The organism is Chryseotalea sp. (assembly GCF_057350905.1).
The window spans coordinates 1-57,671 of the sequence record NZ_JBMRCF010000014.1 but is presented as its reverse complement, the minus strand read 5'-3'; the positions used below and the strand labels follow the sequence as shown (position 1 = coordinate 57,671).

Sequence of the window (57,671 nt, the reverse complement as noted above, 5' to 3'; positions counted from 1 at the left end):
AAATTCGGTCATAACCCTGAAGAGCTTATCGGTACGCACGCATTAAATACAATTTTAAAGGCAGATCATAATGCTTGTCTTGATGTGATCCATAAGTGTATTCAGCATCCTGGTAAAGTATTCCCGGTTACGCTAAGGAAACCAAATCCAATGGGTGGACTTTTTTGGACTGAGTGGGAGTTTGTGGCCCTACAAGACGAAAATGGGAATCCGGTATCAATACAATGCGTAGGATTAGATGCCACAGAAAGCATGCAGAGTAAGTTTGAGTTGGAGCGAGCCAATAATAGATTAATGTTGGCAACACATTCGGCAGAAATGGGCATATGGGAGTGGGATATACAAAGCAATTCTATTGTATGGGATCATCAGCAGTATGAAATTTTTGGTGTAGTCGATTATAACGAAGTTGACTTTAAACTTTTCATGAGTCTTATTCATGAAGAAGACAGAGCTTCAGTGCAGGAAGCCTTGAATAGGTGTTTGCAACAGAACGAGAATTTCGATGCACTGTTTAGAATCAAAAGATTACATGATGGCAAAACCCGCTATGTAAAAGCCTTTGGGTCAATCGAATTAAGTTCAAGTGGTGAACAAATTCGTATGGTGGGTGTCAATTATGATGTGACCAATCAGGAAATGGCTAACCAGGTAATCAGAGATAGTGAAGAACGTTTTCGATCAATGGCTGAAAATATACCTGGAGCAATCTTTCAGTATGTGTTGAAACCGGATGGTAGTGATTCTGTTAATTTCATGAGTAGTGGCTGCGTTAACCTCTGGGAAATCTCAGCAGAGGAAGCCATGATGAATGCAAAACCGCTATGGGATGCAATACACCCCGATGATGCACAAGCCATGTTTGCTTCAGTAATGGCATCAGCCAAAACAATGCAGCAGTGGCAATGGCAGTGGAGAATTATCACACCCTCAAAAAAATTGAAATGGATTGAAGCCAGGGGCGCTCCCAAAAAACAACCGGATGGATCAATCATGTGGTATACCGTTATTCTCGATATTACCGACCGTAAACTGGCTGAGCAGGAGCTGGTAAAAAGCAGAGGTGAGTATCAACGCCTGGTGCAGATGATTCCTGTAGGTGTTTACAAAAACACAAAACAAGCTGACGGCACAAGTAAGTTGTTATATGTAAGTAAACGTTGGTGCGAACTGCACGGCTTACAGGAGCATCAGATATTAAACGATGCTTCGCTGGTTATTAAAAGTATTCATCCTGATGACCTGGATTCATTCATGAGTATCGGAAATGAAGCCATTAAGAATGATGCTGACTTTGTTTGGGAAGGGCGAATTATACTAAGTGATGAAATTCGCTATCTGCATATTGAGTCCAAACCAGAAAAATTATCGAATGGAGATGTAATATGGAATGGTATTGAATACGACATTACAGAGCGTAAAATTTCAGAAATAGAATTGATCAAGACTAACCGGCTTTATTCTGTAACAAGTCAGATCAATCAAATGGTGTTGCATGCGAAAACGAAAGACGAAGTTTTTGCTGAGGTTTGTAATATAGCCATCGAGTATGGAAAATTCAGAATGGCGTGGATAGGCTTACTTGATCAGAAAAAAGCTATTGTAAAACCTGTTGTCTGGAAGGGGCATGTTGATCATTACTTTGATGTGATCCCGGATATCTCTGTGAAGCATATTCCTGAAGGGCGGGGACCAACAGGCGCAGCAGCACGAACAGGCTTACCGCAAATCAATAATGACATTACCAATAGTGATAATGCTAATTACAACTTATGGCGAGAAGAAGCACTGAAACGTGGTTATCAGTCAAGCATAGGTTTACCCATTATTGTTAATAAAGTGGTAATGGGTGTTCTCACGCTCTACAAAGAGGAACCTAACTTTTTTACAGAAAAGGAAATAGCGCTTTTGCAGGAAGTAACTTCTAATATCGCCTTTGCAGTACATACAATTGAATCTGAAATTGACAGGAAGAAAAAGGAAATAGCTTTAATTGAAAGTGAAGAGCGTTTTCGTTCAATGGTGCGTGATCTAACAATTGGTGTTCTGTTGCAAGGACCTAACGCAGAAATACTCTCCAGTAATAAGGCCGGATTGGATTTGCTCGGATTAACCGAAGATCAGTTGATTGGTAAATCCTCTTACGACCCGGATTGGGCCTTACTGAAAGAGAATGGAGAACCCTTTCCGCTAGATGAGTTACCTGTTCCTATAGCTGTACAAAAGAAAGAGCCAATCAAAGGTGTGATTATGGGTGTGAGACGGCCTGCCATCGGAGACAGAATATGGTTGATGGTAGATGTTATACCCCGCATGGACGAATATGGAAATGTAATTAACGTAATAGCTACGCTGAATAATATTACTGAATTAAAAGAAGCAGAACAGATAATGGATGAGAGTCGCGAACGCATTAGGGTGATCAGCGATAACCTGCCAAGTGTAGCCATTTATCAGTATGAGTTACTGGAGGGAGCAGAGGAAGGGCGTTACATTTATTTTAGTTCAGGTATTGAAGGAATTACAGGATTGAAGTCAGAACAGTTGTTAGAAGATGCTAGTTTATTTGATACCCATATTCATCCGGAAGATCAGGAGCACAATAGAAAAATGATTGCTGAAGTAAATAAAAACCTGACGGTTTTTGATATTGAGTATAGATTCCGACAGCAAAATGGCTTGTGGCGGTGGTTTAGAAGAAGGAGTAGCCCAAGTAAGGTAGGCGATGGACGAATTTTATGGAATGGTGTAATTATCGACATTACTGACCAAAAGCAGGCAGAATTACAATTGATAGATGCAGTCAGAGAAAAGGATCTATTGATTAAAGAGATACATCACCGTGTGAAAAATAATCTACAGCTGATTTCATCAATCATCTTTATTAAGATGGCAGGCATGGAACCATCCGGATCACGCAGTTTTCTGGAGAACATGCGACAACGAATCCGTTCGGTGGCGCTCATTCATGAGCGACTGCTGCAGACAGGTTCTATAAACCAGGTGAATATCGCTGATTATCTAAATAAACTGATTCACGATCTGCAGGTAAGCATGGTGCAACAGGATGGAAAAATTGAAGTATTTACTCAGGTACAATCGACCGAAATCAGTCTTGATAATGCAATTCATTGTGGTCTCATTGTTAATGAATTAGTAGTGAATGCCTTCAAGCATGCTTTTATTAATCGTGAAGCCGGAAGAATTGAGGTGACTTTTGAGCATATAGGGTCTGTGTATACCCTCATGGTAAAAGACAATGGTATTTCATTGCCTTCCAATATTCAACCTGGTTTACATGGATCATTTGGTATGGAGTTGCTGGAAATATTTATCAAACAGCTTAAAGCCAATGTTAAAATTGAACGGGATCATGGCACATGCTTCGTAGTAACATTTAAAATTGATGGGTAAAAATGTGCACTGATTATCATCATTTTTTTAACTGATAATTACACAATCCCACGTTTTAGCATTATATTTATTTAGCATCACAATAGTTTAACCCCCAAACTATGGCTAAGGCTGGTATCCTTATCGTTGAGGACTCATTTATAGTGGCGTATCACCTTCAAAAGACCTTGGAGAGTGAGGGATACCATGTTTACGGTATACTCGATTCAGGGGAGCGCGCCCTCGATTTTCTTGAGCACACAAAACCCGATTTAGTATTAATGGACATTATGCTAAACGGGCAGCTTGATGGCATACAAACAGCTGGCGTTGTTAAAAGTAAATTTGGACTGCCTGTTATATATATCACAGCCCTGACAGATAAAGACACCATTCAGCGCGCTAAAGTTACAGAACCCTACGGCTACCTTACAAAACCATTCGAGGACAGAGAAATATTTACTGTGTTAGAAATGGCTTTGTACAAGCACGATATCGAAACGCGCTTGCGAAAAAGCGAAGAAAAATATTTCTCGACTGTTCGTGCGATGAGTGATGCATTGGTTATTGTTGATAGCCAACTACAGGTAACATATCTTAATCCAGCGGCAGAAAAACTGACCACGGTTTTACTCGATCAGGCTCAAGGTAAAAATATTGTTGAAGTATTGCCTTTGCAACATAATGAAACACACGAGTTTCCAATAAATCCCATCAAGTGTGTACTTGAAAAAGAGATTAATGCATTTGAAGAAGGTCTTTCTTTAAAATTGGGGAATAAGCTAATACCCATTGGCGATGGTACTATCAGTAGTGTTTCTGATAAGCGCGGTGAGCAAATTGGTTTTGTATTGGTATTTAAAGATTTAACAGAGAAGTATGAACATGCCAGGTTGCTGCGTGAATTTGAAAACACAAGAATTGCAGCGCTAATAGAGGGCCAGGAAAAAGAACGGAGTCGTATTGCAAAAGATTTGCACGATGGATTGGGCCAGATGCTTAATGCGATTAAGATGAATATAAACTTATTGGTTGATAACAGAGATAAGGCAAATGACATTGCTAAATTAATGGATGAAGCCATTCAGGAATCTATAAGAATTTCTGAAAACTTGCTTCCATCAAAATTAAAAGACTTTGATTTGGCCACCTGCCTGAAATCTTTGTGCAAACAAATACAAGATACGCTGAATGTAAGTGTTGTATTCCAGCAAACGGGAACAGCACCGGTACTGGAACAAAATCAAAAAGTAAATTTTTACCGAATTGCACAAGAAGCGGTCAACAATGCCATACGGCATGCACAGGCCTCTTCTATTACTTTACAATTGATGACGAATCAGGAGAATATTCGTTTGTTAATTGAAGATAATGGAAAAGGCATGAAACCCGTAAATGATGGCAAGCCACATCATGGGCTTGTCAACATGCGGGAGCGAAGTGAAATGATGGGCGGTAAACTCATAATTGAAACAGATACAAAAAGAGGAACACTTATTATTGCTGAGATTCCATTTTCACAAACCGAACAAGTCCATGTCTAATAAGTTTAGTATTTTACTCGCAGATGATCATGCCATGATTCGCGAAGGCGTTAAGAACCTGCTTAAACAAGCAAAGGATTTTCAGGTAGTAGGCGAAGCCGCCAACGGTACTGAAGCCATTGCGCAATATGAATTGTTAAAGCCAAACCTTTTAATCCTGGATATTTCACTTCCGGATATGAACGGTATGGAGACGGCAAAAAAAATTATAGAGCATGATGCTCAGGCGAACATTCTTATGCTGTCTATGTATGACGATGAAGATTACATCAGTCGTTGTGTGGAGAGCGGTGTAAAAGGTTATGTAGTAAAAAGTGAAAGCGGACAGGAATTGGAGTTTGCTGTACGTGCAGTCTTACAAGGCAAAACTTATTTTAGTCATAAAGTACAGGAAGTAATCCTGAATAAGTATAAGCAAAATGTAACTCGTAAGAAGCAACCCGAAGAAGTGGTAAAACTGACCAACCGGGAAATTGAAATAATTCAACTGATTGACCAGGGCTTAACCAGCCAGCAAATGGCTGATAAATTGTTTATTAGTCCGCGTACTGTAGAGACACATCGTGCTAACCTCATGAAAAAATTTACGGTAAAAAATGCCTTAGAGTTGGTAAAAAGAGCCCGACAGTTGCAAATTGTCTCATAACCTGTTCGTGAGTACTTAAGTACTTCTACTCACTAAAATTCCCGAATTGTCTGTATTGATAAGATAGTTGGAGATGACCAACTTTGTCATGAAATCGGGAAGATATGTTAGCGTTGAACAGAGATTCGTTGAAAGGACGTGGTGAGGAAGAAGCAGAGAGAAGAAAGCAGGCACTCAGACTTCGCAATCTTTACAGATCCTTTGTTGACAATACATTTGAGTTAATTTTTCGATCTTCTCTTCAGGACGAAATTCAATTCAGCAATAAACTCTTTGTTGAAACATTCGGCTTCAATAAGTTTAAAAAAGCAAAGGGAACAAATATTCGGGACCTTTTTGAGGATGTTAATGATTACGATAAATTAAAAAGTCGTGTCATCCGTGAGCAGCGTGTACAAGGTGTTGCTGTAAATTTTAAAGCACTGTCAGCGACAAAGATAGTAGCGTTAGTTAATATTCAAATTCAAACCAATGAGTTGGATGAACCGATGATTAACTGGACGGCACTGGATATTTCTGAACGTGTTGCCTTCGAACAGAACCTGGAGCTAAAAAATCAGCAATTAGCCAAGGTTAACCATCAAATGGAGAAATTTCTTTATAGTACATCTCATGATTTGAGAGCCCCCTTAACCACCATTATGGGATTGGTTAATCTGATTCGTATGGATTCGAAGGATAATGCATTAGTAGAGTATGCCAATAAAATTGAGCTAAGCACACATAAACTGGACAAAATCATACGTGACATAATAAGTTTTTCAAAAACAACTTATAAAAATATTCATAGTGAAAAGATCGATTTTGAATCACTTATTTGGAAGATTGTGAATAACCATTGCGGAGACGAACATTTCGGAAAAATAAAGATACAGGTATCGGTTGTAGGCAGCAGTTTGTTTTATAGCGATACAGATCGTATCGAGATCATTCTTGATAACCTCATCAGAAATGCAGTACAATTTGTAGACATTAACAAGGCGCATTCATTTATAAACATCTCAACCATTGTTTCACCAGATATGGTGGTTATAGAAATTCATGATAATGGCATTGGAATCGCGCGCCAGTATTTCGAGTCCATCTTTAATATGTTTTATAAAGCAACTATACATTCTAAAGGCGCAGGTCTGGGCTTATACATTGCAAAGGAAGGCATTGAGCAATTGGGCGGTAATATTACTGTTAATTCTGAAGTAGGTTTCGGAAGTTTGTTCAAGTTGACTATTCCTAATAGCCCTAAGGGCAAACTGATTAACCGTAAACAGCAACTTAATCAAACAGCGATTTAAGTTGATCCAGACACAGGCAACATCGCTATCACTCAATAATGTTTACTGACAACTTCGTTTTACGCTGTGTATCAATCTATACACGATTTACAACAAAATCTGATTTTTGTCATATAAATTGAAGCTTCACCTCGCCAACCTTTCATAAATTCTATCTACAATTCCCCTCAATAATAGTGTTCATAAAAGTCCAAAAAACATTCTAAGTAGTTCTACTGATTCATTTTCGGTAGTTAACAGGAGATTAAAATACAAGAATACGCGGATTGAGCTGCCTTAGCTTTTAGCTGACCTTTACTAAAAATTAAGACGGGCATGGAAGCGAACATAATAGCAGCAGAAATCGACCTGAACCTGGTTCCTCTTCAACTTCGGCATAGAACCGATTTTAATGAGACACAGGTGTTGGCCTACCTAAGTGGCTTAAACACCTATTACCCGGAAGCTTTGATTATTTCACAGCAACATCATCTACTGATGCTGGTTGTGGGAAAATCGCCTCACTTATTATTGCAAGCGATTCGTTCATTTGCAGATGATGTGGCTGTAGTAAACCTGCATCGCACCACACGAACTTCCAGAAACCTTTTCTATAAAATAGTGAAAGGAGAACTATGGCGAGATGTTGATGCACGTTGCCTAAAGGACGCGATTGAACATTCTGTAAACTACGCCTCTATTGCAGATGCTATGGGCCCTTCACTCACACAATTGATCAAAGAAGGAAAGGAACTTCATAATTTTTCTCATCGCTCATACACCTGGCAAACTAAAAGGTTGGCACTGATTAAGTATCCTACCATTAGTGATTTTGATTTTGAACAAAGCTGTCTTAATTAATTGTATGGCAAAAGTAACCTTCTTCAGAAGTAGTAAAGCCTTTATGAATTTTCGTGTCTATAGTTTGTATATAGTGCAAATCATAGCGTGGATGCTCCCGGTTATTTTGCTCATCTACACGATAGCCTGGTTTATGGTGATGGTGGGGCATAGTTTAGAAATCTTATAAAAAGTAAATGATAAACATTATTAAATAAAGACCTATGAAACCAAATTATTATCAGGACAAAGAAAACGGAGGCACTGGCGGTGGCGCATCTGCTGCAAAAACTGATTCAGCAGCTGACATACGAAAGCGATTAACAGATATTGAAAATTTGCTGAAAGCACAACATGAGGCTTACGACCAGGCCATTGATGGTATTATAATTTTTGATAAAGAAAATGTAATACAATCAATCAATAAATCTGCAACTACTTTCTTTGGTGTTGATAAGCGAAATGTTGTAAGTAATAATTTATCTGTTTTATTTTCTGCAGATCAGATTTCACAAATCATATCCTTGCAGCCAGGGCAGGAGGTTGAGTTACAAATTAAAAAAGGTAATGAAGAAATCCTGTGGTTCTCGGTTTCTGATGCAAAAGCATTTGCCAATGATAAGGTGCAGCATACTCTGTTTATTAAGGATGTAACGGTTCAGAAGAAATCAGCGCTTGAGTTAGAAGAACTACAACGCGAATTGAAAACTCGTATGGATCAGATCAACGTGGCTTGTGTTGTTTCTGAAGCGGATTTAAAAGGTGATATACTTTTTGTAAACGATTTGCTTTGTGAAGTTTCCCAATACACAAGAGAAGAGTGTATTGGTCAGCCACATAGCATGTTTCGCCATCCGGATATGCCCAAGAGTGTTTTCAAGGAAATGTGGGCCACTATCGGAAAGGGAAAAATATTCAGAGGTGTAATTAAAAACAGGAAGAAAGACGGAAGCGCGTATTGGGTTGATGCATTGATTGCACCCGTATTAGGGCCAAACGGGAAGCCAATGAAATACATTGGTGTACGCTATGTTATTACTGAACAAGTAGTAAAGCAGCAAGAATTGGAAGGTGCCATGGGTGCCATTAATGCTGCCAATGCTTACATCGAATTTACCCCTGATGGCAATATTTTAAAAGCAAACGATTTATTCCTGACTACCATGCAATATTCCTCAGCAGAGATTGAGGGTAAGCATCATAGGATATTTTGCGATACCGCCTATACGAATACCCAGGCTTATCAACAGTTCTGGACAAATCTTAAAAATGGTATTCCACAAATTGGAGAATTTAAACGTAAAACGAAGAGTGGCGCTGATATCTGGATTCAGGCAAATTATACACCAGTAAAAGATGAGAAAGGAAATATTATTAAGGTAATAAAGCTGGCTACAGATATTACGGCTCAGAAAATTAAAAATAACGACTACGAAGGACAGCTTGCAGCGATTGGTATGTCGAATGCTGTTATTTCCTTTAATATGGATGGTACCATTATCGATGCCAACGATAACTTCCTTAAAACTTTAGGCTATAGTTTGAACGAGATTAAAGGTAAGCATCACCGCATGTTTGTGGATGCTGAATTTGGTCGCAGTGCGGAGTACAGAAATTTTTGGGAGACACTTAACAGGGGAGAATATTTTGTTGGTACCTATACACGCATCAACAAGCAAGGCGAGGAAATTTATATTCAGGCATCTTATAACCCGATTAAAGATGCTGACGGAAGACCTTACAAAGTAGTAAAGTATGCCTTAGACATGACAGAAGTAATCCGGGTGATCAAGGCCATGTCTAAGGGTGATTTGAGCCAGCGCTGCAATACGGCAGTCGATAATGGAGGATTAACCGCTGAGATTAATAAAACCTTAGACAATTTAAATTCCGTCTTAGGGCAAATCAGCCAGGGATCAGATGTTGTCGCAAAATCATCCGATTTGTTGCAGAAGAAGACAGACGATATGAAACGCAATACCGCTGAGGTAGCTACCGCGATTTCTCAAATGGCAAAAGGTGCACAAGATCAGGCTTCGCGTACTGATGAATCTTCTAAACTGATAAACCATGTAATGACTTCTTCGAATGACATGGAGAAGAAAGCAAACATGATTAATAAGGCTGCAGAGAAAGGATTGGAGAGTTCTAATCAGGGTATGCGTACCGTTAAAGTATTGGTTAATAATATGAATGGTATTAAAGATTCCGCAGGGCAGACTTCACAATCCATCAGTGTATTAACCAAAAGAACTGAAGAAATCGGTCGTACACTTAACGTGATTACTGATATAGCAAGTCAGACAAACCTGCTGGCATTGAATGCAGCCATAGAGGCAGCACGTGCCGGTGATGCGGGAAGAGGCTTTGCAGTAGTTGCCGAAGAGATCAGAAAGCTCGCGGAAGATTCAAGAAGATCAGCTGTGGAGATCGAAAAGATTATTGGTGACGTACAGAAAGATACACAGGCCGCAGGTAAAGCCATTGAAGTAATGGAAAGTAGTGTGAAGGAAGGCAATAAGTCAAGCATTGAAGCAGAAGTGATCTTCCAGGAAATTGCTAAAACCAGTGAGGAGACTTTCTCTTCTTCAAAAGAAATTCAAACAGCAACCAGTACACAGAAGGAAGCCATTTCAACGGTGGTGAAAAACATCGAACAGATTGTGGTGGTATCTGAAGAAACAGCTGCAGGTACACAACAAGTGGCAAGTTCAAGTCAGCAGATGAGTTCAGGTATGTTGGAGATTGCAAAGGCCGGAGATGAATTGTCGGCCGTGGCTGCAGAATTGCAAGCAGGTATTCAACAGTTTAAACTTAGAAAATAATAAGTCAGGTTTAGTGGTGTGATAAAAGTGAATTTATCGCATCACAGACCTCTTACAACTAAATCAGAAATGTATGGTTGAAGCAATCGTTTCAAAACAGAATGAAAATACAGCGCAGCGTTCGTTGCAGATTGTGGTTTTCAAATTAGGTCAGGAAGAATACGGGCTGCGCATTGATCAGATAAAGGAGGTAGTGATCACTCCTACGATCACCAGAATGCCTCAAACGCCTTCTTATGTAAAGGGTGTGGCGAATATACGCGGTAATGTTATTGCCATTTTCGATTTGGAAGACAGGTTTAATCTTCAACGAAATGAAAGCCAGTTGGCTGGTAAAAAATACACGCTGGTTGTAGAAAGCGAGGATTTTAAAATGGGGCTTCTTGTTAATGAGGTGCCTAATACCATCTCTGTCAACGCCAGCGATTTGGATGAGTCGGTAGGTATCATTGCCGATGCGAACGCTGAAGTAAATTACATCAAGGGCATAATTAAGACTGGCACACGCCTCATTATTTTGATTGACATTTTTAAAGTTGTTGATCAGGAGTTAACCACAAATTTGAAAAAAGCTACAGCAGCATGAAGGAATTCAAGTTAAATATTGACGAACAAGCTGTAAGCACTTATGAAAATACAGTTTACAATTGTTTGGGCCTTGGATCTTGTATCGGTTTGTTCTTGCAAGATCGCACCACAGGTATTTCTGGTGGAGCGCATATTTTATTGCCGCAAAGCATACCTCATGTTATCAATGCTTTATTACAGCAATTTAAACGTAAAGGCAGTAACCTGTTAAACCTGAGAGCAAAAGTTGCAGGTGGTGCTAACGTGATCGCTACTGGCTACGAAGTGGGTTCGCAAAATGTAGATGCTGTGTTGGAATATTTGATTCAGCAGAAAATTTTTATAGCGGCCAAAGACCTGGGTGGACATCAAAGCAGATCAGCGCAGTTTCATGCTGGCACCGGAGAAATGACAGTACGTTTTTCACAAACTAAAGAGTTAAAAGTTTATTAATTAAAATTCAGAAACCATGGCTAAGAGTGTTCTTATTGTTGATGATTCTCTCTACATGCGCACTTTAATCAAAGATGCGCTCGAGGGAAATGGCTACAGTGTTGTGGGTCAGGCTGCAAATGGTGAAGAAGCTATCGATTTGGCTTTCGAACTTCAGCCTGATTTGATTACACTGGATAATATCTTACCGGATATGATTGGTACAGATATTTTAAAGGTATACCAGGATGAAGGATTAAAGTCGAAGGTAGTGATGATTAGCGCAGTAGGACAGGAGTCAGTTGTGAACGAGGGATTAAGACTGGGTGCGCGCGCTTACATCGTAAAACCCTTTACCAATGAACAATTAGTGCAGGCGGTAACCAATGCTTAATACCTCTCCTATGCCTGCTACACGAATCCGTACACTCATTGTTGATGATTCTGCCCTGATGCGAAAGTTAATTACCGACCTCATCAGTGTAGATACCTCAATTGAGATTATTGGTACGGCCAAGGATGGTAAGGTAGGAAGTGATATGGCCTTGGAGTTGAAACCCGATGTAGTGATAACAGATATGGTCATGCCCGAATTTGACGGCATGTACCTGGTTAAATCTGTTATGGATAAAAGGCCCATGCCCATTATTGTTTTAAGTTCATTAGATAAAACAAATTCTAGAATTTTTGATGCCTTGCAGTACGGTGCCTTTGAGTTTATCGATAAACCAAGTGGTGCAGATGGTCGTAATGCTTTTAATGATCCACTCATTAAACTTATTAGAGAGGCTTCGCTCACAGATACAAATTTGCTGAAAGCAAGGCAGCTTACACACAAGAATACACACAGTCATACTTTTACTCAACAACTTAATTACGACATTGTAGTAATAGGTGCTTCCACGGGAGGACCTGGTGCAGTTGAATTAATCATTAATAACCTGCCCCGAAATCTTCAGGTTCCTGTGGTGATAGGCCAACACATGCCACCACGTTTTCTCGAAACCTTTTCGGAGCGCCTAAATGAAAATAGCCCTTTGCCGGTAAAGCTTGCAAGGCGCGGAGAAATACTGAAAGCGGGAGTAATCTATGTGGCTAATGGTGAATCCAATACTTGTGTAGAGAAAAACATGATTACCGGAGCACCTATGATAACCTCTACCAGCAGAAAATTTGAAGAGTTTAATTTTCCTTCTATCGATTGCTTGTTTGAATCGATTGCAGATACATATGCAGAGAGAAGCATTGGTGTAATCCTTACCGGTATGGGTAAAGACGGAATGCTTGGTCTTTCAAAGATTAAAAGTAAGGGTGGATATACTATTGCGCAAGATGAGGAATCGTCTGTGGTGTACGGCATGCCAAAGGCAGCCTATGAATTTGGAGCGGTTAAACAGATCGTTCCACTAGCACAAATTTCAGGTTTTATTGTAAGCTGTTTGTAAACGAAGTAGCCATGAACAACAAAGAAGAAGAATACAAGGAAATTTTTTTGGCGGAAGCCATGGAAAATTTTGAAGAAATTAACAGGCTGCTTACTGTACTTGAAAAAACAAAGAACGATAAAAACACTGTGCATGCTTTATTCCGAATTACACATACACTCAAAGGCAATGCAGCTGGAATGGGCTACACCGGTATTGCTGAAATGGCGCATGTGCTGGAAGATTTGTTTGGCGAAGTGAGAGAAGGAAAAATTGTACTGGATGAATCACTTTACGCGCCCTTATTTAAAGCAACAGATGTGTTGGGTGCCCTTGTCAATGCAGTACGTGATGGTAAGGATGTAAAATACAAAGGCATCAAGACAAAACTGGAAGTGTTGGTGAAACGCGCACATGAAAATACCGAAGAAAAAATTCACCAGGAAGAAACCAAAGTAACAACAGTAGACGATAATCCATTCGCTCCGGACGCCATTGGGGTTGGCACTCAGCCCTCCGTTGAGGAAGAAGCTGAGAGTCCGGACGAATCGGACACTAAAATTTCATTTTCAGACCTGGTACAAGTACCTGTACGAAAACTTGATAACCTGTTAAATCTTGTTGGTGAATTAATTATTGAGAAAGACAGAATACTGGCTTCAAAAGTAAATAGCGGTTTGCGAGGATCTAATGAATATGCCAGACTGAGCAGAATCAGTTCTGACTTACAATATTCAGTAATGGATGTGCGCCTTGTGCAGGTGGGATTTTTATTCAATAAGTTTCACCGTGTGGTGCGCGATGCGGCCACCCTTGAAAAGAAAAATGTAGTACTAAAACTTGAAGGAACTGAAACAGAGATAGACAGAAATGTCCTGCAGGTAATCAGCGATTCGTTGATACACATTGTGCGTAATGCTGTTGGCCATGGGGTTGAAAGTCCTGAAGAAAGAGCAGCAGCAGGTAAAGCAACGGAGGGAACAGTTTGGTTAACAGCGAGGGGTGAAACTGATTCTGTGATTATTGAAATAAAGGATGATGGAAAGGGATTAAACTATGAACGCATTAAGACTAAAGCCATAGCCAAGGGCTTGGCAACAGCGGAAGACCTTGAGCGAATGACGCAGGATGAATTGAGTCTCTTGATTTTTGAACCTGGTTTTTCTACTATGGATCAGGTAACAGCGATTGCCGGCCGAGGTGTCGGTATGGATGTAGTACGTAAAACATTAGATAGCATAGGAGGAGAAATAAAGGTAAGCAGTGAAGCAGGCCTTGGTACGACTATTCAATTAACGCTGCCATCTTCCATGGCTGTTAAGTCCTGCTTATTATTTGAACTAAAAGAAGAAGTGTATGCTATACCACTTGCGTATACCGAGTCCGTTATTTCGCTGTACCGCTCCTCCATTCACAAAGCGGGCGGTGGTCTGGTTGCTTCGCACTTGGGTAAAAATATTGCTATTGTATTCTTAAAGGATGTATTCGATTATGACCCTACAATGCTTGGGCAAAGTAATAATGCCCTTCAAAAGGCTTACGAGAGTGTACACCCTGAGGAAAAGCTTGATATAGTAGTCGTAACTTTTAACAATAGAACTGTTGGTTTTGTGGTAGATAAGTTATTGCAACAAAAAGAGATCGTAGAGAAACCTTTGATGAAACCGGTTGATAAGATAAAATTTATAGGAGGCTTTACCATTTTAGGAAGTGGCAATGTTTGCCTGGTATTAAATGTACCTTTTATACTCCACTTTATTTTTAGTCTTTCATCGCAAGGCAGGTCTTCAAAAAACTTTTCACTTAACTAAGTAGTACCCTTATGGATGCGAACAGAGAACGTGAGAAATTTATTATTCATATTATGAATCAGGGCTTTCAGCGCGCATCTGATGCCTTTTCTTCTTTCATTGGCAAATCGGTTAAGATCACCAACACACAATCAGTCCTGGTAAGGCATGCTAACGATTTTTCATGTATTTCTGATGAAGAAGGGGAGATTATCGTATTAATCACAAAATTAATTGGCGATTTATCAGGTAAGTCTTATCTGATTCTGAACGCTGACGAGACCTCAGAGATTGTCAAGATTACTTCACAAACTTTTGGATTTGTAAGTCACCAGTTAAATGATGCACTGCTGATGGAAATTGATAATATCATCTCTGCTTCTGTTATTTCTGAATTATCAAATGGCCTGGGTCTTGAAGTTTATGGAGATGTACCCATACTCAAACGCATGCATGGTACTGAATTAGAAAGTTTTATGGAAAAAGAAGTGGAGGGTCTTGACCGTTCCAGTATGATTCTGTCGAATACTACTTTCCAATTTAATGTGAGCGAACGTGTGCATCCTCAGTTTTTATGGAAACTCAGTTCACGCATATTTGAAACAGTCCCTAACGAGAAAATTCATTATAATGGTTAAAAAATGAAACAGAAAATTCGGATTGTACTTACTGTTTTAGTGCTGACTTTCTCAGGTACTGGTTTTCTGATGATCTTGACGGAAAATCGTTACCTGATAGGTATTGGATTTCTCACAAGTGGATTGACCCTACTCTGGTTAGTTTTTATCCTCTATCGCTTTGTACAAACACTTGTACAGCAAACTGATGCATTATTGACTTTCAAAAACAATGATACCAAAAGTGCCGGTGTGAATGTTTTCGACAGATTAGTGGAGAACCAGCAACTGATTAAGCGCAAGTTTGATTTAACAGCCCAGTACATCAAACAGATAGATTCAACTCAATCTACGGATGAGATGGATGCACTTGTGAAAAATGATGCCATTGGTGAAGCCATTTATTCAGTGAAGGGTCAGTTGCATCGCCTGAAGGAAGAAGAAGACAAGCGCAATTGGGTCAACCAGGGTATGGCACGTTTCAGCGAAATACTTCGTGATAAATCTGAACTTTCAAGCTACACACAGCAAATTATTAGTCAATTAGTTAAATACCTGGGCGCCAATCAGGGTGCATTATTTCTTGTAAAAACGGATGAGTGTGATGAGCGATACATGGAAATGGTAGCATGCTACGCCTATGACAGAAAGAAATTTTTAGACAGACGGATTAACGTAGGTGAAGGTATTTTGGGGCAATGCATGCTGGAGAAAGACTTTGTTTTTATTACCGATGTTCCTGGTAACTATGTGAAGATCACCTCAGGATTGGGAGAAGCAACGCCACGAAACATTGTAGTAGCCCCTCTTATTTTTAATGAAGAGTTTTATGGAGCTATAGAATTGGCGCTGTTTGATGTTATGCCGGTCCATCACAGAGAGTTTTTAAAGCGTGTTGTTGAAAATATTGCTTCGGAGATGGCCTCGCTACAAGGTTATGAGCATACACAACATTTATTGAACGAATCAAAAACCTTAACAGCCGAGTTGCAGACCAGGGAAGAAATGATGAAGCAAAACCTGGAGGAGTTGGCTGCAACACAGGAAGAAATGGCGCGTAAACAAAGTGAGCTTTCAGGTATAATACATGCCATTGATGCTACCTTGGCCACAGCCGAATTTTCTCTGAATGGCGAATTGATTCGCTCCAATAATCTGCTGGCTAGTTTTTTAAAGTGCACACAGGAGGAACTAAACGCAAAAGACTATACTATTTTAATGCGCAAGCAGATTATGTCATGGGCACTTATCACCCATGGTACCGTTAAGGCAGGCGATTTTGAAACACTTGACAGAAATGGCAAGTCGGTTTGGTTAAGTATAACCTTTACGCCCATGTTGAATTCACAGCAGGAGGTAGATCGGGTTTTGTGTATGATTCAGGATATTACAAGTAAAAAGAATAAAGAGATTGAATTTGAAAGATTATCGCTTGTGGCCAATAATACCGACAACTCTGTGATTATCACCGATGCCAATGGCATCACCGAATATGTGAACGAGGGTTTTACTAAAATGACGGGTTTTGCTCCACATGAAATAATAGGTAAAAAGCCTGGTGATTTACTGCAGGGCCCGCTTACCGATCAAGATACGGTGAGTAAGCTTCGTATGATGATTGATTCACAAGAACCCATTTTTGAAGAGATATTGAATTATAATAAAAATGGTGAAACATACTGGGTGTCCCTGGCTATTAATCCGGTGACTAATGAAGCAGGTGAGGTGGAGAAGTACATTTCAATCCAGGCTGACATTACTGAAACAAAAATGCGAGCGCTTGATTTTCATCAAAAAATGAAGGCCTTGAGTAAATCCAATGCCATTATGGAAATGGATTTGGCAGGTAACATTATAGAGATAAATGATAACTATGCACATCTGCTGGGTTATGAAGTAGATGAACTACTAGGCAAGCCCTATTCAGCGATTACCAAACGTGAACATATTTTTGATAAACTTCTGAGCGAAATCAGAAGTAATGGTCTGCAGCGTGGTGAGTACAAACGCTTTGATAAGCAGGGTAACAGTCATTGTATGAAGCTAATGGATTACCCTGTGGTTGACTTGAAAGGAGACCTGATAAAAATTATTGAGTTTGGGGTAGATGTAAGCAAACAAAAACTACTGGAGAGAGAGGCTGAAAAAAAGCAATTGGAATTAGCAAGTTACTTATCAGCCATTAACAATACCATAGCTTCGGCCGAATTTGATTTAGCAGGTAATTTTATTGCGGGTAATGATATTTTTCTTACAGTAATGGGTTACAAACAGCATGAGTTAACAGGAGGTAGTTATAAAGACTTGATGATTGATGAACCCAGTGTTCATATGATGTGGGAAAATCTTAGGTTAGGAAAATTCTTTTCGGGCGAGTTCAGGCTCAAGAACAGAGAGGAGCAGGAGCTTTGGTTAACCGGCACTTTCAACCCGATTATGGTGCAGAGCGAAGTGCCTGATAAGATTATGATGTTCGCACAGTTTACCACCCAAGAGAAAGAAAAGATTAATGATTTGTCATCACTGATTAATTCGTTAAAAGCCACTTTACCGATGGTTGAGTTTAACGAAAACTTTAGCTGCAAAACGGCTAACGAAAGATTCATGAGATTATTTGGTTTAACAAGGCAGCAACTGAGAGAAAAGTCATTCAACGATTTTGTTGATGAATATTATAAAGGTGCGTTCACGCCTATGCAAAACGATATGCTGAACCAGGAGAACGCTACCTTATTAATACCCTTTACCCTTTCCGACAAAACAGCCACGTTCGAAACATCCTTGACAGTAATACGAAATCTCGAAGGGAAAATTAGTCGTTTTGTATTTATTCTTATTAAAGTAGTGGAAGATCGTATTCCCGTTATGGCTGTTGTTTAAAAAATTATGGAAACAAATACTACGTCAGTAGAAGTATCGGAAGAAGAGGTAAAGTCGCTGGCACAAAGTATACTCACCCGCTACGGGATAGACTTTACATGCTATGAGCCAAAATCCTTGCGCAGAAGAATTGTCAGGTTATTAAATCTCTACAACTTTGAATCGGTGCATCATCTGTGGGTAAAGCTACTTCATGACAATACCTTTATTCAGGTTTTTATGAATGAAGTGAGTGTAGGCATGACCTCCATGTTTCGCGATCCTGTTTTTTGGAAACATCTTAAGCAAAGACTTAATACTGATTTTAAAAATAAGCCCTCTTTATCTATATGGCATGCGGGATGCTCTACAGGTGAAGAAGTTTATTCAATGGCCATTTTACTGGGTGAGATTGGATTCAGAGACAAAACCCAGGCGCTGGCTACAGATATTAATATGCATGCCATTCAGGAAGCGAAGAATGGCCGGTATCATAAAATAAAAATGATTGAGAACGAGGCCAATTTTAAAAACTACAATATTTATAGCGATTTTTCTAAATATAGTATTTCAGAAGGCACAGAAGCCATTATGATTGATGATTTGAAAAACTATGCGCAATATGAATACCATAACCTGATAACGGATTCAGTAAAAAATACCTACGATCTGATCTTGTGCAGAAATGTGATGATTTACTTTGATAATCAGGCAAAGGTAAAATTGCTCGATAAATTTTATGAGGCACTTAAGCCAGGGGGGTTGTTTGTCATTGGTTTTTATGATACCATGCTTTCGTGGATTAACTATACTAAGTTTGAATTGATTGATGAGGAAGCCAAAATCTTCAGAAAATGTTAATGTAGTATAAGTAAAAGTCTCAAGCCTTGAACATAATAGCTGATGGCACGTAAAATTCCTGTAATAAATCAGTTGTCATAATATTTTATCAGCCCTTCAATTATTGGATTAGTCCTTAGTGATTATCTTTTACCTTTGTGTATGAGCAAAAAGGTAAAGTATACATCCTTAACTCTTCTGGGAGTACTCACAATTGCTTATTACTTTTTACTACCAGGTAAGTTATTTAGCGATCCCTATTCCACCGTTTTGCTGGCTAATAAAGGCGAACTCTTATCTGCCGGTATTGCCGCAGACGGGCAATGGCGTTTCCCGGAGACAGACACACTGCCTGCCAACTACATTCAAGCCCTGATAACTTACGAGGACAAACGCTTCTTTTCACATCCAGGGTTTGATTGGCGAGCAATCGCACGGGCCACAAAACAAAATTTACGCTCGAAGCATATTGTAAGTGGTGGCAGTACCATCAGCATGCAAGTCATACGACTTTCAAGGAAGAACAAGAGTCGTAATGTTTTTGAAAAACTGATTGAAGTAGTATTGGCCACACGACTTGAGTTACGCTATTCAAAGGAAGAAATTCTGAAACTATACGCATCGCATGCACCCTTTGGCGGCAACGTTGTTGGTATAGAAGCCGCTTGCTGGCGCTATTTTGGCAGAAGCCTGCATGATTTATCGTGGGGTGAGGCAGCCTTACTGGCTGTTTTGCCGAACGCACCTGCTTTGCTTCATCCCGGTCGCAATCCAGAGGCACTCAGGATAAAGCGCAATCAATTATTAGATCGTCTGCAGCAGCAAGGCTTGATTGATGCCTTCACCTGCCAACTGGCCAAGACAGAACCCATTCCGGAGAAACCTCAGGCTTTACCGCGACTGGCCCGGCATGCACTCCAACGTTTAACGAAGTCCGGCCATGACCAAAGTAAAAACCAAACGAGTATTTCATTTAGTTTGCAAGAGCGGGTAGAGCAATTGCTGGAAGAGCAACACAGAAATTTGGCGGCTAACAAAATTAACAATGCGGCCGCCATAGTGCTGGATACACAAACAGGAGCAGTACTTGCTTATGCGGGTAACATTTCAACGGATAAGAAAAATAGTTTTCAAAATGAAGTAGATGTAATTGATGCACCGCGGAGTACGGGTAGCATTTTAAAGCCATTTTTATTTGCGGCCATGCTCGATCAGGGTGACATACTTACTAAAACATTACTTCCCGATGTGCCCACATTCATCAACGGCTTTGCACCAAAGAATTTCTCCAAGCAATATGATGGTGCAGTGCCTGCCGACAAAGCATTGATTCGTTCATTGAATATCCCTGCAGTACATCTTTTGAAAGAGTACCGTTACGAGAAATTCCATACGCTTTTAAAAAACATGGGTATGCGCACACTGCAACAAGCACCTGATCACTATGGTTTGTCATTAATATTGGGCGGAGCCGAGGGCACTCTGTGGGATATAACAGGTATGTATGCTTCCATGGGCAGGGTGTTGAACAATTATTTTCAACATGCAGGTAAGGCCAGATACAATCCAAACGATTGGCATGCACCACATTTGCTTCAAACAAAAGATACTGCCAACAATAAGACACCAGAGGAAAACTCCCAACTTAGTGCAGCCTCTATCTACCAAACCCTTGAAGTGCTTACGGAAGTATACAGACCAGGAGAAGAAACCGGATGGCGATACTTTAGCAATGCAAAAAAGATAGCGTGGAAAACCGGAACGAGTTATGGTTTCAGAGATGGTTGGGCGATAGGTATCACACCTGAATACACTGTAGGTGTTTGGGTGGGTAATGCAGATGGAGAAGGCAGACCGGGATTGACAGGAACCGATGCGGCAGCGCCATTAATGTTTTCTATCTATTCTCAATTGCCGGCAACCACCTGGTTTAAAAAACCATCATCAGAATTTAAAACAATAAATGTTTGCACGTTAAGCGGGCATAGAATAGGTGCTTATTGTGAACGTGCTGATACAATTATGGTACAAGAGAGTGGCTTGAAGTCTGAAGCCTGCCCACATCATAGATTGGTTCATCTTACCCAGGATAAAAAATACAGGGTTAGTTCGGCATGTGCATCGGTGTCAACGATGCGTACCCAAAGCTGGTTTGTGCTGCCACCAGTACAGGAATATTACTACAAATCTAAAAATATTGGCTACCGTACTTTGCCAAGGCCCAAACCAGGATGCCCTGAGTCGATAAACCACATGGATATGATCTACCCTAAGCCAAACGCTAGCATTTTTATCCCTCGGGGATTAAATGGGAATTTAGGGCAGGTAATATTTGAATTAGCTCATAGTCAAACACTTACAACAGTATATTGGCACTTAGACAACCAATATATTGGCGCAACTCAGGGCAGGCATGAAATGGCCATAAGCCCCTCAATAGGCAGGCATATGCTTACCCTGGTTGACGATGAAGGTCAGTCGCTGACCCGGCAGTTTGAGGTCATTTCAGATATGTAAGTATCTGAATGGTAGAATTTTAGTTGTATCCATTTAATTCTTTACTATATTTACAGCATAATTTAATCCTGTTGGTTAAAGTTTTGGCTTTAAACGTATAAGCGCATGAAACCTTCTCCATTTTTTAGCAGGGCAATGCTGTTCATTTTTTTACTTTCCTGCATTGACGTATCTGCTTCACATAAGGCAATACTGCCACCCGACACCATTCCGCATTATGTTGTGATTGGTGCATTCTCTATCCAAAGAAATGCAATCAAATTTGTGAATCATGCTAACCATGATTTAAAGCTGAATGCCAGATTTGAAGTCAATCCACATCGTAAACTCTATTATGTTTATTGTCTAAGCACGAATCAATTGCAAGAGGCCATTGACGAAGCTTTACGTTTAAGGGATAATACCGAGTTACAAGACGCCTGGGTTTATCATGGTTTATTGGGAAATAACATTTCCGCATCAGCCAATAAAGATGTGAATCCTGTTGATCAACAACCGATGGAGGTTGTAGCCGCTGAAGACTCCTATAAACCAGTTGCACCTGTAATCGAATCTGTTCCTGAGAGCGATGTTAACCAAACACATACAAAAGCCACAGATCATGAAGTTGCTCCTGTAATAATTGAAGAAAGCCCTAATGCCAATGGAAAAGCATTTGTTTTTGAAATGACACGATTTGTGGATAGTGTACCTGTGGAAGGAGAGGTGGCCATGATTGATCCAGATAAAGCAAAAAAATTAGGGAGTTATCCGGCAAACAAAGCCATACGTGTTGTTGAGTTAAAGAATAAGACAGGCATGGTAACTTTCACCAGTGAAGTGTTTGGCTATCGCAAAGCGCAGAAAGACTTTAGTTATACAGATCCCCAGACGGATACAAGTGGTGTTAAGGTCGATGAAAATGGTATTATCCATGTTCCATTCGAATTGATTCGTTTGAAGCGAGGTGACTTTGCAATTTTGTATAATGTTTACTTCTTCAGAGATGCAGCTGTCATGCGACCGGAGTCTCGCTTTGAGGTTAATAGTTTATTAGAGATGTTAAAAGAGAATCCTAAATATATAGTCCGCATTCATGGACATACCAACGGTAACCATGCAGGAAAAATCATTTATAAAGATAAGACTAATGAAGATTTCTTTACATTAAATGGCTCTAAGGATGGCTATGGTTCTGCAAAGGAATTGTCGAAAGCCCGGGCTGAAGTTATCCGTGACTATTTAGTGGCACAGGGTATCTCTCCAGAACGCGCTTTAGTAAAAGCCTGGGGCGGTAAGAAATCTATACACGACAAGCATAGCGCCAAGGCACAAGAGAACGTAAGGGTTGAAATTGAGATAGTGAAGGACTAATCCTGATTCTTTTCCACAATTGCACCTTCCAGATTTCTTCCAATCTCTCTGATGATTTTGTCAAGGTCTTCTCCACAGTCTTTGAGAAATTTAAAAATCTGTTCTCGCTCCTCCAAAGAAGCATTAGGCAGCAGATTAATCAAGCCAAGAATACTGGCAACGGGTGATCTCAGTTTATGCGCATTAATAAAAGTATATTCAGCCAGGCGCTGATTCTGTTTCATTACCTGTGAAGTTCTCTCCTCAACAATAGATTCAAGTTTTTTATTCAGCGTTTGCAATTCATCATTGAGTTTTAATAAGCTCTCAGACTGAGTCTGCACTTCTTCTGTTTTATCATTCAACAGTTTATTGACATTCAGAATGCGTTGCCGTTGTAAAAACACCATGATCAATAACACACTGCTTAGCAGCAGCCCTAACCCGATGGCCAGAATAATGATGCGTTGCGATTTTATTTCTGCATTGCGAAGTGCTGTTTCTGCGCGCAGCTCCTGATTTTCTCGTTCTCTGTTTTCAGTTTCATAAATGGTTTGCAGTCTGTTAATCTGCTCTGATTTACTACTTCTGTAAAGGCTGTCGTTTAATTGATTGTATTGATATAAATTATAGATAGCACGATCGAATTTCTGTTGTGCCGAATCCAATCGAAACATGTACAGATAATTGCGGGCCTGCAAATCCTTGGCGTGTATTTCAATAATTAAGCGTTGCGCTTTGGTCAGGTATTCGTTGGCTCTTGCAAAATTTTTCAACCCCTGATAAGCCAGTGCAAAATCCTGATAGGTCTGAATAAGTGAGCGCTTTTCGCCCAATTCAGTCCAAAGCTTTTCGCTGAGTAAGTAAAAGCCGATGGCATCCGTATATTTTTTCTGATCAGCTCTGATGATGCCGTAACTCCAGTAGCAATAAGCAATGACGCGTTTATCATTACTCAGCTTAGCAATGTCTAACGCACGGTTAAGATAATCCAGGGCTTTATCGTATTGCTGCAAGCCAATATAAATCTCACCGATGTTATAGAGGGTCAGCCGCTGACTTTTTAAATCGTTCTTGTTAAGTTCAATTGATAATAGTTGGTACTCCAGTGATTTATCATATTGTCCCAGTTTTTTGTAAACTTCCCCGATGTTGTTATACATCTGCCCAAGACCAACGCTATCGTTAATAGACATATATTGACGGGAAGCAGCCAGATAATAGCTTTGTGCGATTTCATAAACTCCCTCATACCAATAGGTGCTACCCGTAATGGCCAGTGCCCGTGCATACCCCTTGGTGTATTTAAGTGCTAATGCCTGTTGTTGCGCATAGGTACTGAGTTGCCTGGCCGACTGACTGTTGGTCTTTAGATTTTCGAAAGCAATCTCATTCAGCTTGTCAATGAATACTGAATCGTGCGGAACATTTTCAAATTGTTTGGCAAGATTTTCGGGCAGGTCACTTTGGGCATGCAGACTTGTGCTGCATATCCAAAGTATCATTCCTGCCCATCTTGCCAGTTTCATTTTACTTATTGCGCTATGGCTTTAAGCACATCATGCTGTGTAATGATATGCACGTTTTGCTGCTCATCTCTTACCAGTACTGCTTTTGTTTCTTTATTCAGTAATGATGATAATACATCCAATGTGCTGTCAGGTGCTACAAATTGCATGGATTTCTCCAATACTTCTCCAACCTGTTTCAATTGTAAGTTTGAATCACTGATTATTTTTTCAAGCAAGGCAGCTGAGCTTACGCTTCCTATAAAGTGACCGTTCTCAGTAACCGGAATCTGGTCGATGCCTTCCTTACTCATGAGCAGGATTGCTTCACTTACCTTAGTGCTTTTGCTAACAGTGAATAGGCTGTTTTTGCCATTGCGTGATTGAATGATGTCACGTGCTGTTCCAAAGCTGCGCGAATCAAGAAAACCATGATCACGCATCCACTGATCGTTATATACTTTTGCCAGATAGCGAGTGCCATGATCCGGTAATAATAAAACATAGATGTCGCCCTTCTTCATATGGTCCTTAGCATACTCCAGCGCACCATGCATCACAGATCCGCACGACCAACCCACGAAGAGACCCTCCTCTTTAGCCAGTCTGCGTGTCATCAATGCGCCATCTTTATCCGTAACCTTAATAAAGGTGTCTATCAAATCGAAGTTTACGTTCTTAGGCAGAATGTCTTCACCAAATCCTTCTGTCAGGTAAGGATAGATCTCATTCTCATCGAAGATACCCGTCTCTTTGTATTTTTTAAATACGGATCCGTACGTATCAATGCCCACAGAGATGATGTTTTTATTCTTCTCTTTAAGATACTTGGACGTACCGCACATAGAACCTCCTGTACCTACTGTAGCAATGTAATGCGTCAGCGTACCATCAGTCTGATCCCAGATTTCGGGGCCAGTGCTTTCATAATGCGCTTGTGCATTGGAAGGGTTATCGTATTGATTAGGGTAGATCGAATTGGGGATTTCTTTGTTGAGTTTACGCGCTACGGAATAATAGGAGCGTGGATCATCGGGTTCAACATTAGTGGGGCATACCACTACTTCAGCACCGACAGCACGAAGAATGTTAATCTTCTCCTGTGATTGCTTATCGGCCATGGTAAAAATGCACTTGTAGCCTTTGGCGACAGCAGCCAGTGCCAAACCCATGCCTGTATTACCAGAAGTACCCTCAATAATGGTTCCACCTGGTTTTAAAATACCTGCTTTTTCGGCATCCTCCACCATTTTCAGCGCCATACGATCTTTCGTTGAATTACCTGGGTTAAAGTATTCAACCTTAGCCAAAAGCGTTCCAGGCAGGCCTTTACTAAGCTTATTTAACCTGACCATGGGGGTATTACCGATGGTTTCAACGATAGAATTATAAATTTTCATGTGTTAATAATTTTTTTTGGGTAGTCACTTTGCATGGCCAATCTCATTTTCAACTGCTGAATGAGCTTCGCAAATGGCCATTTTATAATTTTCAATAAAGCCTGCAAAATAGGCATTTTCATCCGAATGGATGTTAGGTAAGTGACCCAGGAATTACAGAATGGCCATGCTTACCAGCAAAATATTGGCAATTATATAAAAGCCAATGACTAAACGGGAACCAATCCTGTTTACCGTAGCGCTCTTAACAAATTGCTCATTATCAAAGTATTTCAGGCTGATGGCAGAAACCAACAAGGTGGCCAGAATTCCTAAAAAGGTAATGGTATGAAGAGTATCTACCAGTGTAAAATGAGTAGACTCCGGCAACAGTGAATCGATGATGTATTTATTACCAACAGCAGCAAACAAACCACCAACAGGCAGGCCAAAGCGCGGCTCTAATTCTGATGGTCGCAGGGTAAAGGATATGATGGAAATTAAAAAGGCGATGTACATACCAATGAAAATCTTGGCAAACAAACCCCAAGCATCTCTTTCAATGTCCATGCTGATGTTAAAGGATGCATATTCAGAATGAAGCGCATCGTTACTGGGATCTCCAAAAACCGTAGTGTATTCACTAACAGATGTATTTATTTCAAAGTTGCTGATGTTCCAGCCATCAATGGTGAGTTCGCGATCATAAGCACTGCCATCGCTGTCTAATGCATAGACCAGTGCCTGGTTGTCATACACGGTATTTTCAACCCGCACCACAAGGTGTTGCTTATCAAAGGGAAAATCATCTACATTCCAGTTTTGCTTCATCACGCATTTCATTTTCATGAGCTGCCAGGTTTTACCATCTATCAGATCCATTAAAGGCTCGGGTGTCTCAATATCTTTGGCATTTGGAATATCGATCTGCGTAGCAAAATCAAATGAAGGGTTATCGTAAAGCATCCATAACCAAAAACGAATAGTATATTCTTTATCCCTGAAGTTAATGTCATGAATGTTGATGATATAGGCTCCGGCTTTTACAGTGTCAGGCGTAGGCGATATGTTAATTTCTTCCTGTGCAAAACCAGGACAAGCACTCATAAAAAGCAATAAAATCAGGTAAATAGGTTTCATAGGAGGTAAGATTTTTCGGAAGTGTCAAAAAGCTATGTTAATTTCGGTTTTTAAATCCATATTTTATGTATACAGGGCTTCTTCACGGTCATTCAGGTCTTCGCTATTTAGTGTTGGTTCTCTTATTGGTGGTTATTGTACGGTCTGCTGCAGGTTTTTTGCGCAATAAACCTTTTAGTCAGTTGGACAATGCCTTGAGCCTGGGCTTATTAATCACTACCCATATACAATTCCTGTTGGGATTAATCTTGTATTTCGTAAGCCCTTTTGTGCAGTTTAATGAAAATACAATGAAAGATAGCGGTATTCGCTACTGGGCTGTTGAACATCTTGTGGGTATGCTCATTGCTGTAGTAGTCATTACCATAGCAAGGTCTACCGCTAAGAGAATGACAGAAAGCTTAGCCAAGCATAAGCGTCTGGCTATTTTTAATGGCATTGCATTATTAATTATTATCGCAACCATTATGCAAGGTGGAAGAACCGTGTTCTTCTTTTTCTGATTTGAATAAAAGCCGTTTGGAGCGGTTACTTTTAGTAAGATGTAAAGTATTGTCGCCAATACCTTTTATTGATTGTTGTTTTACCCCAACTGAACTAACATGAAGACTTTTATTTTTACCTTATCACTTTTGGCCAGCATAACAGGTTTAGCGCAGCAATTTTCTGCACGTTATGAGCTTGTGAAATTGAGCAAGGAAGTAAACACACATTACCATGAGGCTGCACCACTGCTTTCGCATGATGCTAGTAAGCTTTACTTTTTTGTACACAACCATCCTGATAATAACTATGGTAAAGAAGGTAGTGATGATATATGGTTCAGTACCCTTAATGAAAAAGGAGAATGGGGGCCAGCGCAACATGCCGGGTCACCTTTTAATAATCATCGCAGCAACCAGGTATTTACAGCCTTGCCGGATGGCTCGCTCTTCATAAAAGGAGGCCGTAGAAAAGACACCAAAGGATTTTCAATGGTTACAACCGGAGGTTCCTTAACAGAAATAGAAATTCCGGGTTTTGAAGAAATGAATAAAGGCCGCTTCTATGGTGCATCCATTTCATCGGATACAAAACACATTATTTTATTTTTTAGCGAAACGCCAACAAGTACGCGCAGTAGCTTGTATGTAAGCAACCAACAGGCAGATGGTAAATGGACAAAACCAGTTAAGTTAAATATCTCTTACAAAGATGATGACTGCGGACCTTTTATCGGGGCAGATGATGAGACCTTATATTTCGCCAGTGATCGCAATGCACCAGGCAAAAGAGGGAAACTTGACATTTACCGCACTAAGCGCTTAGACAATACGTGGCAGAAGTGGTCGCAACCTGAAAACATGGGGCCTTCACTGAATACAGCAGCGGAAGAGTTGTACTTCTGTATGGACAAGCAGGGAAACGTATTCACTAGTCGCGCCAATTCCACCATCGATGGTGGTAACCTGGACATCTTTAAACTGGTGCCACGTGATGTGAACGTAATTGTGAACGGCACCGTTTATAATAAAAAGACAAATGCCCCCATTACGGCCAGTGTAGAAGTAAAAGCCGGGGATAAGCCTCAAAAGATAAATACAAAAGCAGATGGTCGCTTTGAAATACGAATGCCTGAGATCGCGAGCTATGCTTTATCAACTACTGCAGCTAACTTTTTACCCGATCAACAAAACTTTACCCTTCCTACCTTAGGTAACGACACAACGATTACAGTTGATATTTACCTGACACCAATTGCTAAAAAGCTTATCATTACAGGAACCACGTTTGATAAAAAAACCGAACAGCCGATTACATCCATAGTTGAAATTCAGCCAAGACTAAGAAAAGCTGCAAAGATGAATGTAAATGCAGCAGGTGGTAAATACGAGCAGGAACTTGCGGGGATTGGCACTTACTTGCTAACAGCCAAAGCAGATGGGTATTTAAATGCCGTAGACAGTATTGAAGTGGAAGATGTAGAGAATACACCTTTGTTCAAGGATTTATTTCTCGCACCTATTGAAGTAGGACTCACCGTTCGTCTGAAGAATATCTATTTCGATTTTGATAAAACTACCTTAAAGCGTGAGTCTTTTGTAGAACTTGATAAGGTTGTTGACTTCTTAACACAAAACAGTACCGTTGAAATTGAGATATCAGGTCATACCGATGGAAAAGGATCAGATGATTATAACCTGAATTTATCGCAGGGGCGTTCGCAATCGGTAGTTGATTACATTATCAGCAAGGGAATAGAAAGCTATAGGCTTACAGCCCACGGTTATGGCGAAACAAAACCAATTGACTCAAACGACACAGAAGAAGGACGTGCCAACAACAGACGTGTAGAATTTACTGTTGTGAAGAAGTAAATAAACCATGCTTACCGCCAGATCATTATTATCAGAAATTGAATTTACAACTTCCAGAAGTAGTGGTCCGGGCGGACAGAACGTGAACAAGGTTAATAGCAAAGTAACCTTGCGTTTTGATATCAAGCAATCGACACTACTTACTGAGGAGGAACGAACGGTGCTGCTTACTAAACTGGCCAGTAAACTAACTACCGAGGGTGTTTTATTGCTGAATGTTCAGGAGAGCCGTTCGCAGTTAGAAAATAAAGAAAGTGCCATCATCAAGTTTGAGGCACTTATTCGGAAAGCTTTCACAAAACCCAAGGCCCGAAAAAAAACCAAGCCAAGCAAGGCGGCTAAAGAAAAACGCGTAACTGATAAAAAGCAGCGCAGCGAAAAGAAAAAATGGAGACAAAAACTATGAGTGATTTTATTGAACTGCCTGTATTACAAGACGAAGAAAGCAAAACTGAGTTGGTCAATAAAGCCTGCATAGGTCGCATCTATCCGGATCCTCAAAATACAAGGAGGAGCATCGTAGAGCTCAATTACCAAAGTATTAATGATGCCCCGGTTCATTTAGAGGTAGAACTCCCGTACGAAAATCTCCGAACACACTTTCTATAGTACTTTTTTAAACGCTTGATTGCCAATATATTTGCGCCCGGAATAATACTTTATCTATGAGACTTGCTCAGCTGGCGCGTAAATTATCAGTAAAATCTACTGCCATTGTCGATTTCATGGCAGAACAGGCCATTGTCATAGAGGATAGTCCCAATACGAAAATTGATGAAGCGCATGTACGTACCTTACTGGCTCATTTTGCACCCACATTGTTAGTAACGGAGGTGGAGGCCATTGCTCAGGAACAAGATGAAGTACCTGCTGAAGTAACAACGGAATCTCTAAAAGAACTGGTGACTGAGGAAGTGCCAACATTAGAAGTGCCAATGAATGCCGCTGATGATGCTCCCTCGGAAGAGGTAATAGAACAGCTTCCTGATGTGATCAGGGCGCCAAAGATTGAGCTGAGTGGCTTAAAGGTTTTGGGTAAAATTGAATTACCGGAAAAGAAGAAAAAGGAAGAGCCAGCAGTGTTAAACACGGAAGTGGAAGCAACAGATACTGACGCGACAGCACCCCGTATCCGACCACATGAAAAGAAACTCACTGACAGGAAACGTGCTGAAAGACCTAGACGTAATCCTTTATCCGAAGCAAGAGAGCGTGAGAAGCGTGAAGAAGAGGAGAGAAGAAAAGCCGAGGAAGAGAAAAGAAAAGAACTAAGAAAACAAAAATACCTGCAAATAAGACAGGCAAAGACACCTTCTCGTACAGAGAGGGTAAAAGTTGAGAAAGAAGTTAAGAAAGTACCTGCCAAAAAGAAAAAAGAAGAATCTGTTTCTTTATTTACACGATTCATGCGCTGGCTGACGAGTAATCAAACCTGATTTCATTAGTAAACTGTTTATTCTCTTTGTTTGGAGAAAGGTTTTATTTCAAGACCGATCGAAAAATTTCTACGCGCTGCTGCATTGTAATAACGGCCCCCTATGGCATTTAAATCATGACCAAGACTGTATTTTTCATCCAGCAGGTTGTCGATGAAAAAAAATACTTCTACAGGTAATTTTCCTTGGTGTCTGTATCCCGCTTTAGCAGAGATCAACCAAAAGTAAGGTGCGTAAATAGTATTGGCATCGTTAAGGGGAATGTGGTCGTAGTAATTGGCAGTAGCATTAATGTAAAAATGTTGTTTAATGTTAATGTCTACACCTGTGCTTAAGGTATTCGGTGCAACACCAGTGATTTTATTGTCAGTATAATTATTACCGTCTTGCACATAATCTTTAAAGAAATAATATTGTCCGGTATAACTTGCAAAGTAATTGGCAGAAATTACGTTCTTCCATAGTGTTAGCTCATCATACGCGAAACTCAACTCAATACCTTGCTGACTGGTTTTGCCGGCATTCACAAAGTACTCAGCGCCATCATTATTTCTTTGAATGACAATGGCATCCTTTAACTGAAAGTTGTAAGCCACCATATCGAAAACACCTTTTTTAAGCACTCGTCCACGGATACCTATTTCAGTGTTAAGTCCGACTTCTGCATTCAATGTATTGTTGTATGCTCCGGCAGAAGGTCTCACCTCTGCCAGCGATGGTGGTGAGAAACCCTGACTGATACTTCCATGTACTGAATAGCCATTTGAGAATTTCTTCGCTAAACCAATTCTTGGAAAAAGAGAAGGGGAAAAATTCCTTGTTTGATCTATAGCAGGCGTGGGGAATTTTCTGGTGAATTGGTAACGCAGCATATTTAAGCTGACACCGGTAGTAAGAAAGAAATTCTGTGGCAGGTCGGTCTCACTTTGTAAAAACAGAAGCCCTCCTGAAGATTGTAAAAGATCATCAGTTTGCATTTGGCTGGCTAGGCCTGCATCATTGTCATAAACCTGTAGGGGAGAGTTGAAGTATTGGAATTCACCGCCAACGCTGAGTTTATTGTCAAGGCTCAACAACGGATGCTTGTATTGTAATTCAGTTCGCAAACCAATATTTTTTTCTATACGCTTTTCATAATTTCTAATGCTCGGATTTTTAAAATCGGTAAGGGAAACAATGGCACCTGTTTTTAGCAAGAAATCGGAACCTAATTCGGCTTCATAAGCCGTTGAGATCAGGTGGGTAAGGTTTGTAACCGCGGCTTGCTGTTCTACAGCGCCCTGAATTGTCGGTGTGGCAGGTCTTGCTTGTTGGGGATCGTCTTCAAATTGTGCTTTGGTTAAACCTCCGGGTGTTTGGTAGTATAAATTCCCTACAAGGTACGAAGCTGTAATTTTTCCATGTTCACCTGCTTGATATTGCCAATCTATCCCGGCATTAAAACGTTTCATTTCTGATTGCTCACGGTAACCTTCCGCTTGTTGATAAGCACTTCGCATGGCAAGGGTCGACCGATCGGATAGTTGAAGATTGGTGCTCGCCTGTAGCCTGAATAAACCGTAACTGCCATGCGTAATTGAAAAGCGTGTAGCTTCAGGGTTGTCAATAGCACTGTTCATTAATACAACTCCTCCTGTACCCGCACCATATAAGCTTGCACCAGGGCCCTTTATGATTTCCATTGAATTGAGTGCATCGAAATCGAGTAAGTTTAGATAGGTATTGCCACCCCCATCGGTAAATGGAAGCCCGTCTCTGTAAAACTTAATATTGCGAATACCAAAAGGCGAGCGCAGTAAACTACCCCGGATAGAAAAACGGTAACTCCCGGGAGAGCGTTCTTCCATGCGAACGCCTGGGATAACATTGACAGCGGGTATCAAACTATTGCCTGCAAAGCGTGTCAGATTTTTACTCGTCAGCACTGAAACAGATCCTGCTAACTCTGTGATAGGCCTATTACTTTTAAAAGCCTTAACAGTAAGCTCCTGAAGGTACCGAGCTGAATCTTGCCCCTGTACTAAAGTGGCAACAGTAAAAAGCAGAAGTGTAACACAGTGGCGAAGCATGAAAAGTCGGATGTTAATTGTATTGATTCTTATCCTTACCTAAAGAAATTTTATAGTTATCGGGCGTGCCGGTAATCTTCAGGTTAATAAACCGTACTTTTTTAGTATCATCTTTGTATTGGATTTCATCCTCTCCTTCAGGTTTTCCGCTACTGCCAAACAGCTTTTGTGAGCCTACTTGTGTTACCAGTTTCCAGGGTACGCGCAGGTAATACTCCATGTTCATATTCATATCCTGCTTCCCCGATATTTCAATAAAACCTAGTGTGGAGTTGATGGTCATATTGGGAATAGAGAGTATGCCATTGGTCATATCCAGTTTATTATGCAGGGTATCAAACAATACACGCGACAGATTTTTATCTTTAAAATAATCAGACACTGCATCGAGAGCGGCATAGTGCTCTAACCGACCCTGCGTTACGTCTACGTCCATATGAATTTCAGAATCATCAAGAATCGGAACCATATCAGCATGCATGTGAATTTTACCTGTTAACGTGCCGCTAAGTTTTCCATGTAAATTCTCTGATACAAGATGGTCCTGCCCGAAGTTTTCAAATTTAAAAAGGAGCTTATCTAAATCTACCTTGTGCAGTTTCATAACCGGACTAAAATAAATTTTGTTTCTATCAGATCCATTAAAATAGCCATGAAGGTTGATTTTTCCGCCCGCGGCCATCAGCGACATACTATCCACATAGATGTAGTGATTTTTATTTGTTCTGGCCTTTAGAAAAAAATCATCGATTAAATAGCGATGATAGTTAAGGTGTTTGATGTCGGCATCAAACGTCATGTCAGTAAACGGAATATCGTAGATATTAAAAACGGCTTCATGATCTTCGGGTTTGATTTGCGCATTTGCAGGAGGTGGATTATAATTAAATAGTTCATCAAAATCCAAACGCGGGGCCGTAATGCTGAAATGATTGTCTCTTTTTTTGATGGCTTCATCGTTACCAAAATAATAATGGAGGTTAACATTGAACTGACTTTTACCCAGTTTACCACTGAAATTCTCTACCAGCAAGTGCTCACTTTCATAGTGAAAGCGTCCTTTAAACTTTTCGAAACGCAAAGGATGTACCTTCATTTGTGTCTCCATTTTATCAATGTAGACATCGGAAGATTTTAATCCTTTATTGAAATGCAGGTCAGCAAAACCATGTATTGCTAAATTTTTAAATTCTTCATGTCTGTAATCTTCGGGCACAAAGTTTTCGCCTCCATAGGCAAACAAATCCTCTAGTTGCAACAAGGTTGAGGTTAGGTTAAACTCAACTTTAGTATCACCCAGTGGATCTACATTAAACCAGAGATCATAATTTTTGAGTTTACCGGTAAAATGAAAATCACTTTTGTCGATCATGCCGGTAAAGTCCACAATGCGGAAGTCCTGGTTGTCTACAAATACATCGGCATGAAAATCGTGCAGTTTGTGCGGATAGTGGGTGAGTTGTGCGTACAAGTCTTCTATAAAGAATTCACCGATCGGTAGATTAGGGGACTCAGTAAAAGCTTTTGCGCTGCTATTGAATTTAAGTTTCATACTTAAATCTTTAATGGCCTCATCAACAGGTTTTGAGTTGGCTGTATCGTATGCAGTCAATTGCTTAATGTTCAGTAAATTTGATTTGATGTTCAGTACAGCACTTACCGGATTGTTGGTATGGTGAATGATAGCAGGTAAATCGCTGATCTTTGCCTGAAAACTGATATCAGAATCCCCAATTTTTAAGCTTACGTTTTCTATATCGGCTTCATGTCCATCCATCTTTGCTTTAATATCTATATCATGAATGGGCAAGTGGTATTTACTGGTGGTAAAGCTGAGGTTTTCCACTTCCAACTCTGTAAAATACGATTCATTTAATTTCTCTATACTTCTTTCCGGATTAGATAAGTCAATGATATCGTGGAAATTCATAGTGAGTGCCACACGACCTTTTAGATCCTGCAGGTCATTGATGTTTAAGAACTTTGAAAGAAAGTCGAGATCAAACTCTGATTTAAGCTGCATATTAATTTCAGGGGATTCGAAATTCTTTACCAGCAGGTTGCCACTAAAAACCCCAGCTTCAGGTTTAGCAGTAAAATCGATAAGCGAAAACTCCATTGTAGAAGCATTTCTGTTTTCTCCTGTAGTGAAATGTCCCTTAAAATAAAGATCGTCCAGCCGCTTTTTAGAAATCTTATTGTCAAAGAAAGCATCTTCGCAGCCAAAGTCTGCTACTACGAGCGGGTTGTGTCCGTTAATGGATTTTCCTTTTATACTGGCTTCAAAAAATATTTTACCTGCATTATCGTATCGTTGTAAGGCAGGAGCTAACTCTTCTGGCGCAAAGGCCATGAATAAGTTGAAGTTAGGCTTGTTGCCGTGGAAGTTGATATCGAGGTTCATGTCATCATCAAAATCGATGCTGCCATCCATTTTGAAAAGGGCTTGTTCCAATTTAACTTCTGATGGCTGAATGATTAATTTTTGTTCCAGACTCAGGTAATCAAGTTCTGTTTGTATGTCAAAGTGTTTGTGTTTTACAAAAGTTGTATCACCATTCATGATGACGTTCAACATGAAACGGCTATCCAGTGAAACAAATACATGGTCTTGACTTGTTTTAAAAGTTGAGGTAGCATCATCAATGAAAGTTTCAAGTATCAGGTTATTGGCTTCGTTTACTTTTAATAGATCTACATTGATCAGTTCAATTTTTTTCAAATGCATGTGAAACTCCTCTGCCGGATCTTCAATTTCTTTTTTGGCAGATAAAGCATTCGCAATGTTGAAACTTCCATCGGTATGTTGTATCAGTTCAATAAAGCCGTCTCTCAGCTTAATCGATTTAATATCGACTGAGCCACCAAGCATGGCCCAAAGGTCAAAACCAACATAAACATCCCTTAATTTTAGGATAGCCTGCTGTTTTTTGTCTTTCGATTCGTAAACGCTTACGTTATCCAGATCGATAGAGATATAGGGAAAATTGGCAAACGGAGACACATGGCTGTCTTCAATACTTAATTCGCCAACAAAGTCCTCATTGACGGTGTTTACCAGTTCTTGAACGATAGCATCTTGTTTCCAGAAAAGAATAGCCACTACTATTGAGAATGCGAGTAGGGGGAGGGTTAAAAAACCAATAATGAGTCTAAGCCAGAATTTTTTGCGATTCTTCATGTTTCAACAATTCGAATGTTACACAAGGCACATCTAACTTGGCAGTCCACCAGTTTGGCCTTCCTGCATGATCTCGTGCACCCGTTCTTTATCAGCTTCAAAGATATACAGCCTCACTTCCATTCCCTTCATAAAAGGCAGGGGATAGAGGGAAGAAACCGTTTCATTGGTTAAAAAACAGGGTATTCCATAAGCATCCAGTTTAGTTTTTACCAAATTGGCGTCAATTACAGAGTCGTACTTATTAAAAAGGATGATTTTGTCGTTCTCTTCCATAAACTTAAAGGCAAAAGATACGATGGACGGTAAATATTTTAAAATCTTTTGTAACATCGTACACCTGCTACCGTCTTGTACTTGAATTCAATAAGGAATGAATTTCGAATCTTTTCAAAATCGAGTATTACCTGCAAAAAACAAGCTTTTCCGCTTCGCCCTACGCTTAGTAGGGAGCGAGGAGGAAGCCAAGGATGTGGTGCAGGAAGTAATGATCCGGGTTTGGAACGGACGAGAGCAAATGGCAGAAATTCAGAACATGGAGGCCTGGTGCATGCGCATCACCAAGAACTTGTCGCTGGATCGCATTCGCTCAAACAACCGAAGACAAACCCAGCCGATTGATGGAAGCTTTGATGTTCGTAACGAAGCGTTAACGCCTCATGAATCAACTGAACTACATGAGAGTATGCAGCGAATAAACCAACTAATGGCCGCATTGCCCGATAAGCAACGGCAAGTAATGCACCTCCGCGATGTGGAGGGCTACAGCTACAATGAGATTTGCGACATTTTGGAGATTGATATGAACCAGGTGAAAGTAAACCTGTTCAGAGCCCGGAATGCTGTACGTGAAAAACTGACTAAAGCAAATGCCTATGGACTCTAAGAAAATAGAACAGCTGCTGGAAAAGTACTGGGAGTGCGAAACAACACTGGATGAGGAAAAAACTTTGCGCGAGTTTTTTAATCAGGCAGAAGTGCCCTTACATCTTAAGGAATCCGCGTCTTTGTTTCGATACTTTGAGCAACAACGCCAACAGGTGATTACCGATGTGGCTTTTGAGGGGCGTCTGAAGAAGGCGATTGAACCCCCGAAAGGAAAAGTGAGAAGTCTTGTGTACAGCAGTTTAAGAATTGCTGCCGGCATAAGTGTGGTGTTGGCATCCTTCTGGCTAGTGCGTACGCAAATACGCGAAGATCAGCCACAAGAGATTACCGATACTTATGACGACCCGAAAAAGGCTTTTGAAGAGACGAAAAAAGCTTTGCAAATGATCTCGAAAAATTTCAGCAAAGGACAAAAAGCCACTGCTAAATTAAATCTGATCAATGAAGCAAAGGAAAAAATACAAACTAAAGAAAACGACAAGGCAGATAGTTAATAACTGATTGCAGAAAAATAATTAAGAACTTAAAAAATGATAGATATGAAAAAGTTGATGTTAGTACTTGTGATGGTGGCCGGATACGGTATTGCTTTTGGTCAGACTGATGCCATCTCAAAGTTTTTTACTAAATACCAGAATGATGAGAGTTTCAGCAATGTAACTGTAAGCAGCAAAATGTTCAGCTTGTTTACCAACATGGAGGTAGAATCTGCAGAAGATAAAGAAGTAGTTGAAGCCATCAGTAAAATCAAAGGCCTTCGTATTTTAGCTAAAGAAGATGCAAGAAATGCGCGTGAGTTGTATAAAGAAGCATTCACATTAATTCCGATAAAGGACTATGAAGAGTTGATGACAGTGCGTGATAAAGACCAGGACATGAAGTTTCTGATTAAAGATGACGGAAAAGGAAAAATTTCTGAACTGATCATGGTAATGGGTGGCACAACCGACTTTATGATCATGACTCTATACGGAGAAATTGATTTGAAGCAGGTAAGTCGCATTGGTAAGCGTATGGACATCGATGGCCTTGATAAGCTGGAGAATCTCGATAAGAAAAAGAACTAACAAGCACTTAAAATCAAAACATGGTCTGTGAAAGCAGATCATGTTTTTTATAAAGCTGAACGTAATCAGGATTGGTCTTTTCGCAAGATTAATAGCTACGTTCTGAAGAATACCGAACCTGTGGTATTGTTCATACAGAATCCGCGTTACAATTACTTAACTACTCTTGAAAAAATCATAAAAATGAAATCATTTGTTATATCTATGCTTTTGCTGCTGACAATTTCAGCAGCTAACAGTCAACACAATAGTATAAGGGTTTTGAAAGATCGCTTCCGCGGAGAGGCGGATGTACATTCGTTTAAACTCGAAGGCCTAATGGCTAAATTAGCCTTGAAAGTGATTGATGATCATGAACTGAAAGAGGCTATTTCCGGGGTGCGAAGTATAGAGTTTATTACCATTCCGAAGGTGGCATTTACACAGCAACGTGTTTCGGTTAGTGGCTATATGAAATTTTTAGAGGAAAATCATTTTGAAAATTTAATGGAGGTGAAAGATAAGGGTGAAGTGATTACTTTTATGTTAGCGCCTGGAAAAAAACGTGATTACTATGTGGTGATTGTTGATAACCCTCGCGAAGTAGTAGTATTTGAATTGAAGGGACATATTGACCCGGCTATGCTTACCAGTGGAAAAATTACTTCAGCAAGTCTGTAATCTTTTGCATAAAACGTACACTTATTCTATAAATAAAAGCATATGAAAGCAGCCGGCATTTTTCTTACCCTGATATTTTGCAGTATCATGGCATCAGCACAAAGCAAGACTACCCAAGCCTTGCATGATGCGAATAAAGATGCCCTTGCACTGTTCTTCTATAAAAACACCTTGAAGATGCTAAACCAGCAGGAGAGCAAGGAGTTCGATGAATTAATAAAAGACATTGAGAAAATGAAGTTTCTCATTGTGAGCAAAGAGGCAGCAAATTTTACTGTCAATAAATTTAAATCGTTGGTGGCTGATTATAAAGGTGAAGGTTACGAAGAGATAATGACAAGCCGTATGGATGGCAGAAACTTCGATATTTATTTGAAAGAGAAAGGTGGTAAGGTAGCTGGTACCGTAGTATTGGTTAATGATGAAGAAGATCTCTATGTACTGGATATTTTAGGAAGCGTGCCAGTAAATAAAGTGCCACAGTTTTTCCAAACAATAGATCAGAGTTCTGACATTGGCAAAATGATTAAAGAATTTGCTGGTGATAAAAAGGACAGCAAGAAGGATACTAAAGAGAATGAGGATAATTAACAGCAACGGTTAAATCAACCAATTCCCTATGCAAACAGTGTTATCAGTAAAAGGTCTTACCAAAAACTTTGGTAGAATCTGCGCAGTAAATCAATTGAACCTTGAGGTGAAGGCAGGCCAGGTATTTGGTATGCTGGGACCTAACGGAAGTGGTAAAACAACAACCCTGGGCATGCTCATGGGGGTTACCAATCACTCAGCGGGTGAGTTTAGCTGGTTTGGCGAAGCACCCTCGCACACCATTAGAAAACGCATAGGGGCTGTGTTGGAGCATCCGATTTTTTATCCATACCTCAGCGGACAAAAGAACCTTGAGCTGAATGCAACCATTAAGCAGGCCGATCCTGCAAATATTGCCAAGGTACTTGAAGTGGTTGAGTTGACTGCCCGCAAAGATGATAAGTATAAAACGTATTCGCTGGGTATGAAACAACGCCTGGCCATTGCCTCTGCCTTGGTGAGCGATCCTGAAATTCTGATTCTCGATGAACCCACCAATGGTTTAGATCCGATGGGTATTGCTGAGATCAGACAAATTATCAAGCGCATTGCAGCGGATGGCAAAACAATAATTTTAGCAAGTCATCTTTTAGATGAGGTACAGAAAGTATGTACGCATTATGCGGTGTTGCGCAAAGGGCAATTGGTACACAGTGGCCCGGTTGATGATGTTGGAAGGGGCGAGGAGCTCGTGGAAGTTAATGCTTACCACGATGATCTTGGACTGATTTTGCAAAAATTTGAAGGAGCAAAATCAGTAAAGCGAGATGGCGCTAATTACGCAGTGCTGATGAATGATGGTTTTCATAGCCACGACTTAAATAAATTTCTGTTTAATAATGGTATTGTAGTTTCTTATCTGGCTACCCAGAAGAAGAGTTTAGAAAAACAATTTCTGGAAATACTTGCAGAGAATAAGAAGCCTTAAGACCTCAACGGACTTGATAAAATTGTAACACAACATTTTAAAGCTCAGCACCATGCTTCATTTGCTTAAAATTGATTTAAAAAAAATGACCAGCTACCGTACTTTTTGGGTAGTATGTGGTTTATACTTTTTAACACTGGGTTTTACTACGGCCAGTGGTATGGAGTTTCTGAAATGGCTAGCCTCTAAAGGTGCCGACTTTGGTGCTTCCATCAATATTGATAGAATTCCACTCTATCATTTCCCGGACATCTGGCAAAATCTGATTTATATAAGTGGATTCTTCAAGCTGATTCTTGCCTTCATGGTGGTGATTTCAGTAACGAATGAATTTACTTACCGTACGATCAGACAAAACATTATAGATGGTTTGAGTCGCTCCGAATTTTTGATGTCGAAGGTATTAACCAATGTGCTGTTGAGTATTCTAAGCTGTTTCATGATTTTCTTTATTGTCATGTTAACAGGTTTAATCTATACCCCGGAGCTTCAGTTATCCTACCTGTTTTCTGACATCGGTTTTCTTGCTGCTTACTTTTTAGAGATATTTGCCTTTCTATCTTACGCATTAATGCTGGGCTTACTAATACAGCGATCGGGATTAACCATTGTGGTGTTAAGTCTATCGCACATGATTGAGTTTATTGTGAAGGCCAATCTTGACGACACCTTCCCAGCTATTATTCCCTTTTTCCCAATGGAAGCGATTAGTAATTTGGTGGCTATGCCTTTCCCACGTTACGTCTTTCAGGAGATACAAGACTATGTAAGCGTAACTTCAGTAGCCGTGGCGTTGTTCTGGATTACAGCCTTTAACTACTTCAGTTACCTGAAGCTTAAAAAAGCAGACTTGTAATATCCCAACATTTTAAAAAAGTAAATGCGGCCTCGTGCCGCATTTTGTTTTATTGTTGTATGGTTGATTTACTCAATCCCACGATGTCTTGTGGTTTGCGTCTTCATTGAAGACCTCATTCTATTAGCCTGTGGTCGGTGTTTTCATCGATTATTCCTCATCAGAGTCTCTTGGGAAGTGGGTGGGCATAAGCGTAAGGACTCTGAGAATTAAGATTATACTATGTAAAGTAGCCTCAGAGTTCCTTTCGGGAAACTCTAAGAAGGAGTAGACATTTAATGGTCTCAATTAACCCGTGGTCGGTGTTTTCACCGATCACTTTTCTAAGCCCCTTGCAGATCTTTCCAGGTGATGGTACTGAAAGACTTGAACATAAAATAAGCAATGGTGGCAAATACGGGTGTCAGCAACCAAAGTGAGCCATCTAATTGCATAGCACCATAATGCAAAAATCCCAATAGCGCCATCGTTAGCATCATAATAATGCTTCTTGCAAAATTACCACCACTGTTTCTGGCACCATCGGGCACACTTTGAGGCAGATGCTTTTTATTCAGTATGGAAATACTTAGAATGATAACGACATTATTGGCCAAGCCAAAAAGCAAATCATCAATAACGGCTGGTCCCCAGATAACCAGCGAAAAAATAGTAATACCTGCATAGATGGGAATAAAGAGATTGGCTAGCAATGCTTTTATTGAGCCCCTTAAAATATAGCCGGGTTGGTTTACCGGGGAAGAGAAAAACACCCAGGACGATTTAAAATTATCACTAAAGGATATTTCAAAGAGCGCTGCGTAAAGAATAAATGTTGAGAAATAGATGAGTAACAGAAAAGCTTTGCCTTCTCTCAATCCCTCCAGGATGTTACCACTGTTGTCGTTGAACCTGAAAAGAAAAACAAAAGCCAATACAATAAAATAGCCAATGGCCGGATAGAGCTTAAGCTTTAGTTTCCTGTCTCGGCCAATGGCTTTGCTGGTTAAACTATAGCCTGCGCGTTCCGGGCCAAGTTCAGTAATCAGTTCTCCAATTTTCTCTGTCCACGATTTTTTACTTTTAACTGTTTTAAGTGTAACGTGGCTCTCAGTGCCCATGTCCTGAATTTTTTCTGTAAACAATGGCGCCAGAAAACGACTCACGTAAAAAATACTTAATACAGGTACTCCTAAAGCAAGTATAATGAAGAGTAAATGCGTCAGATCAAATTGAAATGTTTCGAAAGCTTCCACCGTGGCGCTAAACCAAACGGGTGGTATTAAATAAGTCCACCAATGAAAAATAAAATCAGTCTCCAATGAATCGACAGTACCTAATAAGCGTGGTAATAACTGATAGCTTCCCATGAAAAGCACAGTCATGAAAATCTGAAGGTAATTAATGGTATTTTTTAGTTTCTCTTCGCTTGTAAAACGCATAATGAGCAGGTACAGCGCATTTGTAACTGTTACCGAAAGCAGAATGCATAGGAGGAGTGCTAACAAGAAAGAAATAATACCAGCAAAACCGTAGGTAATAAAAACAGCAATGATAGAACCCAAAGATAAAGCAAGCGTGAGCAGACCAATGTATAAAACGATGTGTGTTATCCTGGCGGCAAGTAAAGTCCTGCTGCTGATGGGTCTGGGCAGGATAATAGAATTATCACTGGTGTCTAGCAAGACGGCTGAAAAATCTGTAATCAGAATCATGATGGACATAATCATGATATAAGAGAATATGAAAGTCATCGATATGACAACAGAAGGCACCGAATAGATAAGAAAGGAAACCAGTAAGCCAAAGATTAAGTAAATAACCAGGGCATAATAGTAACTACGGTTAGAGGATGCCTGTCCCATAGATAACATAGGCCTTCTTCCATCCATCAGGAGTTTAACAGCAACGATAGATCTTACCTGATGGTAGTCGATACCAAATATTTTATAGATAAAGCTGAGTGCATCCAAAAAGAAGAGTAGAATACGATCCATGGATGTTTATTGTTTGATGATATCGATGAATTGACCTGCCGCACTTTCATGCTCCCTGTTTCCGGTTAGCTCAGTAAAGAGTTGCTCCAACGAACCACTATGGGCTTGCGAATTGAGTTCAGTGAAAGTTCCATTTGCAATAAGTTCACCCTTATTGATAATCATGATACGATCAGATATTTTTTCCACCACATCCATGATATGGGAGCTATAAAAAATTGTTTTACCAGCCTGTTTCAGTTGACTTAAGATCTCTTTTACCAATATTACAGCGTTGGCATCTAAGCCAGACAAGGGCTCATCCAGAAATAAAATAGATGGGTTGTGTAACATACCGGCAATCAATAATACTTTCTGACGCATGCCTTTGCTGAAGGTAGTCATGCGATCTTCCATGTGGTTAGCTAAACCAAATACGTTCAGAAGTTCTTTCGACTTTTTGTTAAGGGAGTGCTTGTCAAGTGAATATAAGTTGCCCACAAAGTCCAAGTACTCAAGTGGTGTAAGTGTATCGTAGAGTGCTGCATTTTCGGGTATATAACCAATGCGTCTCTTCACCTCCAGCGGTTCGGTTCTTACATCAAGACCAAGCACAGATGCTTTACCTTCAAATTCGTTGATGAGTCCTGTCAGAATCTTGATGGTAGTACTTTTACCTGCTCCGTTAGGGCCTATGTAACCGATAATTTCCCCGGCTTCAACTGTAAAAGAAATATTCTTTAAAACAGGGTTGGCATAACTTTTCGAGAGCGCCTCGACAACAATGGCTTGCATATATTTTAATTGAGGCATAAGTATAATCATTCGCTGCTAAAGCAGCAAAACCCTGAAGCTTGTAATTTAAGCTTCTACGCTTAAGCAGATGAAAACTTGAGCAAAAGGTAACCCGATGGCAATATATTTTTATTTTTAACAAAAGCCTGTTACCTGCATTTCAGCTGAACTATAGAGGTACAACAATCAGGTCTGGCCGACTTATCAAAGGCTGGCAGGGTTAGAATAATTATTAAACAAACAAACCAAATTAATCTAAAATGAACATTGATGTTATCATGATTCTGTTGGGAGTATTAACTTTTCTTTTGTTGCTCCTTTCTTTCGTTACTGTAAAGCAGGGAACCATTGCCGTCATTACGGTCTTTGGAAAATACCAGAGAATTTTGCGGCCAGGTTTAAGCTTACGCGTTCCATTTATTGAAGTAATTCATTCCAGGGTTTCTATTCAAAATCAGTCTGTTGAGTTAGAATTTCAGGCTACAACCAGCGACCAGGCGAATGTTAATTTCACATCAATGCTATTGTTTGCTGTAGTAAACCATGAAGAAGAAACCATTAAGAATGTGGCTTTTAAATTTATGGACGAAAAAAGTTTCATGCAGGCATTGGTGCGAACCATTGAAGGCTCCATCCGAAGTTTTGTGGCGACTAAAAAACAGGCAGAAGTACTTTCATTAAGAACAGAAATTGTTCAGGAGGTAAAATTGCAACTTGACCAAACCTTGGAGAGCTGGGGTTACCACCTGATAGACTTGCAGTTGAATGACATTACATTTGATGAGTCCATTATGAAATCCATGGCCAGGGTGGTGGCCTCTAACAACCTGAAAGCTGCTGCCGAAAATGAAGGGCAGGCTTTATTGATTACCAAGACTAAAACGGCCGAAGCAGAAGGTAATGCCATTAAAATCGCAGCAGAAGCGGAGCGCATAGCAGCTCAGTTGCGTGGTCAGGGCGTGGCTTTGTTCCGTGAAGAGGTGGCCAAAGGTATGTCGCATGCGGCAAAAGAAATGGAGAGTGCAAAATTAGATTCATCTTTCATTTTGTTTTCAATGTGGACAGAGGCATTACGCCACTTTGCGCAGGAAGGTGAAGGCAATGTTATTTTCCTGGACGGTTCAGCAGAAAATATGCAGCGTACCATGCGTGAAATGATGGCCATGGGAAAAGTTAAAACGCCTGCAAAAGCTTAATTGATTTGCTGATGTGCTGATGTGATGATTTGTTGATGTGCTGATTCTTTGATTCGTTAATAGACTCACGTCATTGCGAGGAATTAGGGTTTGGTTGAGCGCTGGAATGACGAAGCAATCTAATTGATGTGTTGATGTGCTGATGTGTTGATTCGGTGATTTGGGGATTTGAGGATTTGAAAATGAAAATACGCGTCATTGCGAGGTATTTGCGTTGATTGTGTGTTGAAATGATGAAGCAATCTAATTGATGTGTTGATGTGCTGATGTGTTGATTCGGTGATTTGATGATTTGAAAATTTGAAAAACGAAAAAGCATGTAATTATTGAGAATTAGCATTGATTGCGCAATGAAATGACGAAGCAATCTAATTGATGTGTTGATTCGGGGATTTGAGGATTTGAAAATGAAAATACGCGTCATTGCGAGGTATTTGCGTTGATTGTGTGTTGAAATGATGAAGCAATCTAAGTTGATATGCTGAATCATTAATAGTAGTACAAACCGTCATGCCAGGGAAGAGGGTTTTGATTTGCATCATTGCCTCACTTCCTTCGGCATGATTTTTTTCTTTTATACACCCTGCTAAAACGTTTTCAATTTTTGATACTTCAAGCAACAATTGAATTGTAGAACCTTACTCCTTAGTTCAATACAACTCTCATTATTGTCAATTGTCCACTGTCAATTGTCATTTTTATATTATCCATTGTTTCTTTTTTCTTAACCACTATTTGTTACTAAGAAGATACAGTAAAACCCGCTGGATTGTCAATTGTCCATTGTCCATTTTTCATTGCTTACACAACCTTGTCTATTTAACATTGCCTTCTGCCATTTAATAAAAGCGAATTCCTGATTTTTGTCAGTTTTCTGATTGATGGCAATCACGTAACTTAAGAATGCAGCAGTCTACTTTTGGCTAAGCAAACAACAAAGCCATGAAAACGATATTAGTTCCATGTGATTTTTCGAAGCAGGCAGTCAATGCCTTTCGGTTCGCAATCGATATTGCACGTCAATCTGGGGGCGAAGTGCACCTCACGCACGTTATTGAATTGCCTGTTATGCACGACAGTGTTTTAATGCCAGTCATGTCTTTCGAAGAAGTCTTGTTGAAAGAATTAAAAGATAAATCGGAAGTGGAGTATGCTAAACTTATTAAGAAATACGCTGATCCTAAAGATAAAGTCAAAACCACCACACAATTTGGTGCCCCCGCCAGAATGATCCTCAGCTACATTGAAGAGAATAAAATTGATTTGGTAATTATGGGAACCAAGGGGGCCAGTGGTGTTAAAGAGTATGTGATAGGATCTAATGCAGAGAAAGTAGTCCGTAATTCGCCTGTTCCGGTTATTGCTGTGAAAAGCTATCCAAAACTAAACACCATTAAAGACATTGTATTACCTAATACATTGCATACTGAAATTCAGGAAGATTTGCTGATGAAAGTAAAGGCGATGCAGAATTTCTTTAAAGCCAACCTGCATATTGTTTGGATAAACACACCTTCAAACTTTACAAGAGATATAACAACTAATAAACGACTGCAGGATTTCGCAAAACGATTTTTATTTAAGAATTATACTGTGCATGTTTTTAATGACCTCTATGAAGAAGATGGTATTATCAACTTTGCACACTCCATAAAGGCGGATATGATTGCCATGGGCACACATGGTCGTAAGGGCCTGGCGCATGTGTTAAGTGGTAGTGTAGCAGAAGATGTGGTAAACCATATAGACATTCCAATCTGGACTTATACGATGCGCAATGAGTAATTCGGTAGTTGAAGAATCACCGCTTAGTAAAACCACTGAGCAAACAGTCTGCTACCATTGCGGACAGGATTGTAAAGAAGATATATTGCAGAAAAACGGTAAACACTTTTGCTGCTATGGCTGCCAAACGGTTTATGACATTCTGCATGAGAATGATCTTTGTGAGTATTATACCTATGACACAAAGCCTGGTACAAAGCATGATCTGGTTGATAACGATGCCTTTACCTATTTAGATGAAAAAGGTATTAAGGACAAATTACTGATTTTTCAGTCACCTACTTTTGCCAAGGTGGAGTTTTATGTGCCGGCCATTCATTGTATCTCATGCCTTTGGTTATTAGAAAACCTGCAACGCCTCTGCAAGGGTGTGTTACGCGCGCAGGTGAACTTTGCCCGCAAGCGTGTAACCATTGAATTTGATCCCAGCCTGACAGCACTGAGTACAATAGCAGCCAGTATGGCTTCCGTTGGATATGCACCTTTGATTAACCTGGAGGATAAAAAATCACAAAAAGAGACACACCCGCTGATTGCCAAACTCTCTGTGGCTGGTTTTGCCTTTGGTAACATCATGCTCTTGAGTTTTCCTGAGTACCTGGGGCTTGATACTTCAGAACAATACCTGCAGGAGTTGTTTTCTTATTTGAATATCATTTTGTCAATTCCTGTTTTAGTCTACAGTTCCAGCGATTATTTTAAAAATACGTGGACAAGCATTAAACAAAAGCAGATCAATATTGAAGTACCCATAGCCATAGGGTTGGCAGCCCTGTTTTTCAGAAGTACCTATGATATTGTTTTCCATGTCGGCCCTGGTTACCTGGATTCTTTCAGCGGTCTTGTTTTCTTTCTATTAATCGGACGCTGGTTTCAGGACAAAACGTATGAGAGTCTGGCATTCGATCGCGACTATACATCTTATTTTCCGCTGGCTATCCATAAGCAAACAGGTGCGGAGTGGAAACCTGTGGTTGTATATGATTTAGCGTGCGGAGATATTATCAAGGTACGTAATATGGAAGTGGTGCCCACTGATGCAACTTTGTTGAGTGCACAAGCCTACGTTGATTATAGCTTCGTGACTGGCGAATCTAAACCAGTTAAAGTAAAGGCAGGCGATCTTGTTTACGCGGGTGGTCGTTTGCTGGGTGAGCCAGTTATGCTGGAGGTGCAAAAGAAAACGTCTCAAAGCCACCTGACCAGCTTATGGAACAATGCTGTTTTCCAAAAGCCAAAAGAAAGTCGCTACAAAAAAATAATCGACCGGGCAGCCAGGCGCTTTACGTGGTTCATTCTTTTCTTTTCTATAGCAACGGCCATCTATTGGTATTATGCCGATCCAGGTAATGTGTGGTTGATCCTTACATCGGTGTTGATTGTAGCTTGCCCTTGTGCCTTGGCACTGGCTGCACCTTTCACCTATGGAAATATGTTGCGTGTATTTGGTAAGCACGGATTCTATTTAAAAAATGCAGATGTGATTGAACGCATAGCTGGTATCAATGCGCTTGTCTTTGATAAAACAGGTACCCTTACGCAAGGGGCTGCCACTGTACGCTTTGAGGGCAACATCACTGAGCATGAATTATCCTGCGTTAAATCCTTGGCAGCTTCTTCGGTTCACCCCATGAGTGAGTTGATTGTGAAACACCTGACGATGACTGCCCATTGGACTGTTAAACATTTGGTTGAACGACCTGGCAAAGGTATAGAAGGTGAGGTTGCTTGCTTGTCCATAAAAATTGGCTCAGCCAGTTTTGTAGGAGCGAATGCTTTACTGGATCAAACATCCTCCCATGTTTTTGTCGCCATTCATGGAGAAGTAAAAGGACATTTTACGATCACAACTACTTTGCGTAGCGGTATCAAAGAAACGTTGTCAACGATGGCGACCTTACCAGTGGCTATGCTCTCGGGCGATAATGAAAGTGATCGCACACGCATGCAGCAATTATTTCCAGCTACTGCACAATTGCTATTTCATCAAAGTCCGCAGGATAAAATGAATTTTATTCAGGACTGGAAAGCAACAGGTAAGCAAGTAATGATGTTAGGCGATGGCTTGAATGATGCGGGAGCATTGAAGCAAAGCGATGTAGGCATATCTGTTTCGGATAATGCCGGTGTGTTTACGCCTGCCTGTGATGGTATTCTAGAAGGCTCGCAAGTAGCGAATCTGTCTTTGTATTTACGCTTAGCAAAAGCCTCAACTACCATTCTTAAAGCCGCCTTTGCGATATCCTTTTTCTATAATTTTATTTCGCTCAGCTTTGCTGTAACGGGTCACCTCACACCCTTGGTGGCTGCAATATTGATGCCCATCAGTAGCATTAGCGTTGTAGGTTTTAGCAGCATTGCGGTTAGTTTGGTATCTCGTTCTATCTTAAAGAAAAGTGTATGACCATCATCATTTTATTAATATCCATTTCACTTACCATTGCTATACTTTTCTTAGTGAGTTTTTTGTGGAGTATGAAGTCAGGTCAGTTTGACGATACCTATGGGCCTTCTGTGCGTATGTTGTTTGAAGACAAAAAAGAGAAGAAGACTGAAAGCTGATTCTTTTTGTTTAACCTGACCTGTTTAGTAGCGTGAATAATGATGGGGTAATCGGATACCAGCGATCATCGCACAGGTTCCATAAACCGAAGAAATCCTATTAGGCTCGTTCGTCACTTTAAAATTCAGCTTTGCTTTTAATTATTTATCTTACTTCATTAGACAAAACCATGCTATGAAGAAGTTAAACTATGTATTCATCTTTCTGATTGGTCTCGCCATTTCTTGTCAGCCTGCAGCTAAACCTGCAAGAGATACCAGTTACCTGGAGGAAATTACCATAAGCCAATTAGTAAAAGGCTATGAAGAAGGCACTTTTACCAGTGAACAAGTAGTAACAGACTATTTGTACAGAATTGAAAGTATTGATAAAAGCGGGCCTACTATTAATTCCATTATTCATATTAATGAGAAAGCGTTGGAAGAAGCAAGAGTATTGGACGCAGAAAGAAAGGAGGGGAAAATCCGTGGTTCCCTGCATGGAGTACCTGTTATTTTGAAAGATAATATCGACACAGATGATATGCCTACTACAGCGGGCGCTACTGTCTTAAGAAACTCCATTCCAACATCCAACAGTTTCATCACGAAAAAATTAAAAGAGGCAGGCGCCATTATTATTGCCAAAGCCAATTTGAGTGAGTGGGCAAACTTCCGTGCTGATATGTCGTCTAGTGGCTGGAGTGGGGTTGGAGGACAAACCAAAAACCCTTACGTACTAGATCGCAATCCCTGTGGGTCAAGTTCAGGCTCAGGTGCCTCCATTGCAGCAAACTTGGCTGCCTTTGCCATAGGTACAGAAACCAATGGTTCTATCGTGTGTCCTTCAAATAATAATGGTTTAGTAGGATTAAAACCAACGGTGGGGCTACTGAGCAGAACCGGTATCATCCCCATTTCCTTTACACAAGATACACCCGGGCCAATGACACGCAGTGTAGCTGATGTAGCGATCAGTTTAGGAAGCATGGTCGGTGTTGATACTGCTGATAACAAAACATTGGCTTCAGAGGGTAAGTATTTGACAGACTATACACCATTCTTGAAAGCAGATGGTTTGAAAGGTAAGCGCATCGGTTTGTTAAAAAACAGTATGGGCTTTCATGCGAAAGTGGATACGTTAATGAAGCGCGCTATAGCAGATTTAAAAAAACAAGGTGCTGAAGTTGTTGAAATTGATTTCAATTTAGAGCGCGGTGTGAATGGTGCTTCTTTTCAGGTATTGTTGTATGAATTTAAAGATGGTTTGGAAAAATATTTTGCCGGTTTGGGAGATAAGGCACTTGTAAAAACAATGCAAGACCTGATTGAATTTAACAAGAAAGATTCTATTGAGCTTCGCTATTTTGATCAGCGCTTGTTAGAGATGGCTGCTGAGAAGGGTAACCTGCAGACAAAAGAATACCAGGATGCACTGGCCACGATGCTGAAAGCCACACGTGAAAACGGAATTGATAAATTATTGACAGAAAATAAGCTGGATGCTTTGATGGCACCCACCGGATCGCCCGCCTGGAAAACAGATTTGATCAATGGCGATCATTACATAGGGGGGGGCTCTTCGCTGGCAGCCATTTCAGGTTACCCGGCCATTACCCTGCCCATGGGTTTTGTTGATGAGTTACCAGTAGGCATATCGTTTTTTAGTACTGCCTGGACAGAAGGACTTCTGATTGAGATTGCCTATGCTTATGAGCAAAGTACAAAACACCGTAAGGCGCCAAAGTTTATTCCTTCTAACTAAAAAGTGCCGGCTTTTTTTGTAGGTATTGAATGTGTTTAGCAAAGCTTATATTTCAACTCAGCCCCGGTCATCTGGAATGATTGGGGCTGAGTCGCTTATTATCCCTAAATAGTTTATTTTTGCACCCGCATGAAAAAAATCATTGAATCAAGAAAGCTGTTGGGTGTAGATAAGGACGTGACCCTAAAGGACCTGAAAACTATTTACAGGAACTTTATGAAAGACTGGCATCCCGACAAGATACAGGACAATGAAGTGGCGAAAGCCGAAGCCGAAGAGAAAAGCAAGGCTTTTATTGAAGCTTATCATTTACTGGTAAGCATCGCTCCGGAAACACATGAGCAACAATTGCCACAGTATACTGAAACCATGAATTCCTCCAGACTTCTTGATTTCCAGTATAAAGGACAAACCTTGCAGATTGGTTTTGCGGATGGCAGCCGTTATGAATTCTTTGGCGTGCCCAAAAGCATCTATAATAAATTTATCAATTCAGCCACACCCGATCGTTTTGCCCGCAGGCATGTTTACCATTCACACGTGTATCGCAAAGTGAATAAGGCCACAGAAGAATAATATACTAACAGCTACTTTGTTCAAATTTTTCGGCTGATTTATATCATAATGGCTGCTGATCGCACTCACGCCAAAGTAGGGCAGGTGAGTATACTTTTGCCTTCATTAAACTTGTGTTATGAAGGACTATGCCACTTTGCTGAAAAAGTATGACTTACCTGTACCGCGCTACACCAGTTACCCAACCGTACCACAATGGCAAACGCAGGCATTCGATGCTCACACCTGGCAACAAAAACTAAAACTTGCTTTCGATGAGAGCAATGCAGTTAAAGGAATCAGTCTATACATACACTTACCTTTTTGTGAAAGCTTGTGTACATACTGCGCCTGCAATACACGCATTACCAAAAACCATGCGGTAGAAGAAAAATACATTAATGCCCTGATGCAAGAATGGACTTTGTATGAAAGTATATTTGAAACTAAACCTATACTACGAGAACTACATATAGGCGGAGGCACACCAACTTTTTTTAGTGCAGAGAATCTCGATAAACTTCTGACAGCGCTCTTATCACGTGTAGCAATTCATCCAGCGCATGAGTTTAGTTTAGAGGGTCACCCGAACAATACCATGGCTGCGCACCTCGATGTGTTGCAAAAGCATGGCTTTAAAAGAATCAGTTTTGGTGTACAGGATTTAAGTACACAAATACAAAAGGCGATTCATCGCATACAACCTTTCGAGAATCTTGAACGCGTTGTGCAACAAAGTCGTGAAAGAGGATTTACCTCTGTTAGTTTCGATCTTATTTATGGTTTGCCTTTTCAAACTGTATCCAGTGTAGCCGACACCATGAAGCAAGTGCTTTCGTTAAGGCCCGATCGTATTTCCTTTTATAGTTATGCGCATGTACCCTGGTTAAAGCCGGGCCAGCGCGGTTATGAAGATGCAGATTTGCCTGGTGACTTACGCAAGCGAACTTTATATGAAACAGGTCGCTCGCGATTAATTATGGCGGGTTATGTAGAGATAGGCATGGATCATTTTGCTTTACCCCACGACACGTTGTATAAAGCACAACGCTCAGGAAAACTGCACCGTAATTTTATGGGCTATACTACAACCAACACAGACATCCTGATTGGACTAGGCGCATCAGCTATCAGCGAGACAAGCTATGGCTATGCGCAAAACCGAAAAGAAGTAGAAGCCTATCAGCAAAGTGTAGCGGAGGGAATGTTACCTGTGTGGAAAGGGCATTTGCATACAAGTGATGACAGACTTCGAAAAGCTATTATACTTTCATTAAGCTGTCATGGTTTTGCGAATATGGAAGATGTTAAAGCGGTAACAGATGATGAGCACATGGAAGTGCTCAGAGAAATGCAACAAGAAGGACTTCTTTATATTAACCAACATGATGTACGCATAACCCAGACGGGGTTTACGTTTATCAGAAATATTTGTCAGGTGTTTGATGCTTATGCCAATATTGGGAAGGATCGGATGGTGTATAGTAGGGCGATATAGATAAAATTATCGGTAAAGTTCAAATTGAAAGTTTAGCTGCACTTCAATAAATTCAAGTAAGGCACGAGGTGTCACATACCTTAAATTTAAGGTGTTCAATTCTTAATAAACCTTAAAATTTCTTTAAAACGGCACCTTATTTTTAAAGTATGACTTAACAAATAATTATTTTGGATAGTTGGGTTCTTTTTATTTTTTTGCGACCCGCTTGCTCGAATGCAGTAATTTTTGGAAATACAGAATAACGTTATCTCTACCACCCTATGTCTGCTAATAAATATTTAGTCACATTATTAATTCTATTTTCTGTTAATAAAAGTTTTGCTCAAACACAATTTAATCAAGAATTAGCACCGAAACTTCCTGTTGTTTCTTCCCCTGAAGCCAGTTCAATCACCCGTGTTGTTGATAATCCGGTTGATTATAAAACTGGAATTCCTGATGTAAGCATTCCTCTATTCGAACTTACCACAGGGGATATAACTATCCCCATTAGAATCAGGCACTCAGGTAGTGGTATTAAAGTGAGAGAATTAGCAAGTCCAGTGGGGCTAGGTTGGTCTTTAGATGCAGGTGGTGTTATTTCCAGTGTTATAAATGGTGGTCCGGGTTCATTAACATTTAATTCTGAATCAGAGGTCGTTAACTATTCAAATTCAAATAGCCCTGAAGTTAGATACAGAACAGATCATGAGCCGGATTTCTATCATTACTCTTTTTTGGGCAAATCTGGCAAGTTTGTATTTGACAATGAGTTTAACGGTCACACGATTCCATCATCATCATTGCGAATTGACGGTATGGATACTACCCGAATAGTAGTTAAGGATAGGCAAGGTTATGTTTTCGAGTTTAATGATGTTGAATTGATGTCAGTTTCTAACACCTGCCCAGGAGGTGATGTATGGGCTCCTGGTGAAGCTGCCAATGCATCATATTATTTATCTCATGTGAGATCCCCGTCAAATAGAAACGTTAATTTTTTTTATAAGAGTTACTCCTACTCTTATTATACGGATGTGGTTCAATCAAGAAATTTTTCTGAATCATCTATTCCCACCAATCCTGCTCCTTCAACATGTTGGTCAAAGAATATAATTTATTCAGGAAAGGTAATAGATTCAATTGCAAGTGATAATGGCTATAGCGTAAAGTTTTTCTATTCAGCCTCAAGAGTTGATCTCCCCAATGGCAATAACCTTGGCAGATTGGAAAAGATTGTGGTGTACTTCCAACAAAAAGTGCTTAAGACTTTTGACCTGACTCATACATTCGTTCAGTGTACTTCTCCTATAATTTCTGGTGTTCCTTTTGATTTTTATTCAGGTAACTATGGCGGATATAGCCGAATGATGTTGACAAAAATTCAAGAAGAGGGAACAGAGCCATACACGTTCGCATACAACTTGACACATAAACCAAGTAGGTTTAATGTTGGCATTGATCACTGGGGTTATTATAATGGTAAAGAGGAAAATGAATCATTAATTCCTTTTGGGTTTGATTACATGATTGGTGTTGATAGGGGTGCATCGGAAGAACATGCTAAAGCTTTTTCGCTAAAAACAATAACCTATCCGACAAAAGGTGTCAGAACATTTAATTATGAAATGAATAAAGTGAAGCTTAATTCGATTGAAAATTCTGAAACAGAATTCTTTTTGAAGGATGAGGTGGTTTCATGTGTCGGGAACTCGACCTCCAGTCAGGTAGTGAGCATCCCTTCAATCGCTTACATTGGTCGCGTCCGTCTCCTTTACTGGACTAATTCCACACGGACAACCGATCTTCAGCAAGAAGAAGGACAACCCTTTAGCCGTACTATCGTGTCGTGGATGGAGAACGATGTTCAGCAAAGTATAGTGTTGACGGGCAATGGTAGTCAGTATTCATATTATGACATGACTACCCAACCTGGAGTTGACTATACTGTTACTATTGAAACAGCAGGCACTGTTAACGGTCAGCCAGTGTCTACGCATGTTCGTTTTGTTTGGCTGGAAGAATTGTTTCAATCGCTTAACGCCTCCGAAGCATTTGTAGCCTGTGGGGGCTTGAGAATACAGTCTATTATTAGCGATGCGGGATTTGGTGAAGAGGCCTCAGCATATGTTTACAAATATGCAACCACTGAGGATAGCATAAAATTCCGAAGACCCACTTACTGGTACTACACTTATCAACACAACGCAAACCATTTATCAACTCCCGATCAGTTCTACAGAAGGACTTCATCAAGTATTAATCCTCTACCCACAGTAGTATACGATTTTGTGAGCGTTCATCAAGTTGATAATCAGGGGGAGACCAATGGCAAAACAGAGTATATTTATTTTAATTGGATGAATCGAATTCACACAACGCCAGGCTCTTCACTATACGCAGAAACAGATGATAGTTGGCTTAGTGGAGATATGATAAAATCCAGACAATTTAGACGCAATGGAACTCTACTGGAGCTGGTCCAGGAGACGGAGTTTACCTATGAAATAGAAGCAAACACCTCAGCATTTTATGTTGAAAATTTGGCTCCTAATGAATTTCATATCTATGCTATTAGAGGAGCTATGCAGTTACCGGAGTATATTGCTCCTTTAGTATATATTGAAGCAGTCTACATATTTGAGTATTATAAAATATGGGGTGGATTCAAGTATCTTAAACAGCAAGTCCAGAAAAATTACTACAATGGCTTAAGTTCGGCAGTTACCACTTCTTATGTATATGATCTTGAAAAACAAACACTGAAAAAGGAAATCATTTCAGGAAATCGAACCTTACTCACCGAATATAAACGAGTATCAGATGTGTTGGCTGTTTCAGGATCCGTAATAGAATCGATGCAACAAGCAGGCATTACCGAACCTGTTATAGAAGCCAGAAAATTTGAAGTAGGCACTGTAAATAAATTATTAGGTGGATTTTTTATTAACTATAGATCAGTTGGCCCGATTAATAACAATTATTTCTATCAGCCTTCTTCTACGCATTCGATGGTTTTGCCTCGACCACTGGATGTTTCATTTGATTATCTGACGGAGTCAAGTTTTACAAATGAAAATGGTATTGAGAATCTTTACCAAAACTATTATGAGGAAGATGCTTCATATAAATATGATAACGATCTTAATATTGTTCAGGTGACCAGTCGGGGCGGGGTTTCGAAATCATTTATTTATGATTCATTTAATCAATTAATAGCTGTTTGCGACAATACTAATGTGTCAGAAATTTATTTCACAAATTTTGAAGAGGAAGGCACAACAAGTTGCCTTGCGGGGGGGCAGGCTAAGTCCGGAACAAAAGCTTATTGTGGTAATACCTATACGCTGCCTTCGAGTTATCAACCACAAAGTACAGCACAGTTGGAAATTAATTATTGGTATTTACAAAATGGTGAGTGGAAGTATAGTGGTGCAGTACCATATTCAAATTCGATAACGGCACCTGCAGGAAGCACTGCAATTGATGATGTACGCGTTTACCCTAGGCTATCTCATTTCTCTTCTTATAGCTATGATTATGGCAGAGGCATAAACTCACAATCAGACGCTAACGCAACGTATCAGTTTTTTAAATATGACCAATATGGCAGACTTCGTTTTGTTTCCGACAAAGACGGTAACATTATTCAAGCGAATGAGATACACTATAGGTCAGGACAGATTTCGAATCATTAACTAATTAAAAAGTAGTTTAAATAAACAACTGAAGATAAATGAAATTTGGTTTAATAGCTTTTTTTTTACTAACCGCTTCAGCCGCATTGGCTCAGATCAACGGATCATCCTTAGCTTGTCCCTCATCAACGGTAAGTTATACAGCTACTGTTTTCAGCTGGTCATATCAGTGGTCTGTAACCGGAGGTTCCATTGTTGGCGCATCCGATGGAACAAGTGTCTCAATTCTATGGAATTCTACCGCATCAGGTTTGATTACCCTTCAAACTGATGATGGTACTTACACCAAGTCAATTTCTAAATATCGGGCAACTGCTTCAATAAATAACTCATCGACTATCTGTGCCGGTGAATCTAAATTATTAAGTGTAACCTATACTGGGAGTTTTGTTGAATGGCAACAATCCACCAACGGTGGCAGTTCCTGGTCAAGTGCAGGGTCCACTGGCAACCTCTATGTATTTCCGACTACAACAACACAATACAGGGCTCGTATATCAGGTGCTACAGGCTGCTCAACAATCTATTCAAACACACTGACTGTAAACGTTTACTCTTCGTTGACACCAGGAGCAATATCGGGTGCACAAACTATTTGTTATAATACAACAGCAGCTACGCTTGCAAGTACTGCCACTGCCGGTGGTAGTACAGGCTCTTACAGCTATCAATGGCAATATTACAATGGAAGCAACTGGATAGTGATTAGTGGAGCCACATCTGCCAGCTACTCGCCAGGTGCGCTTACTTCAACAACTGAATTTAGAAGATTGGTTACAACCAGTTGTACCTCCGAACCCTCTAATACCATTACCGTTACAGTTTATCCACCCCTGTCTGCTGGTTCAATTTCAAACAGCAGTGCCACCATTTGCTCAGGTTCATCGGCCCCCACTTTTTCAAGTGCAAGTGCTTCGGGTGGTAACTCAAGTTATGCCTATGAG

Annotated in this window: 46 protein-coding genes (1 of these 46 running past the window's edge); 38 read left to right on the top strand and 8 right to left on the bottom strand. The window is 40.2% G+C overall.

All coding sequences use genetic code 11. The features are described 5' to 3' along the window. The 17 genes from ACO1XM_RS16455 to ACO1XM_RS16375 all read left to right on the top strand — a co-directional run. Positions 1–3,414 carry the 3' portion of a PAS domain S-box protein gene (locus tag ACO1XM_RS16455; protein WP_486230972.1) on the top strand. Its footprint begins 5,418 nt before the window's first position, so the window shows 3,414 of its 8,832 coding nt (coding positions 5,419–8,832); the start codon falls outside the window, past its left edge; it ends in the stop codon at positions 3,412–3,414. A 101-nt stretch (positions 3,415–3,515) separates the two neighbouring features. Then, positions 3,516–4,937: a response regulator gene (locus ACO1XM_RS16450; protein ID WP_486230970.1), complete on the top strand. Its 1,422-nt coding sequence runs from the start codon at positions 3,516–3,518 to the stop codon at positions 4,935–4,937. Continuing rightward, complete coding sequence (locus ACO1XM_RS16445) at positions 4,930–5,583, top strand: response regulator transcription factor (protein ID WP_486230968.1); 654 nt, start codon at positions 4,930–4,932, stop codon at positions 5,581–5,583. Before ACO1XM_RS16450 ends, ACO1XM_RS16445 begins: the two co-directional genes overlap by 8 nt. A gap of 104 nt (positions 5,584–5,687) precedes the next feature. Beyond that, positions 5,688–6,875 (top strand): PAS domain-containing sensor histidine kinase, encoded by a 1,188-nt coding sequence (locus tag ACO1XM_RS16440; protein ID WP_486230966.1) that lies wholly within the window; start codon positions 5,688–5,690, stop codon positions 6,873–6,875. A gap of 315 nt (positions 6,876–7,190) precedes the next feature. Next, positions 7,191–7,715, top strand: a complete 525-nt coding sequence (locus ACO1XM_RS16435; RefSeq protein WP_486230964.1) for a hypothetical protein — start codon at positions 7,191–7,193, stop codon at positions 7,713–7,715. 4 nt (positions 7,716–7,719) lie between these two features. Beyond that, positions 7,720–7,884, top strand: coding sequence for a hypothetical protein (locus ACO1XM_RS16430; RefSeq protein WP_486230962.1), 165 nt, complete (start codon positions 7,720–7,722; stop codon positions 7,882–7,884). A 34-nt stretch (positions 7,885–7,918) separates the two neighbouring features. Then, positions 7,919–10,519: a methyl-accepting chemotaxis protein gene (locus tag ACO1XM_RS16425; protein WP_486230960.1), complete on the top strand. Its 2,601-nt coding sequence runs from the start codon at positions 7,919–7,921 to the stop codon at positions 10,517–10,519. Positions 10,520–10,592: 73 nt separating this feature from the next. Then, the gene (locus ACO1XM_RS16420; RefSeq protein WP_486230958.1) at positions 10,593–11,105 is read left to right on the top strand and encodes a chemotaxis protein CheW; all 513 of its coding nucleotides are present in this window, start codon (positions 10,593–10,595) and stop codon (positions 11,103–11,105) included. Then, positions 11,102–11,539, top strand: a complete 438-nt coding sequence (locus tag ACO1XM_RS16415) for a chemotaxis protein CheD (protein WP_486230956.1) — start codon at positions 11,102–11,104, stop codon at positions 11,537–11,539. Before ACO1XM_RS16420 ends, ACO1XM_RS16415 begins: the two co-directional genes overlap by 4 nt. A 16-nt stretch (positions 11,540–11,555) precedes the next feature. Further along, positions 11,556–11,912: a response regulator gene (locus ACO1XM_RS16410; protein ID WP_127122988.1), complete on the top strand. Its 357-nt coding sequence runs from the start codon at positions 11,556–11,558 to the stop codon at positions 11,910–11,912. Beyond that, positions 11,905–12,963: a chemotaxis-specific protein-glutamate methyltransferase CheB gene (gene cheB / locus ACO1XM_RS16405; protein ID WP_486230953.1), complete on the top strand. Its 1,059-nt coding sequence runs from the start codon at positions 11,905–11,907 to the stop codon at positions 12,961–12,963. Before ACO1XM_RS16410 ends, cheB begins: the two co-directional genes overlap by 8 nt. A gap of 11 nt (positions 12,964–12,974) precedes the next feature. Next, positions 12,975–14,753: a chemotaxis protein CheA gene (locus ACO1XM_RS16400; RefSeq protein ID WP_486230952.1), complete on the top strand. Its 1,779-nt coding sequence runs from the start codon at positions 12,975–12,977 to the stop codon at positions 14,751–14,753. A gap of 11 nt (positions 14,754–14,764) precedes the next feature. Then, positions 14,765–15,370 carry a hypothetical protein gene (locus ACO1XM_RS16395; protein WP_486230950.1) on the top strand — a complete coding sequence of 202 codons (606 nt, stop codon included), beginning with the start codon at positions 14,765–14,767 and terminating at the stop codon, positions 15,368–15,370. Positions 15,371–15,373: 3 nt separating this feature from the next. After that, complete coding sequence (locus ACO1XM_RS16390; RefSeq protein WP_486230948.1) at positions 15,374–18,229, top strand: PAS domain S-box protein; 2,856 nt, start codon at positions 15,374–15,376, stop codon at positions 18,227–18,229. A gap of 6 nt (positions 18,230–18,235) precedes the next feature. Further along, positions 18,236–19,069: a CheR family methyltransferase gene (locus ACO1XM_RS16385; RefSeq protein WP_486230946.1), complete on the top strand. Its 834-nt coding sequence runs from the start codon at positions 18,236–18,238 to the stop codon at positions 19,067–19,069. A 141-nt stretch (positions 19,070–19,210) separates the two neighbouring features. After that, entirely contained in the window at positions 19,211–21,565 is a 2,355-nt protein-coding gene (gene pbpC / locus ACO1XM_RS16380) for a penicillin-binding protein 1C (RefSeq protein ID WP_486230944.1), read from the top strand. Positions 21,566–21,670: 105 nt separating this feature from the next. Beyond that, positions 21,671–22,918, top strand: a complete 1,248-nt coding sequence (locus ACO1XM_RS16375; protein ID WP_486230942.1) for an OmpA family protein — start codon at positions 21,671–21,673, stop codon at positions 22,916–22,918. Here the strand turns inward: ACO1XM_RS16375 and ACO1XM_RS16370 are convergent. From ACO1XM_RS16370 to ACO1XM_RS16360, 3 genes are all read right to left on the bottom strand, one after another. Then, entirely contained in the window at positions 22,915–24,426 is a 1,512-nt protein-coding gene (locus ACO1XM_RS16370; protein WP_486230940.1) for a tetratricopeptide repeat protein, read from the bottom strand. The two genes, ACO1XM_RS16375 and ACO1XM_RS16370, sit on opposite strands and share 4 nt — an antisense overlap. 5 nt (positions 24,427–24,431) lie before the next feature. Next, the gene (locus tag ACO1XM_RS16365; RefSeq protein WP_486230938.1) at positions 24,432–25,805 is read right to left on the bottom strand and encodes a pyridoxal-phosphate dependent enzyme; all 1,374 of its coding nucleotides are present in this window, start codon (positions 25,803–25,805) and stop codon (positions 24,432–24,434) included. Between the two features lie 153 nt (positions 25,806–25,958). After that, positions 25,959–26,924, bottom strand: coding sequence for a ligand-gated ion channel (locus ACO1XM_RS16360; protein ID WP_486230936.1), 966 nt, complete (start codon positions 26,922–26,924; stop codon positions 25,959–25,961). Positions 26,925–26,989: 65 nt separating this feature from the next. Between ACO1XM_RS16360 and ACO1XM_RS16355 the strand changes: the two genes are divergently transcribed. The 5 genes from ACO1XM_RS16355 (at position 26,990) to ACO1XM_RS16335 (ending at position 30,717) form a co-directional block, all read left to right on the top strand. After that, complete coding sequence (locus ACO1XM_RS16355; RefSeq protein WP_486230934.1) at positions 26,990–27,427, top strand: cytochrome B; 438 nt, start codon at positions 26,990–26,992, stop codon at positions 27,425–27,427. A gap of 99 nt (positions 27,428–27,526) precedes the next feature. Then, positions 27,527–29,281 (top strand): OmpA family protein, encoded by a 1,755-nt coding sequence (locus ACO1XM_RS16350; protein WP_486230932.1) that lies wholly within the window; start codon positions 27,527–27,529, stop codon positions 29,279–29,281. A 7-nt stretch (positions 29,282–29,288) separates the two neighbouring features. Further along, a complete protein-coding gene (gene arfB / locus ACO1XM_RS16345) occupies positions 29,289–29,687 on the top strand; it encodes an alternative ribosome rescue aminoacyl-tRNA hydrolase ArfB (RefSeq protein WP_486230930.1) in 399 nt (132 codons plus the stop codon). Continuing rightward, entirely contained in the window at positions 29,684–29,890 is a 207-nt protein-coding gene (locus ACO1XM_RS16340) for a hypothetical protein (RefSeq protein ID WP_486230928.1), read from the top strand. The genes arfB and ACO1XM_RS16340 overlap by 4 nt, the downstream gene beginning before the upstream one ends. A gap of 56 nt (positions 29,891–29,946) precedes the next feature. Continuing rightward, positions 29,947–30,717 carry a hypothetical protein gene (locus tag ACO1XM_RS16335; RefSeq protein WP_486230926.1) on the top strand — a complete coding sequence of 257 codons (771 nt, stop codon included), beginning with the start codon at positions 29,947–29,949 and terminating at the stop codon, positions 30,715–30,717. Between the two features lie 17 nt (positions 30,718–30,734). On the opposite strand, the gene ACO1XM_RS16330 is transcribed toward ACO1XM_RS16335, so the two are convergent. The 3 genes from ACO1XM_RS16330 to ACO1XM_RS16320 are packed head-to-tail and all read right to left on the bottom strand — an operon-like array spanning position 30,735 to position 36,300. Next, positions 30,735–32,786: a TonB-dependent receptor gene (locus ACO1XM_RS16330; protein ID WP_486230924.1), complete on the bottom strand. Its 2,052-nt coding sequence runs from the start codon at positions 32,784–32,786 to the stop codon at positions 30,735–30,737. Between the two features lie 13 nt (positions 32,787–32,799). Beyond that, the gene (locus ACO1XM_RS16325; RefSeq protein WP_486230922.1) at positions 32,800–35,967 is read right to left on the bottom strand and encodes an AsmA-like C-terminal region-containing protein; all 3,168 of its coding nucleotides are present in this window, start codon (positions 35,965–35,967) and stop codon (positions 32,800–32,802) included. Between the two features lie 33 nt (positions 35,968–36,000). Then, complete coding sequence (locus ACO1XM_RS16320) at positions 36,001–36,300, bottom strand: putative signal transducing protein (protein WP_486230921.1); 300 nt, start codon at positions 36,298–36,300, stop codon at positions 36,001–36,003. 40 nt (positions 36,301–36,340) lie between these two features. Between ACO1XM_RS16320 and ACO1XM_RS16315 the strand changes: the two genes are divergently transcribed. The 7 genes from ACO1XM_RS16315 to ACO1XM_RS16285 are packed head-to-tail and all read left to right on the top strand — an operon-like array spanning position 36,341 to position 40,957. Beyond that, on the top strand, positions 36,341–36,853 hold the full coding sequence (locus ACO1XM_RS16315; RefSeq protein WP_486230919.1) for an RNA polymerase sigma factor: 513 nt from the start codon (positions 36,341–36,343) through the stop codon (positions 36,851–36,853). Beyond that, positions 36,843–37,349, top strand: coding sequence for a hypothetical protein (locus ACO1XM_RS16310; RefSeq protein WP_486230917.1), 507 nt, complete (start codon positions 36,843–36,845; stop codon positions 37,347–37,349). Before ACO1XM_RS16315 ends, ACO1XM_RS16310 begins: the two co-directional genes overlap by 11 nt. 45 nt (positions 37,350–37,394) lie before the next feature. Further along, the gene (locus ACO1XM_RS16305) at positions 37,395–37,922 is read left to right on the top strand and encodes a DUF4252 domain-containing protein (protein ID WP_486230915.1); all 528 of its coding nucleotides are present in this window, start codon (positions 37,395–37,397) and stop codon (positions 37,920–37,922) included. A gap of 27 nt (positions 37,923–37,949) precedes the next feature. Further along, positions 37,950–38,582 (top strand): DUF4252 domain-containing protein, encoded by a 633-nt coding sequence (locus ACO1XM_RS16300; RefSeq protein ID WP_486230913.1) that lies wholly within the window; start codon positions 37,950–37,952, stop codon positions 38,580–38,582. 42 nt (positions 38,583–38,624) lie between these two features. Continuing rightward, positions 38,625–39,173 (top strand): DUF4252 domain-containing protein, encoded by a 549-nt coding sequence (locus tag ACO1XM_RS16295; protein WP_486230911.1) that lies wholly within the window; start codon positions 38,625–38,627, stop codon positions 39,171–39,173. A 28-nt stretch (positions 39,174–39,201) separates the two neighbouring features. After that, on the top strand, positions 39,202–40,101 hold the full coding sequence (locus ACO1XM_RS16290) for an ABC transporter ATP-binding protein (RefSeq protein ID WP_486230909.1): 900 nt from the start codon (positions 39,202–39,204) through the stop codon (positions 40,099–40,101). Positions 40,102–40,153: 52 nt separating this feature from the next. Next, on the top strand, positions 40,154–40,957 hold the full coding sequence (locus ACO1XM_RS16285; protein ID WP_486230907.1) for a hypothetical protein: 804 nt from the start codon (positions 40,154–40,156) through the stop codon (positions 40,955–40,957). Between the two features lie 323 nt (positions 40,958–41,280). Here the strand turns inward: ACO1XM_RS16285 and ACO1XM_RS16280 are convergent, their stop codons facing one another. Both ACO1XM_RS16280 and ACO1XM_RS16275 read right to left on the bottom strand, forming a co-directional pair. Continuing rightward, positions 41,281–42,933, bottom strand: a complete 1,653-nt coding sequence (locus ACO1XM_RS16280) for a hypothetical protein (RefSeq protein ID WP_486230905.1) — start codon at positions 42,931–42,933, stop codon at positions 41,281–41,283. A 6-nt stretch (positions 42,934–42,939) separates the two neighbouring features. Then, positions 42,940–43,707 (bottom strand): ABC transporter ATP-binding protein, encoded by a 768-nt coding sequence (locus tag ACO1XM_RS16275; protein WP_486230903.1) that lies wholly within the window; start codon positions 43,705–43,707, stop codon positions 42,940–42,942. A gap of 260 nt (positions 43,708–43,967) precedes the next feature. On the opposite strand from ACO1XM_RS16275, the gene ACO1XM_RS16270 reads away from it, so the two are divergent. The 9 genes from ACO1XM_RS16270 to ACO1XM_RS16230 form a co-directional block, all read left to right on the top strand. Then, positions 43,968–44,903 carry an SPFH domain-containing protein gene (locus ACO1XM_RS16270; RefSeq protein ID WP_486230901.1) on the top strand — a complete coding sequence of 312 codons (936 nt, stop codon included), beginning with the start codon at positions 43,968–43,970 and terminating at the stop codon, positions 44,901–44,903. A 942-nt stretch (positions 44,904–45,845) separates the two neighbouring features. Next, the gene (locus ACO1XM_RS16265; protein ID WP_486230899.1) at positions 45,846–46,688 is read left to right on the top strand and encodes a universal stress protein; all 843 of its coding nucleotides are present in this window, start codon (positions 45,846–45,848) and stop codon (positions 46,686–46,688) included. Then, positions 46,681–49,092, top strand: a complete 2,412-nt coding sequence (locus ACO1XM_RS16260) for a heavy metal translocating P-type ATPase (protein ID WP_486230897.1) — start codon at positions 46,681–46,683, stop codon at positions 49,090–49,092. Before ACO1XM_RS16265 ends, ACO1XM_RS16260 begins: the two co-directional genes overlap by 8 nt. Then, positions 49,089–49,250: a cbb3-type cytochrome oxidase assembly protein CcoS gene (gene ccoS, locus ACO1XM_RS16255; RefSeq protein ID WP_486230895.1), complete on the top strand. Its 162-nt coding sequence runs from the start codon at positions 49,089–49,091 to the stop codon at positions 49,248–49,250. The genes ACO1XM_RS16260 and ccoS overlap by 4 nt, the downstream gene beginning before the upstream one ends. Before the next feature lie 175 nt (positions 49,251–49,425). Continuing rightward, positions 49,426–50,994, top strand: coding sequence for an amidase (locus tag ACO1XM_RS16250; RefSeq protein ID WP_486230893.1), 1,569 nt, complete (start codon positions 49,426–49,428; stop codon positions 50,992–50,994). A gap of 129 nt (positions 50,995–51,123) precedes the next feature. Continuing rightward, positions 51,124–51,570: a KTSC domain-containing protein gene (locus ACO1XM_RS16245; RefSeq protein WP_486230891.1), complete on the top strand. Its 447-nt coding sequence runs from the start codon at positions 51,124–51,126 to the stop codon at positions 51,568–51,570. 118 nt (positions 51,571–51,688) lie between these two features. After that, a complete protein-coding gene (gene hemN, locus ACO1XM_RS16240) occupies positions 51,689–53,047 on the top strand; it encodes an oxygen-independent coproporphyrinogen III oxidase (protein ID WP_486230889.1) in 1,359 nt (452 codons plus the stop codon). A gap of 263 nt (positions 53,048–53,310) precedes the next feature. Continuing rightward, positions 53,311–56,727: a hypothetical protein gene (locus tag ACO1XM_RS16235; protein WP_486230887.1), complete on the top strand. Its 3,417-nt coding sequence runs from the start codon at positions 53,311–53,313 to the stop codon at positions 56,725–56,727. A 38-nt stretch (positions 56,728–56,765) separates the two neighbouring features. After that, positions 56,766–57,671, top strand: a 906-nt coding sequence (locus tag ACO1XM_RS16230) for a hypothetical protein (RefSeq protein WP_486230885.1), incomplete at its 3' end; no start/stop codon positions are given.

Bases quoted from the DNA above. Each gene is read 5' to 3' on its own strand.
- ACO1XM_RS16370 (WP_486230940.1), bottom strand. From the start codon at position 24,426: ATGAAACTGGCAAGATGGGCAGGAATGATACTTTGGATATGCAGCACA.
- ACO1XM_RS16390 (WP_486230948.1), top strand. From the start codon at position 15,374: ATGAAACAGAAAATTCGGATTGTACTTACTGTTTTAGTGCTGACTTTC.
- ACO1XM_RS16280 (WP_486230905.1), bottom strand. From the start codon at position 42,933: ATGGATCGTATTCTACTCTTCTTTTTGGATGCACTCAGCTTTATCTAT.
- ACO1XM_RS16340 (WP_486230928.1), top strand. From the start codon at position 29,684: ATGAGTGATTTTATTGAACTGCCTGTATTACAAGACGAAGAAAGCAAA.
- ACO1XM_RS16270 (WP_486230901.1), top strand. From the start codon at position 43,968: ATGAACATTGATGTTATCATGATTCTGTTGGGAGTATTAACTTTTCTT.
- ACO1XM_RS16395 (WP_486230950.1), top strand. From the start codon at position 14,765: ATGGATGCGAACAGAGAACGTGAGAAATTTATTATTCATATTATGAAT.
- ACO1XM_RS16385 (WP_486230946.1), top strand. From the start codon at position 18,236: ATGGAAACAAATACTACGTCAGTAGAAGTATCGGAAGAAGAGGTAAAG.
- ACO1XM_RS16450 (WP_486230970.1), top strand. From the start codon at position 3,516: ATGGCTAAGGCTGGTATCCTTATCGTTGAGGACTCATTTATAGTGGCG.
- ACO1XM_RS16265 (WP_486230899.1), top strand. From the start codon at position 45,846: ATGAAAACGATATTAGTTCCATGTGATTTTTCGAAGCAGGCAGTCAAT.
- ACO1XM_RS16310 (WP_486230917.1), top strand. From the start codon at position 36,843: ATGGACTCTAAGAAAATAGAACAGCTGCTGGAAAAGTACTGGGAGTGC.
- ACO1XM_RS16290 (WP_486230909.1), top strand. From the start codon at position 39,202: ATGCAAACAGTGTTATCAGTAAAAGGTCTTACCAAAAACTTTGGTAGA.
- ACO1XM_RS16245 (WP_486230891.1), top strand. From the start codon at position 51,124: ATGAAAAAAATCATTGAATCAAGAAAGCTGTTGGGTGTAGATAAGGAC.
- ACO1XM_RS16295 (WP_486230911.1), top strand. From the start codon at position 38,625: ATGAAAGCAGCCGGCATTTTTCTTACCCTGATATTTTGCAGTATCATG.
- ACO1XM_RS16305 (WP_486230915.1), top strand. From the start codon at position 37,395: ATGAAAAAGTTGATGTTAGTACTTGTGATGGTGGCCGGATACGGTATT.
- ACO1XM_RS16350 (WP_486230932.1), top strand. From the start codon at position 27,527: ATGAAGACTTTTATTTTTACCTTATCACTTTTGGCCAGCATAACAGGT.
- ACO1XM_RS16285 (WP_486230907.1), top strand. From the start codon at position 40,154: ATGCTTCATTTGCTTAAAATTGATTTAAAAAAAATGACCAGCTACCGT.
- ACO1XM_RS16435 (WP_486230964.1), top strand. From the start codon at position 7,191: ATGGAAGCGAACATAATAGCAGCAGAAATCGACCTGAACCTGGTTCCT.
- arfB (WP_486230930.1), top strand. From the start codon at position 29,289: ATGCTTACCGCCAGATCATTATTATCAGAAATTGAATTTACAACTTCC.
- ccoS (WP_486230895.1), top strand. From the start codon at position 49,089: ATGACCATCATCATTTTATTAATATCCATTTCACTTACCATTGCTATA.
- ACO1XM_RS16325 (WP_486230922.1), bottom strand. From the start codon at position 35,967: ATGAAGAATCGCAAAAAATTCTGGCTTAGACTCATTATTGGTTTTTTA.
- ACO1XM_RS16365 (WP_486230938.1), bottom strand. From the start codon at position 25,805: ATGAAAATTTATAATTCTATCGTTGAAACCATCGGTAATACCCCCATG.
- ACO1XM_RS16415 (WP_486230956.1), top strand. From the start codon at position 11,102: ATGAAGGAATTCAAGTTAAATATTGACGAACAAGCTGTAAGCACTTAT.
- ACO1XM_RS16375 (WP_486230942.1), top strand. From the start codon at position 21,671: ATGAAACCTTCTCCATTTTTTAGCAGGGCAATGCTGTTCATTTTTTTA.
- hemN (WP_486230889.1), top strand. From the start codon at position 51,689: ATGAAGGACTATGCCACTTTGCTGAAAAAGTATGACTTACCTGTACCG.
- ACO1XM_RS16275 (WP_486230903.1), bottom strand. From the start codon at position 43,707: ATGCAAGCCATTGTTGTCGAGGCGCTCTCGAAAAGTTATGCCAACCCT.
- ACO1XM_RS16400 (WP_486230952.1), top strand. From the start codon at position 12,975: ATGAACAACAAAGAAGAAGAATACAAGGAAATTTTTTTGGCGGAAGCC.
- ACO1XM_RS16330 (WP_486230924.1), bottom strand. From the start codon at position 32,786: ATGCTTCGCCACTGTGTTACACTTCTGCTTTTTACTGTTGCCACTTTA.
- ACO1XM_RS16440 (WP_486230966.1), top strand. From the start codon at position 5,688: ATGTTAGCGTTGAACAGAGATTCGTTGAAAGGACGTGGTGAGGAAGAA.
- ACO1XM_RS16420 (WP_486230958.1), top strand. From the start codon at position 10,593: ATGGTTGAAGCAATCGTTTCAAAACAGAATGAAAATACAGCGCAGCGT.
- ACO1XM_RS16430 (WP_486230962.1), top strand. From the start codon at position 7,720: ATGGCAAAAGTAACCTTCTTCAGAAGTAGTAAAGCCTTTATGAATTTT.
- ACO1XM_RS16235 (WP_486230887.1), top strand. From the start codon at position 53,311: ATGTCTGCTAATAAATATTTAGTCACATTATTAATTCTATTTTCTGTT.
- ACO1XM_RS16335 (WP_486230926.1), top strand. From the start codon at position 29,947: ATGAGACTTGCTCAGCTGGCGCGTAAATTATCAGTAAAATCTACTGCC.
- pbpC (WP_486230944.1), top strand. From the start codon at position 19,211: ATGAGCAAAAAGGTAAAGTATACATCCTTAACTCTTCTGGGAGTACTC.
- ACO1XM_RS16410 (WP_127122988.1), top strand. From the start codon at position 11,556: ATGGCTAAGAGTGTTCTTATTGTTGATGATTCTCTCTACATGCGCACT.
- ACO1XM_RS16315 (WP_486230919.1), top strand. From the start codon at position 36,341: ATGAATTTCGAATCTTTTCAAAATCGAGTATTACCTGCAAAAAACAAG.
- ACO1XM_RS16250 (WP_486230893.1), top strand. From the start codon at position 49,426: ATGAAGAAGTTAAACTATGTATTCATCTTTCTGATTGGTCTCGCCATT.
- cheB (WP_486230953.1), top strand. From the start codon at position 11,905: ATGCTTAATACCTCTCCTATGCCTGCTACACGAATCCGTACACTCATT.
- ACO1XM_RS16360 (WP_486230936.1), bottom strand. From the start codon at position 26,924: ATGAAACCTATTTACCTGATTTTATTGCTTTTTATGAGTGCTTGTCCT.
- ACO1XM_RS16260 (WP_486230897.1), top strand. From the start codon at position 46,681: ATGAGTAATTCGGTAGTTGAAGAATCACCGCTTAGTAAAACCACTGAG.
- ACO1XM_RS16425 (WP_486230960.1), top strand. From the start codon at position 7,919: ATGAAACCAAATTATTATCAGGACAAAGAAAACGGAGGCACTGGCGGT.
- ACO1XM_RS16445 (WP_486230968.1), top strand. From the start codon at position 4,930: ATGTCTAATAAGTTTAGTATTTTACTCGCAGATGATCATGCCATGATT.
- ACO1XM_RS16355 (WP_486230934.1), top strand. From the start codon at position 26,990: ATGTATACAGGGCTTCTTCACGGTCATTCAGGTCTTCGCTATTTAGTG.
- ACO1XM_RS16320 (WP_486230921.1), bottom strand. From the start codon at position 36,300: ATGTTACAAAAGATTTTAAAATATTTACCGTCCATCGTATCTTTTGCC.